This is a genomic window from Rhabdothermincola salaria, from assembly GCF_021246445.1.
Lineage (GTDB): Bacteria > Actinomycetota > Acidimicrobiia > Acidimicrobiales > Acidimicrobilacustridaceae > Rhabdothermincola_A > Rhabdothermincola_A salaria.
This window is the reverse complement of record NZ_JAJQXW010000002.1, coordinates 626,915-683,188: the sequence shown is the minus strand read 5'-3', so window position 1 is coordinate 683,188 and position 56,274 is coordinate 626,915. Positions and strand designations below refer to the sequence as shown.

The 56,274-nt window shown below is 72.2% G+C and carries 58 protein-coding genes and 1 tRNA gene (2 of these 59 only partly in view); 24 read left to right on the top strand and 35 right to left on the bottom strand.

The genetic code is table 11. The features are described from left to right. A protein-coding gene (gene topA, locus LUW87_RS12360) for a type I DNA topoisomerase (protein ID WP_232671481.1) crosses the window boundary here: on the bottom strand, nt 1–2,375 show its 5' portion. Its footprint begins 421 nt before the window's first position; 2,375 of the gene's 2,796 nt are visible here — the first part of the coding sequence; the start codon lies at nt 2,373–2,375; its stop codon lies beyond the left edge, outside the window. 110 nt (nt 2,376–2,485) lie between these two features. Between topA and LUW87_RS12355 the strand changes: the two genes are divergently transcribed. Both LUW87_RS12355 and LUW87_RS19300 read left to right on the top strand, forming a co-directional pair. Continuing rightward, a complete protein-coding gene (locus LUW87_RS12355; RefSeq protein WP_232671480.1) occupies nt 2,486–3,742 on the top strand; it encodes an acyl-CoA dehydrogenase family protein in 1,257 nt (418 codons plus the stop codon). Nucleotides 3,743–3,793: 51 nt separating this feature from the next. Beyond that, nucleotides 3,794–5,263 carry a SpoIIE family protein phosphatase gene (locus tag LUW87_RS19300; protein WP_232671479.1) on the top strand — a complete coding sequence of 490 codons (1,470 nt, stop codon included), beginning with the start codon at nt 3,794–3,796 and terminating at the stop codon, nt 5,261–5,263. Between the two features lie 30 nt (nt 5,264–5,293). On the opposite strand, the gene mnhG is transcribed toward LUW87_RS19300, so the two are convergent. The 9 genes from mnhG to LUW87_RS12305 form a co-directional block, all read right to left on the bottom strand. Next, a complete protein-coding gene (gene mnhG, locus LUW87_RS12345; RefSeq protein ID WP_232671478.1) occupies nt 5,294–5,638 on the bottom strand; it encodes a monovalent cation/H(+) antiporter subunit G in 345 nt (114 codons plus the stop codon). Further along, nucleotides 5,638–5,898 (bottom strand): MrpF/PhaF family protein, encoded by a 261-nt coding sequence (locus LUW87_RS12340; RefSeq protein WP_232671477.1) that lies wholly within the window; start codon nt 5,896–5,898, stop codon nt 5,638–5,640. The genes mnhG and LUW87_RS12340 overlap by 1 nt, the downstream gene beginning before the upstream one ends. Continuing rightward, nucleotides 5,895–6,485, bottom strand: a complete 591-nt coding sequence (locus tag LUW87_RS12335) for a Na+/H+ antiporter subunit E (protein WP_232671476.1) — start codon at nt 6,483–6,485, stop codon at nt 5,895–5,897. The genes LUW87_RS12340 and LUW87_RS12335 overlap by 4 nt, the downstream gene beginning before the upstream one ends. Continuing rightward, nucleotides 6,482–7,969: a Na+/H+ antiporter subunit D gene (locus tag LUW87_RS12330; RefSeq protein WP_232671475.1), complete on the bottom strand. Its 1,488-nt coding sequence runs from the start codon at nt 7,967–7,969 to the stop codon at nt 6,482–6,484. Before LUW87_RS12330 ends, LUW87_RS12335 begins: the two co-directional genes overlap by 4 nt. Beyond that, entirely contained in the window at nt 7,966–8,391 is a 426-nt protein-coding gene (locus LUW87_RS12325) for a Na(+)/H(+) antiporter subunit C (protein ID WP_232671474.1), read from the bottom strand. Before LUW87_RS12325 ends, LUW87_RS12330 begins: the two co-directional genes overlap by 4 nt. Then, entirely contained in the window at nt 8,388–8,897 is a 510-nt protein-coding gene (locus LUW87_RS12320) for an MnhB domain-containing protein (RefSeq protein WP_232671473.1), read from the bottom strand. Before LUW87_RS12320 ends, LUW87_RS12325 begins: the two co-directional genes overlap by 4 nt. After that, nucleotides 8,894–11,326 (bottom strand): hydrogen gas-evolving membrane-bound hydrogenase subunit E, encoded by a 2,433-nt coding sequence (gene mbhE / locus LUW87_RS12315; protein WP_232671472.1) that lies wholly within the window; start codon nt 11,324–11,326, stop codon nt 8,894–8,896. The genes LUW87_RS12320 and mbhE overlap by 4 nt, the downstream gene beginning before the upstream one ends. Before the next feature lie 246 nt (nt 11,327–11,572). Next, entirely contained in the window at nt 11,573–12,049 is a 477-nt protein-coding gene (locus tag LUW87_RS12310) for an ATP-binding protein (protein ID WP_232671471.1), read from the bottom strand. 9 nt (nt 12,050–12,058) lie between these two features. Beyond that, a complete protein-coding gene (locus LUW87_RS12305; protein WP_232671470.1) occupies nt 12,059–12,415 on the bottom strand; it encodes an STAS domain-containing protein in 357 nt (118 codons plus the stop codon). A 138-nt stretch (nt 12,416–12,553) separates the two neighbouring features. Between LUW87_RS12305 and LUW87_RS12300 the strand changes: the two genes are divergently transcribed. Continuing rightward, the gene (locus LUW87_RS12300) at nt 12,554–14,845 is read left to right on the top strand and encodes a DEAD/DEAH box helicase (protein WP_232671469.1); all 2,292 of its coding nucleotides are present in this window, start codon (nt 12,554–12,556) and stop codon (nt 14,843–14,845) included. 58 nt (nt 14,846–14,903) lie between these two features. Here the strand turns inward: LUW87_RS12300 and LUW87_RS12295 are convergent, their stop codons facing one another. The 6 genes from LUW87_RS12295 to LUW87_RS12270 form a co-directional block, all read right to left on the bottom strand. Continuing rightward, on the bottom strand, nt 14,904–15,332 hold the full coding sequence (locus tag LUW87_RS12295) for a TadE/TadG family type IV pilus assembly protein (protein ID WP_232671468.1): 429 nt from the start codon (nt 15,330–15,332) through the stop codon (nt 14,904–14,906). A gap of 1 nt (nt 15,333) precedes the next feature. Continuing rightward, nucleotides 15,334–15,576, bottom strand: a complete 243-nt coding sequence (locus LUW87_RS12290) for a DUF4244 domain-containing protein (RefSeq protein WP_232671467.1) — start codon at nt 15,574–15,576, stop codon at nt 15,334–15,336. 97 nt (nt 15,577–15,673) lie between these two features. Continuing rightward, nucleotides 15,674–16,528, bottom strand: coding sequence for a type II secretion system F family protein (locus tag LUW87_RS19295; protein WP_232671466.1), 855 nt, complete (start codon nt 16,526–16,528; stop codon nt 15,674–15,676). Next, entirely contained in the window at nt 16,495–17,310 is an 816-nt protein-coding gene (locus LUW87_RS19290) for a type II secretion system F family protein (RefSeq protein ID WP_232671465.1), read from the bottom strand. The genes LUW87_RS19295 and LUW87_RS19290 overlap by 34 nt, the downstream gene beginning before the upstream one ends. Continuing rightward, a complete protein-coding gene (locus LUW87_RS12275) occupies nt 17,307–18,539 on the bottom strand; it encodes a TadA family conjugal transfer-associated ATPase (RefSeq protein ID WP_232671464.1) in 1,233 nt (410 codons plus the stop codon). The genes LUW87_RS19290 and LUW87_RS12275 overlap by 4 nt, the downstream gene beginning before the upstream one ends. Before the next feature lie 8 nt (nt 18,540–18,547). Continuing rightward, complete coding sequence (locus LUW87_RS12270) at nt 18,548–19,222, bottom strand: hypothetical protein (protein ID WP_232671463.1); 675 nt, start codon at nt 19,220–19,222, stop codon at nt 18,548–18,550. A 185-nt stretch (nt 19,223–19,407) separates the two neighbouring features. Between LUW87_RS12270 and LUW87_RS12265 the strand changes: the two genes are divergently transcribed. Continuing rightward, nucleotides 19,408–20,259: an HAD family hydrolase gene (locus LUW87_RS12265; RefSeq protein ID WP_232671462.1), complete on the top strand. Its 852-nt coding sequence runs from the start codon at nt 19,408–19,410 to the stop codon at nt 20,257–20,259. On the opposite strand, the gene LUW87_RS12260 is transcribed toward LUW87_RS12265, so the two are convergent. Further along, on the bottom strand, nt 20,237–20,377 hold the full coding sequence (locus LUW87_RS12260) for a hypothetical protein (RefSeq protein ID WP_232671461.1): 141 nt from the start codon (nt 20,375–20,377) through the stop codon (nt 20,237–20,239). The genes LUW87_RS12265 and LUW87_RS12260 overlap by 23 nt on opposite strands. A 74-nt stretch (nt 20,378–20,451) precedes the next feature. On the opposite strand from LUW87_RS12260, the gene LUW87_RS12255 reads away from it, so the two are divergent. The 3 genes from LUW87_RS12255 (at nt 20,452) to LUW87_RS12245 (ending at nt 22,276) form a co-directional block, all read left to right on the top strand. Then, nucleotides 20,452–20,547: transfer RNA gene (locus tag LUW87_RS12255), tRNA-Sec, on the top strand. Between the two features lie 26 nt (nt 20,548–20,573). Then, on the top strand, nt 20,574–21,671 hold the full coding sequence (locus LUW87_RS12250) for an S-(hydroxymethyl)mycothiol dehydrogenase (protein ID WP_232671460.1): 1,098 nt from the start codon (nt 20,574–20,576) through the stop codon (nt 21,669–21,671). Further along, the gene (locus LUW87_RS12245; RefSeq protein WP_346742559.1) at nt 21,671–22,276 is read left to right on the top strand and encodes an MBL fold metallo-hydrolase; all 606 of its coding nucleotides are present in this window, start codon (nt 21,671–21,673) and stop codon (nt 22,274–22,276) included. Before LUW87_RS12250 ends, LUW87_RS12245 begins: the two co-directional genes overlap by 1 nt. 3 nt (nt 22,277–22,279) lie before the next feature. Here LUW87_RS12245 and LUW87_RS12240 read toward each other — a convergent pair whose 3' ends face one another. From LUW87_RS12240 to LUW87_RS12225, 4 genes are all read right to left on the bottom strand, one after another. Further along, nucleotides 22,280–22,810, bottom strand: a complete 531-nt coding sequence (locus LUW87_RS12240; protein ID WP_232671458.1) for a hypothetical protein — start codon at nt 22,808–22,810, stop codon at nt 22,280–22,282. A 37-nt stretch (nt 22,811–22,847) separates the two neighbouring features. After that, entirely contained in the window at nt 22,848–23,783 is a 936-nt protein-coding gene (locus LUW87_RS12235) for a sigma-70 family RNA polymerase sigma factor (protein WP_232671457.1), read from the bottom strand. 150 nt (nt 23,784–23,933) lie between these two features. Continuing rightward, nucleotides 23,934–24,572, bottom strand: coding sequence for a hypothetical protein (locus LUW87_RS12230; RefSeq protein WP_232671456.1), 639 nt, complete (start codon nt 24,570–24,572; stop codon nt 23,934–23,936). Nucleotides 24,573–24,654: 82 nt separating this feature from the next. Then, nucleotides 24,655–26,385 carry an NAD+ synthase gene (locus LUW87_RS12225; protein WP_232671455.1) on the bottom strand — a complete coding sequence of 577 codons (1,731 nt, stop codon included), beginning with the start codon at nt 26,383–26,385 and terminating at the stop codon, nt 24,655–24,657. A gap of 67 nt (nt 26,386–26,452) precedes the next feature. Between LUW87_RS12225 and LUW87_RS12220 the strand changes: the two genes are divergently transcribed. Continuing rightward, complete coding sequence (locus tag LUW87_RS12220) at nt 26,453–29,185, top strand: bifunctional [glutamine synthetase] adenylyltransferase/[glutamine synthetase]-adenylyl-L-tyrosine phosphorylase (protein WP_232671454.1); 2,733 nt, start codon at nt 26,453–26,455, stop codon at nt 29,183–29,185. Between the two features lie 95 nt (nt 29,186–29,280). After that, entirely contained in the window at nt 29,281–30,621 is a 1,341-nt protein-coding gene (gene gdhA, locus LUW87_RS12215) for an NADP-specific glutamate dehydrogenase (RefSeq protein ID WP_232671453.1), read from the top strand. 45 nt (nt 30,622–30,666) lie between these two features. Here the strand turns inward: gdhA and LUW87_RS12210 are convergent, their stop codons facing one another. Beyond that, a complete protein-coding gene (locus LUW87_RS12210) occupies nt 30,667–31,887 on the bottom strand; it encodes a cytochrome P450 (protein ID WP_232671452.1) in 1,221 nt (406 codons plus the stop codon). A 93-nt stretch (nt 31,888–31,980) separates the two neighbouring features. Next, a complete protein-coding gene (locus tag LUW87_RS12205) occupies nt 31,981–32,625 on the bottom strand; it encodes a DUF305 domain-containing protein (RefSeq protein ID WP_232671451.1) in 645 nt (214 codons plus the stop codon). Between the two features lie 120 nt (nt 32,626–32,745). On the opposite strand from LUW87_RS12205, the gene LUW87_RS12200 reads away from it, so the two are divergent. Then, on the top strand, nt 32,746–34,164 hold the full coding sequence (locus tag LUW87_RS12200) for an amidohydrolase family protein (RefSeq protein WP_232671450.1): 1,419 nt from the start codon (nt 32,746–32,748) through the stop codon (nt 34,162–34,164). Nucleotides 34,165–34,216: 52 nt separating this feature from the next. Here the strand turns inward: LUW87_RS12200 and LUW87_RS12195 are convergent, their stop codons facing one another. Continuing rightward, entirely contained in the window at nt 34,217–34,933 is a 717-nt protein-coding gene (locus tag LUW87_RS12195) for a hypothetical protein (protein WP_232671449.1), read from the bottom strand. Nucleotides 34,934–35,106: 173 nt separating this feature from the next. On the opposite strand from LUW87_RS12195, the gene LUW87_RS12190 reads away from it, so the two are divergent. Beyond that, the gene (locus LUW87_RS12190; RefSeq protein WP_232671448.1) at nt 35,107–36,258 is read left to right on the top strand and encodes a CaiB/BaiF CoA transferase family protein; all 1,152 of its coding nucleotides are present in this window, start codon (nt 35,107–35,109) and stop codon (nt 36,256–36,258) included. A gap of 211 nt (nt 36,259–36,469) precedes the next feature. On the opposite strand, the gene glnA is transcribed toward LUW87_RS12190, so the two are convergent. Continuing rightward, the gene (gene glnA / locus LUW87_RS12185; protein ID WP_346742541.1) at nt 36,470–37,897 is read right to left on the bottom strand and encodes a type I glutamate--ammonia ligase; all 1,428 of its coding nucleotides are present in this window, start codon (nt 37,895–37,897) and stop codon (nt 36,470–36,472) included. A gap of 240 nt (nt 37,898–38,137) precedes the next feature. Between glnA and LUW87_RS12180 the strand changes: the two genes are divergently transcribed. Both LUW87_RS12180 and LUW87_RS12175 read left to right on the top strand, forming a co-directional pair. Beyond that, nucleotides 38,138–39,472: a glutamine synthetase family protein gene (locus LUW87_RS12180; protein ID WP_232671447.1), complete on the top strand. Its 1,335-nt coding sequence runs from the start codon at nt 38,138–38,140 to the stop codon at nt 39,470–39,472. 5 nt (nt 39,473–39,477) lie between these two features. Next, nucleotides 39,478–40,158, top strand: coding sequence for a winged helix-turn-helix domain-containing protein (locus LUW87_RS12175; RefSeq protein WP_232671671.1), 681 nt, complete (start codon nt 39,478–39,480; stop codon nt 40,156–40,158). 225 nt (nt 40,159–40,383) lie between these two features. Here the strand turns inward: LUW87_RS12175 and LUW87_RS12170 are convergent, their stop codons facing one another. The 4 genes from LUW87_RS12170 to LUW87_RS12155 form a co-directional block, all read right to left on the bottom strand. Continuing rightward, nucleotides 40,384–40,584 carry a cold-shock protein gene (locus LUW87_RS12170; protein WP_232671446.1) on the bottom strand — a complete coding sequence of 67 codons (201 nt, stop codon included), beginning with the start codon at nt 40,582–40,584 and terminating at the stop codon, nt 40,384–40,386. 162 nt (nt 40,585–40,746) lie between these two features. Beyond that, nucleotides 40,747–40,908: a hypothetical protein gene (locus LUW87_RS12165; protein WP_232671445.1), complete on the bottom strand. Its 162-nt coding sequence runs from the start codon at nt 40,906–40,908 to the stop codon at nt 40,747–40,749. A 51-nt stretch (nt 40,909–40,959) separates the two neighbouring features. Further along, the gene (locus LUW87_RS12160; RefSeq protein WP_232671444.1) at nt 40,960–41,310 is read right to left on the bottom strand and encodes a RidA family protein; all 351 of its coding nucleotides are present in this window, start codon (nt 41,308–41,310) and stop codon (nt 40,960–40,962) included. 4 nt (nt 41,311–41,314) lie between these two features. Further along, nucleotides 41,315–42,925, bottom strand: a complete 1,611-nt coding sequence (locus LUW87_RS12155) for a 2Fe-2S iron-sulfur cluster-binding protein (protein ID WP_232671443.1) — start codon at nt 42,923–42,925, stop codon at nt 41,315–41,317. Between the two features lie 26 nt (nt 42,926–42,951). Here LUW87_RS12155 and LUW87_RS12150 point away from each other — a divergent pair, with 26 nt between their 5' ends. Next, nucleotides 42,952–43,917: a hypothetical protein gene (locus LUW87_RS12150; protein WP_232671442.1), complete on the top strand. Its 966-nt coding sequence runs from the start codon at nt 42,952–42,954 to the stop codon at nt 43,915–43,917. Between the two features lie 132 nt (nt 43,918–44,049). On the opposite strand, the gene erpA is transcribed toward LUW87_RS12150, so the two are convergent. After that, entirely contained in the window at nt 44,050–44,370 is a 321-nt protein-coding gene (erpA, locus tag LUW87_RS12145) for an iron-sulfur cluster insertion protein ErpA (RefSeq protein WP_232671441.1), read from the bottom strand. Nucleotides 44,371–44,430: 60 nt separating this feature from the next. Continuing rightward, nucleotides 44,431–45,135: a helix-turn-helix transcriptional regulator gene (locus LUW87_RS12140; protein ID WP_232671440.1), complete on the bottom strand. Its 705-nt coding sequence runs from the start codon at nt 45,133–45,135 to the stop codon at nt 44,431–44,433. 41 nt (nt 45,136–45,176) lie between these two features. On the opposite strand from LUW87_RS12140, the gene LUW87_RS12135 reads away from it, so the two are divergent. The 9 genes from LUW87_RS12135 (at nt 45,177) to LUW87_RS12095 (ending at nt 52,853) form a co-directional block, all read left to right on the top strand. Continuing rightward, nucleotides 45,177–46,361: a P-loop NTPase gene (locus tag LUW87_RS12135; RefSeq protein WP_232671439.1), complete on the top strand. Its 1,185-nt coding sequence runs from the start codon at nt 45,177–45,179 to the stop codon at nt 46,359–46,361. A 26-nt stretch (nt 46,362–46,387) separates the two neighbouring features. Continuing rightward, complete coding sequence (locus tag LUW87_RS12130; protein ID WP_232671438.1) at nt 46,388–47,818, top strand: serpin family protein; 1,431 nt, start codon at nt 46,388–46,390, stop codon at nt 47,816–47,818. A 64-nt stretch (nt 47,819–47,882) separates the two neighbouring features. Next, complete coding sequence (locus tag LUW87_RS12125; RefSeq protein WP_232671437.1) at nt 47,883–48,062, top strand: hypothetical protein; 180 nt, start codon at nt 47,883–47,885, stop codon at nt 48,060–48,062. A 121-nt stretch (nt 48,063–48,183) separates the two neighbouring features. Beyond that, nucleotides 48,184–48,528 carry a WhiB family transcriptional regulator gene (locus tag LUW87_RS12120; RefSeq protein WP_232671436.1) on the top strand — a complete coding sequence of 115 codons (345 nt, stop codon included), beginning with the start codon at nt 48,184–48,186 and terminating at the stop codon, nt 48,526–48,528. Nucleotides 48,529–48,867: 339 nt separating this feature from the next. Beyond that, a complete protein-coding gene (locus tag LUW87_RS12115; RefSeq protein ID WP_232671435.1) occupies nt 48,868–49,467 on the top strand; it encodes a TlpA family protein disulfide reductase in 600 nt (199 codons plus the stop codon). A gap of 7 nt (nt 49,468–49,474) precedes the next feature. Next, nucleotides 49,475–50,377, top strand: a complete 903-nt coding sequence (locus LUW87_RS12110) for a cytochrome c biogenesis CcdA family protein (protein ID WP_232671434.1) — start codon at nt 49,475–49,477, stop codon at nt 50,375–50,377. A gap of 69 nt (nt 50,378–50,446) precedes the next feature. Then, entirely contained in the window at nt 50,447–51,379 is a 933-nt protein-coding gene (locus tag LUW87_RS12105) for an LLM class F420-dependent oxidoreductase (protein ID WP_232671433.1), read from the top strand. A 141-nt stretch (nt 51,380–51,520) separates the two neighbouring features. Further along, nucleotides 51,521–52,198: an arsenate reductase/protein-tyrosine-phosphatase family protein gene (locus LUW87_RS12100; protein ID WP_232671432.1), complete on the top strand. Its 678-nt coding sequence runs from the start codon at nt 51,521–51,523 to the stop codon at nt 52,196–52,198. Nucleotides 52,199–52,208: 10 nt separating this feature from the next. Continuing rightward, nucleotides 52,209–52,853 (top strand): arsenate reductase ArsC, encoded by a 645-nt coding sequence (locus LUW87_RS12095; RefSeq protein ID WP_232671431.1) that lies wholly within the window; start codon nt 52,209–52,211, stop codon nt 52,851–52,853. A gap of 32 nt (nt 52,854–52,885) precedes the next feature. Here LUW87_RS12095 and pdxH read toward each other — a convergent pair whose 3' ends face one another. The 4 genes from pdxH to serS form a co-directional block, all read right to left on the bottom strand. After that, entirely contained in the window at nt 52,886–53,542 is a 657-nt protein-coding gene (gene pdxH / locus LUW87_RS12090; protein WP_232671430.1) for a pyridoxamine 5'-phosphate oxidase, read from the bottom strand. A gap of 72 nt (nt 53,543–53,614) precedes the next feature. Then, nucleotides 53,615–53,992 (bottom strand): fluoride efflux transporter FluC, encoded by a 378-nt coding sequence (locus LUW87_RS18850; protein WP_232671429.1) that lies wholly within the window; start codon nt 53,990–53,992, stop codon nt 53,615–53,617. Beyond that, on the bottom strand, nt 53,989–54,384 hold the full coding sequence (locus LUW87_RS12080; protein ID WP_232671428.1) for a FluC/FEX family fluoride channel: 396 nt from the start codon (nt 54,382–54,384) through the stop codon (nt 53,989–53,991). The genes LUW87_RS18850 and LUW87_RS12080 overlap by 4 nt, the downstream gene beginning before the upstream one ends. 10 nt (nt 54,385–54,394) lie before the next feature. Further along, nucleotides 54,395–55,681 (bottom strand): serine--tRNA ligase, encoded by a 1,287-nt coding sequence (gene serS / locus LUW87_RS12075; RefSeq protein ID WP_232671427.1) that lies wholly within the window; start codon nt 55,679–55,681, stop codon nt 54,395–54,397. 102 nt (nt 55,682–55,783) lie between these two features. Between serS and LUW87_RS19285 the strand changes: the two genes are divergently transcribed. After that, nucleotides 55,784–56,274, top strand: the 5' end (the start) of a protein-coding gene (locus tag LUW87_RS19285) for an ABC transporter ATP-binding protein (protein WP_232671426.1). The gene runs 502 nt beyond the window's last position; 491 of the gene's 993 nt are visible here — the first part of the coding sequence; its start codon is at nt 55,784–55,786; the stop codon falls past the right edge of the window.

Below are 56,274 nucleotides of genomic sequence, written 5' to 3'. Positions count from 1 at the left end.
GCCTCGTCGAGGGTGACGGTGAAGAGCTCCTCCTCGGCACCCAGGCTGCGGCTGTCCTTCCCGTCGGCGCCCTTGGTGAGGTAGGGACCGAACTTGCCGTTCTGGGCGGTGATGACGTCGCCGTCGGGGGCCGTGCCCACCACCCGGGGCAGTGACAGCAGGCGCAGGGCCTCGTCGAGCTCGATCGTCTGGGGGTCCATCCCGGCGAACAGCGACGCCCGCTTGGGCTTTCCGTCGGGATCGTCGTCGACCTCGCCGAGCTGGACGTAGGGACCGAACCGCCCGTTCATCACCAGCACCGTGAGGCCCGTGTCGGGGTCCTCGCCGAGGGGCTTGCCGCCCTTGGGCATGGCCAGCAGCTCGAGGGCGTGCTCCACGTCGAGGTCGGCAGGGGGCAGGTCGTCGGGGATGCTGGCGGTGTCGGTGCCGCGCTGCACGTACGGGCCGTAGCGGCCCGGCTTGGCCACCACCGGCACCCCGGCAGGGTCCTCGCCGATGGGGAAGGTGTTGATGGCCGCCGCGTCGATCTCCGGCAGCCGGTCGGTGACGAGGTCGCGCAGGCCGCCGTGGCGCTCACCACTCGTCTCCCTCGGTCCGAAGTAGAAGTCCTCGAGGGTGGGCACCATCTCGGCGTCACCCACCGAGATGGCGTCGAGGACCTCCTCGAGCTCGCGGGTGAAGCCGTAGTCGACCAGTTCGGCGAAGTGGCGTTCGAGCATGGTGGTGACGGCGAAGGCGGTCCAGCTCGGCACCAGCGCCGACCCCTTCTTCCACACGTACCCGCGGTTCTGGATGGTCTCCATGATGGAGGCGTAGGTGGAGGGACGGCCGACGCCGATCTCCTCGAGCTTGGCCACCAGGCTGGCCTCGGTGAAGCGAGCGGGGGCCTTGGTGGTGTGGCCCTCGGCCGACAGGTCGCTGGCGTCGAGCGCGTCGCCGGCGGTGAGGGCCGGGAGGCGGCGCTCCTCGTCGTCGTCGCTGCGCCACGGCTCCACCTGCATCCAGCCGCGATCGGTGATGACGGTGCCGGCGGCGGAGAACTCGGCATCGCGCCCCGACCCGGTGAGCGCACCGAGGCGCACGGTGACGGTCTCGCCGATGGCGTCGTTCATCTGGCTGGCCACGGTGCGGCGCCAGATCAGCTCGTAGAGGCGGGCGTCGCCGGGTTGCACCTCGCGCGCCACCTCCTCGGGGCTGCGGAAGCGGTCGCCGGACGGACGGATGGCCTCGTGGGCCTCCTGGGCGTTGGCCACCTTCTTGGCGTAGCTGCGCGGGGCCGACGGCACCGACGCGGCGCCGAAGCGCTCGGTGGCCTCGGCGCGCGCCGCCTCGACGGCGCCGCTCGACAGCGCCGTGGAGTCGGTTCGCATGTAGGTGATGTAGCCGTCCTGGTACAGGCGCTGGGCCATCGACATGACCTGCTTGGCCGAGATCTTGAGGGCCCGACCGGCCACCTGCTGCAGGGTGGAGGTGATGAACGGGGCGAACGGCCGCTTGCGGTACGGCTTGGACTCCACGGACCGCACGGAGAACGGTGCGTCCTCCAGCTCGGTCGCCAACGTGCGGGCCCCGGTCTCGTCGAGGACGAGGCGATCGTCGCGGGTGAGCTCGCCCTGCTGGGAGAAGTCCCCACCCGACGCCAACCGGGTGCCGTCGAGGGCGACCAGCTTGGCCCCGAACGCCGGGGCCTCCTCGGTGTCGCCGGCCGCCGCCGCGGCGGCGAAGACCCCCTCGAGGTCCCAGTAGCCGGCGGGGACGAACGCCATGATCTCGCGCTCGCGCTCCACCACCAGGCGGGTGGCGACGCTCTGCACCCGGCCGGCGGAGAGCCCGGGGTTGACCTTCTTCCAGGCCACCTCCGAGACGTCGTAGCCGTAGAGGCGGTCGAGGAGGCGACGGGTCTCCTGGGCATCGACCAGCCGGTTGTTGAGCTCACGGGGGTTGGCGAACGCCTCACGGATGGCGGGGGCCGTGATCTCGTGGAAGACCATGCGGTGCACCGGCATGGTGCTCGGCGGCTTGAGGACCTCGAGCAGGTGCCAGGCGATGGCCTCGCCCTCGCGATCCTCATCCGTGGCGAGGTAGAGGGCGTCGGCGTCCTTCATGGCCCGCTTGAGCTCGGTGATGACGCTCTTCTTGTTCTCGGGGACGACGTAGTAGGCCTTGAAGCCGTTGTCGGTGTCGATGGCCAGTCGGGCCCACTTCTCCTTCTGGACCGCGGCCGGCAGCTCCTTGGCCCGTCGGGCCAGGTCCCGGACGTGACCGATCGACGCCAGCACCGTGGGCGCGGCGGCGACCTGGGCGTCCTGGCCGAGGAAGGCCTGGATCTTCTTGGCCTTTGCCGGGGACTCGACGATGACGAGGGGACCTGCCATGGGCGACAGGGTTGGCCCACTGCGCTGCCGCTGTCAATCGCCGGCCCTCGGGCGACGCCCCGAGCGGAGCTACGGTCGAACCGCCTCGCACCTCGACGAAGGGTCCGCCCATGGACTTCGACCTCAGTCCCCGCGCCGCCGATCTCCACGCGCGCCTCCTCGCCTTCATGGACGAGGCCGTGTACCCCGCCGAGCCCGTGTTCGCCGAGCAGATGGCCGCCTCGGGCGACCCCCACTTCCATCCTCCGGTGATGGAGGAGCTCAAGGCCGAGGCCAAGGACCGGGGCCTGTGGAACCTGTTCATGCCCCACCGCACCGAGTGGACCCCGGACCCGGTGTCGAACACCGACTACGCGCCGCTCGCCGAGATCACCGGACGCAGTCCGCTCGGTCCCGAGGCCGTGAACTCCGCCGCACCGGACACGGGCAACATGGAGATCCTCGCCCTGTTCGGCACGCCCGAGCAGAAGGAGCGGTGGCTGGTCCCGCTGCTCGAGGGCGAGATCCGCTCCTGCTTCGCCATGACCGAGCCCGACGTGGCCTCGAGCGACGCCAAGAACATCCAGCTCTCGATCCGCCGCGAGGGCGACGAGTACGTCCTGAACGGTCGTAAGTGGTGGATCTCGGGGGCGGCCAACCCCCGCTGCGAGGTCGCCATCGTCATGGGCAAGACCGACCCCGACGCGCCCACCTACAACCAGCAGTCCATGGTGCTGGTGCCCATGGACACCCCGGGCCTGACCATCGTCCGCGACCTGCTGGTGTTCGGCTACAACGACCGCGAGGGGCACTGCGAGCTGCGCTTCGACGACGTGCGGGTGCCGGCCGCCAACATCCTCGGGGAGGAGGGCAGCGGGTTCGCCCTGGCCCAGGCCCGCCTGGGGCCGGGCCGCATCCACCACTGCATGCGCTGCATCGGCATCGCCGAACGGGCCCTCGAGCTCATGTGCGCCCGGGTCGCCGATCGCGTGGCGTTCGGCAAGCGCCTCGCCGAGCAGGGCGTGATCCAGGAGTGGATCGCCGACAGCCGCATCGAGATCGAGCAGGCCCGTCTGCTCACCATGAAGGCGGCCTGGCTCATGGACACCGTGGGCAACAAGGGGGCCCGGGTCGAGATCTCGGCCATCAAGGTCGTCGCCCCCAACATCGCTCTGCGCGTGGTCGACCGGGCCATCCAGGCCCACGGCGGGGGTGGCGTCTCCCAGGACTTCCCCCTGGCGGGCATGTGGGCCGGTCTGCGCACCCTGCGCTTCGCCGACGGCCCCGACGAGGTGCACCGCATGCAGCTGGCTCGCCGCGAGCTGCGCCCCTACCTCGAGGCGGCCGCCGCCGAGCCCACCTCCGGCGACCTCGGCGTGGCCCGCTGACCGATCCCCTCTGCCGCCGATGTCCCGGGCGGGCGTGCTAGCCAGGGACACGTGCCAGTCCTCGTCACGGATCGCAGTGCGGAGCGCACCCGTGAGGCCGCCGGCTGGGTGATCGCGGTGCTCGGCGGCTTCGGCGTCACCGCCGTGCTGTCGATCGCCGGCCAACCCCGCCAGTACTTCGCGGGCGCCTGGTACATGCTCGTCGTGGCCGTCGCCTCCCTCGTGGGCGGGTGGAGGGCCGGTGCCCTGGCCGTGCTCACCGCATCGGCCGGCCTGCTCTGGGCGGTGCTGCCTCCCCGACGGGAGCTGTCCGTCGACGACGCCGGGGACGTGGGCGCCCTCGTGGCCTTCTTCGCCGCGGCCGTCGTGCTCGTCGTCCTGGTGCGCTCACGCGACCGGGTGCGCCGCCTCGCCGAGGGGCGCAGTGCCCGCAGCACCCACCTGGCCCAGCTCATGGAGGGTCTGTCCCGGGCCACCGGGGTCGAGGAGGTCATGGCCGCCTCGCTCGACTGGTGTCGCGATTCGCTCGGCGCCACCCGATCGCTGCTCACCCTCAGCCTCGACGACGGGGGGCACGGAACCCGCGAGGAGTGGTGGTCGGGGCACCGCCTGGTCGACGACGAGCTGCGCATGCGCGCCGACGAGCTGTTCGACCACGGCGGCACCTTCGTCGATCGCACCGGGGTCATCGCCGCCCGGCTCTCGGCCCCCGCCGGGCCGGTGGGGGTGCTGGTGACCGACCTCGGACCGGAGGCCGCCCTCGACGACGAGGACGTGGAGGCCCTGTCCCTCGCCGCCGCCAACATCGCCCACGCCGTGGCCCGAGCCCGCCTCCACGAGCGCGAGCACGCCGTGGCCGACGAGCTCCAGCGCACCCTGCTGCCACCCGACCTGCCTCGCATCCACGGCTTCGAAGCCCGAGCCTGGTTCCGACCTTCGGCCCACGACACCGTGGCCGGGGACTTCTACGACGTGGTGGTCGACGGTGACCACTGGATGGCCGTCGTCGGCGACGTGTCCGGCAAGGGGGTGCAGGCCGCGGCGGTGGCGACCGCGGCTCGCCACACGTTCCGGGCCGCCGCCCTCCACGGCAGCTCGCCGGCCGAGACGGCCGCCATGATCGACCGCGCCATCGTCGCCCTCCGGGAGCCGGGCCTGTTCTGCACCGCCGTGCTGGCCGCCGGTCGCCAGGGCTCCGGCCGCGCCAGCGTCGTCGTGGCCGGCCACCCGGTGCCGTTGCTCGTGCGCGGCGACGGCGAGGTGGAGGCCCTCGAGGCCTCCACCACGGTGCTCGGCGCCCTTCCCGACCTGGCCCTCGACCCGACCGAGGTGCACCTCCGCGCCGGCGACTCCCTCGTCGTCTACACCGATGGCCTCACCGACGGCCCGGGCGGAGGCGTCGACGTCGCCCGCCTCCTGGCCGGCGCCACCTCCGACCAGCTCGTCGGGCGCCTCGACCGCCTGCGGGCCCCGGGGGGTCGCGACGACGTGGCCGTGCTCGCGCTCACCCGGACCGGCTGAGCCCTCGCCTCAGAGCCTGCCGTCGGCGTGTCACTCCGCGGCGCTGACGTCGGTCACGCCGGCCAGCTCGTCGCAGACCGTCTCGTGCCCGAGCAGGTCGCCGGCGCGGTAGGCCGCCCGCCCCACCATGTGCGCACCCGTCGGGGCGGTCAGGAACTGCACCGCGACCACCAACATGAGCTCGGTGATGTCGGCCGGGTCGTCGACCTGCAGCATGCCGGCCAGGGCGATGAGCAGCAGGCCGAGGGTGGCCGGCTTGGTGGCTGCGTGCATGCGGGCGTAGACGTCGGGCAGGCGCACCAGCCCGATGCCGGCGACCAGGCAGAGGAACGCGCCCAGGACCAGGAGCACGCCGGCGACCACGTCGAGGACCATCACGCCCCCCTTCGCTCGATGAAGCGGGCGACCATCACGGTGCCGAGGAATCCGAGGACCCCGACCACCACCATCAGTTCGAGGTAGATGCCTCGTCCCGTGCTCACCGTGTAGACGCCCACACCACAGGCGAGGAAGACGAGGAGGAGGTCGGTGGCCACGATGCGGTCGGCCAACGACGGGCCGATCACGAGGCGGACCACGCACAGCAGGGCGCCGGCGGACAACAGGGCCATGGCGGCGACGACGGCGACGATCACGGTGCGACCTCTCTCATGCGGCGGCGGTCCTCGTCCGAGCCGAATGCGCTCACGGCCAGGCGTTCGAAGCTACGCCCGTCGGCCCGGACCGACTCGGCGTCGGTGAGGTTGAGCACGTGCACGTAGAGCACGACGGTCGCCCGGTCGTCTCCGGCGGCGGACGCAGGAGGAACGGGGCGGCGTTGGGAGACCCCACCGATCTCGACCGTGAGGGTGCCCGGTGTGAGGCTGATGGCGTTGCCCACCAGGGTGGCGATCACCGGGGAGTGGCTCACGAGGGGGACGGCGACGATGCCCTCGGCGAGTCGCAGCCGGGGCCGCAGGACGTCGCGCACGACCTCCCAGGTGGCCACCACCAAGGCGCCGGCGAACACCGCGAGGAACCGGGCCCCGGCGACGAAGCGCGGGGTGCCCTCGTCCTCGGCCGTGACCACCCTCGGCCCGCTGGGGAAGAGCCACGACACGGCCGCGGCGACGAGGACGCCGCTCAGCAGGTTGCCGACGCTGGGCTCTCCCCACAGGGCGACCCACACCGCGACCAGCACGACGAACCGGGTGGTGCCCCGGAGGCGCTCGACGATGCTCATCGGCCCATCACCGCCGAGATGTACCCGGAGGGGTCGATCAACGTCTCGGCGGCCCGCTCGCACAGGTGGTAGATGGGCCCGGCGAACACGGCGATGGCGAGGGTGACGCCGACGAGGGCGATGGTGGCGCCGTTCATGACCCAGGGGCTGCGCAGCCGGGCCGGGCCGTGGGCCACCAGCTCGGTGGGGTGCTCGGCCTGGCCCCAGAAGACGCCGTTCCAGATCTTGGCCATGGAGAAGAGGGTGAGCAGGCTGCCCACCAGGCTCACCGCCACGATGGTGTACTGGCCGGCGTCGAAGCCGGCGTCGATGAGGGCCAGCTTGCCCACGAACCCCGAGAACGGCGGGATACCGGCGAGGCTCAGCGCCGCCAGGGCGAACAGGCCGGCCACGAGGGGCGAGCGGCGCAGCAGGCCCCCGACGCGGTCGAGGGCGGTGGACCCGGCCCCCTGCTCCACCAGGCCGCTGGCGAGGAACAGGCTGGTCTTCACCGGGATCTGGTGGACGAGGAACAGCACGGCCCCGGCCAGGCCGGCCACGGTGAACAGTCCGAGGCCGAGGACCATGTAGCCGATCTGGCTGACGATGTGGAAGCTCAGGATCCGCTTCATGTCGTTCTGGGCGATGGCCCCCAGCACCCCGACGATCATGGTCAGCCCGGCGACCACCAGCAGCAGGGTGGAGGGCTCCCGCTCGGGGAACATCAGCGTCTGGGTGCGGATCACCGCGTACACGCCCACCTTGGTGAGCAGCCCGGCGAACACGGCGGTGACGGCCACGCGAGCGGTGGGGTACGAGTCGGGCAGCCAGTTGAACAACGGGAAGATGGCGGCCTTGATGCCGAAGACGACGAGGAAGAGCAGCCCGAGCGCCGTCTGCAGCCCTCCCGGCAGCTCGGGCACCTTCTCGGCCAGGTCGGCCATGTTCACCGTGCCGGTGGCGGCGTAGATCAGCCCCACCCCGGTGAGGAACAGCATCGATGCCAACAGGTTGACCACCACGTAGGTCATCCCGTGGCGCACCTGGGCGCGCCGGCCGCCGAGCGTGATGAGGACGTAGCTCGACGTGAGGGTGATCTCGAAGGCCACGAAGAGGTTGAACAAGTCGCCGGTGAGGAAGCTCAGGGCGATGCCGGCGGTGAGCGTGAGGTACACGGGGTGGAAGGCCGACAGGTCGTCGGTGCCGCGCTGGCCGATCGAGTACACGAGCACGGCCAGGATCGTGACCAGCCCGACCACCAGCATCATCGAGGCGAACAGATCGGCCACCAGGCTGATGCCCACCGGGGCGGGCCACCCGCCGAGGGTGACCGAGGCGATGCCGTCGCGCTCGACCAGCACGAGCACCACGATCGCCACCACCAGCGAGGCGGTGACGCCGACGAGGGAGAGCACCCGCTGGGCGGTGCGCGAGCGAGCGGCCACCACGGCGAGGGCGGCGAACACGAGGGGGATGGCCACGGTGGCCGGGAGGAGGAACCTCACCGCCGGTCGCCTCCTGCCGCGTCGTCCGAGGAGGCAGCGGCGGACGACGCCGGGTCGCCGGCCTCGTGGCGCCCGAAGAGCTCCACGATGCGACGGTCCTCGAGGTCGTCCTCGACCTCGTCGTCGCCGGTGAGCTGGTAGCTGCGGTAGGCGAGGGCCAGCAGGAACACGGTGATGCCGAAGGTGATGACGATGGCGGTGAGGGCGAGCGCCTGGGGCACGGGGTCGGCCACCTGGCTGCCCTCGTCCATCACGTCCGAGAGCGGGGGCAGCCCGGCCCGGCCGCCCGCCACGAGCAACATCAGGTTGGCGCCGTGGCTCAGGAAGGCCAGGCCGATGATGATGCGCGTGAGGGTGCGCTGCAGCAACAAGAAGACACCCACGCCGTAGAGCACGGCCACGATGGCGGCGACGAGGGTCATCGATCGTCCTCGGTGGGAGCGCCCAGAGCCTCGAGAATCGAGACGATGACCCCGACCACCACGAGGAAGACGCCGATGTCGAAGAACAAGGCGGTGGTGGTCTTGACCTCCCCGATCACCGGGAGCGTCGCCTTCAGCAGGCGGTGCTCGAGGAAGGCTCCCCCGTCGGCCAACAACACGAGTGCGGTGCCCACGGCCACGAGCAGGCCGACGCCGAGGAGCACCGAGGACGGGACCCGCAGGGAGCGGCGCAGCTCGGCCGCGCCCCCCGCCACGTAGCGGGTGGTGAAGGCGGCGGCGGCCACGAGACCGCCGATGAACCCGCCCCCGGGCTGGTTGTGGCCGGCGAAGAGCAGGTAGAGCGACACGACCAGCAGCACCTGGAACTCGGCGCGGATGACGACGTCGAGGATGGGCGACGAGGGCCGCATGGGACGAGGGTCGTCGGAGATCACGAGGTCGTCGTGGTCCGCCTCGGTGCCGGGTTCGGTGGGTTCGTGGCTCATCCCACGCCCCCCGACTCGACCTTGGCGCTGCCCGGCTCGGGGACGTCGACCGACTGGTCGACCGGGACCGGATGGGAGAGCCCGTCGTCGTCCCCGTCGCCCCCCTCGCCGTCGCCGGTGCCATCGGGGCGGCGACGGCCCGCGGCCACCAACGCCACGATGCCGAGAGCGGCCACCACGATCACGGTGATCTCCCCCATCGTGTCGAAGCCACGGAAGTCGACCAGGACGACGTTGACGACGTTGCGCCCGTTGGCCTCGACCTCGGCCCGGGCCAGGAACTCCTCGCTCAGGGTGGCGTCGCCCGCCGACGAGGCGGCACTGGCCCCCCCGGCGGTGAGGTCGGTGTCGCGCACCCCGCTGGCGGTGATGAGGAAGACGAACACGAAGGCGGCCACCAGCACGCCCATCGCGGCCGGGAGGACCCGACGCAACGGGACCCTCGTCGGGGCGAAGCGTTCGGGGAGGTGGCGCAGAACGAGCACGAAGGCCACGATGCTGAGCGTCTCGACCAGGACCTGGGTGAGGGCCAGGTCGGGCGCCCCCTGGACGAGGAACAGGCCCACGACGGCGTAGCCGGCCGCACCGAGGAAGAGCACGGCGACGAAGCGGCGGTGGGCGAACGCCGCGGACAGGGCCGTCACCACCACGATGACGGCCAGGACCACCTGCAGGGGCGAGTCGACCCACGAGGGCCAGACCTCCGGACCTCCCACCGAGAGCAACGGGACCAGTGGGGCAACCACGGCGGTGAGCACGATGACGGCCAGGTACACGGGCAGCGAACCGCTCTGGGTGATGGCCGTGAGGCGCCCGGATCCCTGGAGCAGGCCGGCCAGGGATCGTTCGTAGACCAGCAGGGCGCTGGGCACGTGGGGCATGGCCTCCTGAACCCGCTCGACCCGGCGGCGGGCCAAGAAGAGCACGGCGCCTCCGGCGATGACCAGGGCCGAGAGGCCGAGCGCGGCGTTGAAGCCGGACCACAGGTGCAAGCTGACGCTGCCGTCGCCGTAGCCCAGCGCCTCGAGCCCACCGCCCACGAGGGGATCGGCGAGCATCGGGGCCACCCCCAGGACGAGACCGATGACCCCGAGCACGACGGGCGCGCCGGCGAAGAGGGCAGAGGGGTGCGCGGCGTCGGCCCCGACGGTGGTGCCGTCGGGCCCGTGGTCCTCGGCCGGGCCGAAGGCCCCCCACAGGAAGCGGGCGCTGTAGGCCACCGTGAACATCGAGCCGACCACGATCGCCGTCAGGATGGCGATGTGAGCCGGAGCGTTGGGCTCGAGGTAGCCCTTGAGGGCGTACTCCTTGGCGATGAAGCCGAAGAGGGGCGGGATGCCGGCCATCGAGGCGGCCGCCAGGGCGGCGGCGCCGGCGACGATCGGCCAGCGCCGGCCGAGGCCGCTGAGGCTGCGCAGGTCACGGGTGTGGGTCTGGTGGTCGACGATGCCGACGGTGAGGAACAGCGAGGCCTTGAACGCGGCGTGGGCCAACAACAGCACGCACCCGGCCAGGGCGGTCTCTTCGGTGCCGGCACCGAAGAGGATCATGAGCAGACCGAGCTGGCTGATGGTGCCGTAGGCCAGCACCAGCTTGATGTCGTGCTGGCGCAGGGCCCGGTAGCCGCCGAGGAGGAGGCTGGCGGTGCCGGCGCCGAGCACCATCCAACGCCACACGCCGAGGGTGGCGAAGGCCGGGGAGAAGCGGGCGACGAGGAACACGCCGGCCTTCACCATGGTGGCCGAGTGCAGGTAGGCGCTGATGGGGGTGGGGGCGGCCATGGCCCCGGGCAGCCAGGAGTGGAACGGCACCTGGGCCGACTTGGTGAGGGCGCCGAGCAGGACCAGGCCGACGCCGACCGACACGGTCGTGCCGGAGGGTGGCGCGGCCACGATCTCGCTGAGCGAGTAGGTGCCGGCCGCCTGGCCGATGAGCACGAGGCCCCCGAGCATGGCCAGTCCGCCGCCCCCGGTGACCAACAGGGCGTGCAGGGCGGCCGACCGGGCCGACGGCATCTCGTCGTTGGTGCCCACCAGGAGGAACGAGGTGATGCTCGTGAGCTCCCAGAACCCGAACATCAACAGCACGTTGTCGGACATGACCAACCCGAGCATCGAGCCGGCGAAGGCCAGCAGCACCGCCGCGGTGCGAGGAACCTCGGGACCCTCGTGGAAGTAGCTGGCGGCGTACCCGAACACGAACACGCCGATGACCCCGACCAGCACGACGAGCAGCAACGAGAACTGGTCGAGGCGGAAGTCGATCGCCAACCCCAGCTCGGGCACCCAGCTGTACGCCTCGGTCCAGGCGCCGTCATCGCGCAGCCTCACGCCGGCGAACGCGGCATAGACCACGGTGACCAGCGGCGCCACCCCCGCGAGCCAGAAGACCCGCGTCCCGAGGTGTCGCCCGACCAGGGCCACCACCACGGCCAGCAGGCCGTAGAGCGAGACGAGAGCGAGCAGGGCGTGCCTCCTTGGACGGACGCGGGGGGTTCGGGTCGCCGACCAGACTTCCCGGCACACCGTTCCGTAGTGATCGACGCTTCTCGGGACTGGGTCTAGCGCTGCGGAGTCTCGGCCCGATTTCGCGAAGATGTACCGATTCTGACGCCGGAACGGCGAAAGCCTAGTGCTCCGCCCCCCACCGGCCTGACACCGGGAACGACGCCGGGATCACCTCTCCTCCGGCTCGGCGCGCACCGCTTCCGAGCCCCGCCGGGCGGCGGCCGCCGCCGAGCGGTAGACGACCAGGCGCACGGCGGTGCCGGCCCCGGACGGCCGGATCTCGGACTCGTCGGTGAGCTCGCGGATGATGGGTATGCCGAGGCCGTGCTCGTAGTCGAGACGGGACGGGTCGGTGGGCGACGGCACCACCGGGACCCCGCCCGGGTCGAAGCCTCCGCCCTGGTCGAGGACCTCCACCTCGATGCGCTCCTCGTCGAGATCGCAACGGATCACGATCCGCTCGTCGGCGCCGAGGTCGGCGTGCGATTCGACTGCGTTGGTGGTGGCTTCGGAGACCGCCAGGCGCAGGGCATCGATGCGCTCGGTGCGGAAGCGGGGCTCGACCGCGGCCGCGGCGGCCACGACCTGGCGGGCGAGGGCCAGGTACTCGGCCCGGGCGGGGATCTCGAGACGGATCTCCCCCACCGGCCGGCCTCAGTCCGAGACGACGGCCGCGATGGCGGCTTCGATCGTGTCGTGGAGGGGCATGATGTCGCTCAGGCGCGTGATCTCGAACACCTTCGCCACCTGCGGTTCGGTGCGGGCCAGGGCGAGGTCGCCACCGGCCGCCCGGACCCGCTTGAGTGCCCCGAGCACCACCCCCAGGCCGGTGGAGTCGAGGAAGTCGACCCCCGCCAGGTCGATCACGATGGTGGTGCGCCCCGCCGAGGCCAACGACACGAGCTCCTGGCGGAGCCGAGGCGCCGACGCCATGTCGAGCTCGCCGGTCACGGCGACGATCGTCACCGCGTCGGCGCCGGGAGCGGCCGAGACATCGAGGGCGAAGTGCACACACAGCTCCGGGGAGGGTCGGGCGGCCGAGGAGAGGGTCCCCGCGAGCGTAGTGCCCGACGCGACCCCGCCCGGGCCCGCGCCGCCGGCTCCTGGACCACGCGACCGTACGGGTGTTCACCCCGCTAGGGTGGCGCGATGGCCCTTCCCGCCGATCCGGGCCTCGAGTCGTTCTCCGCCTCGTTCGGCGACGATCCCCGACTCGTGCACGTCGAGCGCATCCCGGCGCGTCCGGCGCGCACCGCCGAGCTGGCCCACCCCCTGCCGGCGCCGGTCCTGGCCGCGCTGGGCGTCGACCACTTCTGGTCCCACCAGGCCACGGCCATCGACCTGGTCCGGGCCGGGCGCTCGGTGGCGGTGGCCACCGGCACGGCGTCGGGCAAGTCGTTGTGCTTCCAGGCCCCCATCGCCGAGGCGGTCAGCGAGGGGTTGCGCCCGTCCACCGCCCTCATGATGTTCCCCACCAAGGCCTTGGCCCAGGACCAGCTGCGCTCGTTGAGCGAGCTCGAGGTCCCCCGCCTGGTGGCCGCCACCTACGACGGCGACTGCACCCCCGAGGCGCGCACCTGGGCGCGGGCCAACGCCAACGTCGTGCTCACCAACCCCGAGATGCTCCACACCGGGCTCCTCCCCCACCACGCCCGGTGGGCCACCTTCTTCATGCGCCTGCGCTACGTCGTGGTCGACGAGCTCCACACCCTGCGAGGCATCTTCGGCAGCCACGTGGCCCACGTCCTGCGCCGTCTGCGGCGCATCTGCGCCCACTACGGCTCGTCGCCCACGTTCATCTTCACCTCCGCCACCCTGGGAGAACCCCACCGTCTGGCCTCCGAGCTCTGCGGCCTGCCCGTGGAGGCGGTCGTCGACGACGGCTCACCGCGCGGCGAGCGCCTGTTCCTCGTCTGGAACCCCGGCGCCGACCAGGAGGCGACGGGCCGATCGGTCTCGTCCTCGCGCGACACCGCCGAGCTCATGACCTCCCTCGTCGAGCACGGCCACCGCACCATCGCCTTCTGCCGGTCCCGCAAGGGCACCGAGATCGTGGCCGCCGACGTGGGCCGGCGGGTACGCACCGACCTGGCCGAGACCGTGCGGGCCTACCGCGGCGGCTACCTCACCGCCGAGCGGCGCGACATCGAGCGGCGCCTGTTCAGCGGCCGCCTGCGGGGGGTCGTCGCCACCAGCGCCCTCGAGCTCGGCATCGACGTGGGCGGGCTCGACGCCTGCATCCTCAACGGCTTCCCCGGCACCGTCGCCTCCATGTGGCAGCAGGCCGGCCGCGCCGGGCGTGAGGCCCGCACGTCGATGGCCATCCTCGTCGCCGGCGACGACCAGCTCGACCAGTGGTTCGTGCACCACCCCGACGAGCTCTTCCGGCGTCCTCCAGAGCCCGCGGTGGTGAACCCGGCCAACACCCACACGCTGTGGCCCCACCTGGCCTGCGCCGCCTACGAGCTCCCCCTCACCCCCGCCGACGAGCGGTGGTGGCCGGGGCTGCTCGACGACGGCGTGCGCGACCTGGTGCTCGACGACACCCTCCGACTCCGGCCCCCCCACCACCGGCGCGGTCCCGCCGCCGTGTGGGCCCGGAGGGGATGGCCGTCGCGGGGGGTGGGGCTGCGCAACGCGGGAGGCGAGGAGTTCCGCATCGCCGAGGCCGACGGCACGCTGGTGGGCACCGTCGACGGCGGCCGGGCCTTCCGGCTGGTGCACCCCGGGGCGGTGTACCTCCATCAGGGTCGGGCCTGGAAGGTGACCGACCTCGACCTCGACGACCGGGTGGCCCTGGTCGAACCGGCCGACGGCGGCGAGTACACCCAACCCCGCACCACCACCGAGATCAGCGTGCTCGGCCAGGAGCGACGGCGCCGTGTCGGGGCGGCCGAGCTGGCCCTGGGGCCGGTGCGGGTCCGCTCCGAGATCATCGGCTACCGCCGCCTCGACGCCTTCACCGGCGAGCTGCTCGGGCTGCACGATCTCGACCTACCACCGAGCGAGCTGGTCACGAGGGCCTTCTGGTACGCCATCCCCGACGACGTGCTGCACGCCGCCGGCCTCGCCGCGGGCGACGTCCCCGGCGCCCTCCACGCCGCCGAGCACGCCGGCATCGGCATCCTGCCGCTGTTCACCATCTGCGACCGCTGGGACGTGGGGGGTGTGTCCACCCCGATGCTCCCCGAGACGGGGCAGGCCACCATCGTCATCTACGACGGCTACCCGGGCGGGGCGGGCGTGGCCGAGCTGGGCTTCGACGCCGCCGACCGTCACCTGGCCGCCACGCTGGAGGTCATCGAGCAGTGCCCGTGCGTCGACGGCTGCCCGTCGTGCGTGCAGTCCCCGAAGTGCGGCAACGGCAACGAGCCCCTCGACAAGCACGGGGCCGCCGCCCTCCTGCGCTCCCTGCTCGGGTCCGAGTCCGACCTCACCTGACCTCACCTGACCTCACCTGGCTGCCTCCGCCCGGCACCGAGCTCCCTGCGGGTCGCGCTCAGTCCGGGTGCTCGACGCGCATCACGGTGCGGGCCTCGAGGCCGACGTCGGGTAGGAGGAGGCCGACGAGGGGCACATCGGTGCGGTTGACGTGGCGGACGGTCGCTTCGAGGCGGCGACCGCCGTCGAGCAGCCGGGTGCTCACCTCGGTCTCGTCGGGGTGGAACGACCCCGACAGGCGCGCCGCCCGCGCGGCCGAGCCGGCCCGGTCGTTCGCGGCCTCGGCCACGACGGCAGCCCGAGCCGCTTCCCGGGCGGCGTGCACGACCATCACCTGGTCGCGCAGCACCAGGCCGACCTGCAGCACGAGCAGCACCACCAGCGCGACGAGGGGGAGGACCATGGCCAGCTCGACCGTGGCCTGACCACCGTCGGCGGGGGTCCCGGCGAAGGCCCGAGCGGACCCACGGCCCTCCCTCCTCGCCACGTCAGCGCACCTTGCCGATGACGTCGTTGACGACGGTGTCGAACAGCTTGCCGATGGCACCCGACTGGGTGGCCCAGGCCACCAGGAGCAGGGCGATGCCCGCCGCCCCGAGGAGGACGAGGGCGTACTCGGCGGTGGTCTGCCCGTGGTCACCCCGCCGACGCAGGGGGGCCTCGGCGGGGGGAGGTGACGGGTCGAGGGCGCGGAGGAGGGCCATGTGGGCCCGCACGATGAGAGTGGTCATGGACGGAATCGCCTTTCGGAACGAGAACGCAGGGCACCGGGGTGCCGAGTGGCCGTCGGAGGTGACGACGAAGGGGACGTGACGAGGAGCTGCGAGGTCAGGGCGAGCCGAGGGCGGGGAGCGAGCCGGCCAGCAAGGGCACGACGGCGAGCAGGCCGAAGGCGGGCAGCACGCACATGACCAGGGGGAACAAGAGTTGCACCGGCAACTTGCGGGCTCGCTCCTCGGCTCGGCGCCGGCGGAGCAGCCGGGCGTCGACCGCCACCCGGTCGAGCGCCGCCCCGAGCGGTGATCCGTAGCGGGCCGCTCCGGCGAGGGCGGCGACGAGGGGCCGGGCTTCGTCGCCGAGGTCGGCGAGCTCGTCGAGGGCATCGCCGAGGCGGATGCCCAGGGTGACCCTCCGGCACACCTCGTCGAGCGCCGGCCCGAGCGGCGCGGCCGCCCGGGGAGCGACCACCTCGATGGCCTGGTGGACCGACAGCCCCGCCCCGACAGCCAGCCGGAAGAGGTCGACCACGTCGGGTAGCACGGCTCGCACCGCCGCCCGATGGACGAGGGCGGCGCGCCGGCGGTACCAGTGCGGCGCGACGAGGAGCACCCCCACGACGACAGCCGCCACCAGCGGACCGGCGACGACACCCACGAAGGGGCCGAGCACCAGTGCGGCGCCGACCACCAGGTCGGCCGCCGGATCCACCTGCCGGCCGAGCGCTCTGCGGGCCAGACCACCGAGCTCGCGGATGGGACCGATGAAGGAGCAGCCCGACGGCCCCACCGCGCGAGCCGGCTCGGGGCCGTCGGTGAGGGGCCGGGCGCGGACGGCCCCGACGCGTCGCCGGACCGCACCGGAGCGCAGCGACCCGACGACGGGCGACAGGACGACACCGGCGACGATCGCCCCCACCACCACCACCGCCGTCACGTCGCCCGCCGGATGGTCAGGTGCATCCACGCCGCCCCCACGGCGTCGAGCAGGAGCCCGGCGACGACGCAGGCCCACCCCAGCGGCGTGCCCAGGAGGAAGGCGGCGATGCGCTCGTCGGCGCTGGTGGCGAGCACGGCCACCACCACCGGGGCCACCACCAGCACCACGGCCGAGGCTCGCGCCTGCGACGACAACGCCCCCACCTCGCGTTCGAGCGCCACCCGGTCGCGAAGCGTGTCGGCCACCCCGTCGACGACCACCGCCGTGGTGCCACCGGTCTCGGCGGCCAACACCAGGGCCGTACCCGCCAGGCGACGGGCCCCCGACGGGGTCGGGCCCATCCAGGTCTCCACCGCGGCGCCCAAGGGGGTGCCCCGGCGCACGGAGCGGGCCAGCACCGCCGCCGCCGGGTCCGCTCGATCGAGCCGCGAGGCCCCGGCCTCGGCGGCCACGACCACCGCGGTGGCCAACGTGGTCCCCGAACGCAGCTCGCGGGCCACGGTCTGGAGCAGCTCGGGCAGCTCCCGGTCGGTCGAGCGACCGTCGACCCCCAGCACGGCGCGGAACCGGGCCACCGCGGCGGCCAGGTCGAGGGGGGACGGACCGCCTGGACGCGTCGATCGGTCGCGCCACGAGCCCCGGCCTCCACCGGGACCGTCGGTACGAGCCCGACCGGGGCGGTCGGCGCCCAGGGCCGACGACCGATGACGGGTTCGCAGGATGGCACCGACCTCGGGCACGCCACCGAGAGCGACGGACGCGGCCACCGTGGCCAGCGCGACGACGAGGCCGACGGCCGCGGCGCTCACTGCTGGCCCTCCAGCCACGTCGGCGACGGGGGGTGGGCGCCGGGAGAGCGAACCGCTCGGAGGGGCAGCGCGACGAGATGGCCGGCGTCGTCGGTCAGCGATCGCGCCACCAGGGGACCCGCCGGATCATCCGCCGGGAGGACCTCGGCCACCGCGACCACCCGACGACCGCCATCGGGACGGCGAGCGATCTGCACGACCAGGTCGACCGCGGCCCGCAGCTGCTCACGCACCGCCGCGTGCGGCAGCGCCACGTCGCCCATGAGCACGAGGGTCTCGAGGCGGCGCAGGGCGTCGACCGGCGCGTTGGCGTGGCACGTCGACAGCGACCCCTCGTGGCCGGTGTTCATGGCCTGCAACATGTCGAGCGCCTCCCCTGCCCGCACCTCGCCCACCACGATGCGGTCCGGTCGCATGCGCAGGGCGTTGCGGACCAGGTCGCGGACCCGCACCTCGCCATGGCCCTCGGCGCTGGGTGGCCGGGCCTCCAGGCGCACGACCTGGCGACCGGGCAGGCGCAGTTCGGCGGCGTCCTCGATGGTGATCACCCGTTCGTGGTCGGGGATCTCGGCCGCCAGGGCGTTGAGCAACGTCGTCTTGCCGGCTCCGGCACCCCCGGAGACGATGAGGTTGGCCCGGGCCCGGACCGACCAGCGCAGCAACGCCACCACCCCGGGGGTGGCCACCTCGTCGAGCGGCACCCGCCGAGCACCGAAGCGGCGGATGGTCAGGCACGGGCCGTCGACGGCGAGCGGGCGCACCACCACGTTGACCCGGGAGCCGTCGGGCAGACGGGCGTCGACGAGGGGGTTGGCCCGGTCGACGTGGAGGCCCAGCGGGGCCACGATCCGTTCGGCGAGCGCCAACGTCGTGGCCTCGGCGAGGACCAGCTCGGTGCTCACGAGCCGTCCGTGGCGCTCCACCCACACCTCCCCGCCCCCGTTGACCATCACCTCGTCGACCGCAGGGTCGGCGAGCAGCGGCTCGAGCGGGCCCAGGCCGTCGACCCGGGCCCTGACCTGCTCCACCACCTCGTCGACCCGGCCACCGGCGAGGAGCGGGTCGTGCTCTCGGGCCAGGGCCCGCAGACGGCGGCGCTGCTCGGCCGGGCTGACCGCCCGGGACTCCGCAGTCGGCCCGTCGAGCAGCTGACGGTGCAGGCGGGTCGTGAGCTGCGCCGCCCTGGCCTCGGGGTCGCCGTCGGGGTCGGTCATCTCGCTCCGGGTCACGGGCTGGCTCATGCCGCGTGGCGCAGCGCACGGCTGAGCCGGGTGGGGACCCGCGTGCCGAGCGACCCGCTGTCGACGGCTCGGGCGAAGGCCGGGTCGACCGGGACGTTGGCCAGGACGGGCACGTCGAGAATCGCCTCCACGTCGTGGACACCGAGGGACCGACCAGGTTCGTCGACGAGGACCACACCCGACGGGCGCAACGGCATCGAGGCCGCTCGTCGCAGGGCCAGGTAGCAGGGGCGGGTGACCAGCAGCGACACGGTGGCGGACCCGGCCAGCACGCGGGCGACGTCGGCGGCGGCCCCCTCCGAGCCGGCCCCGGGCAACGTGCCCGCGTCGACCACGACGGGACGGGCGTCGGCGGCCAGGAGCTCGGCGAGCACCTCGGCCCGCCAGGGGTTGGTGAGCGCCCCCCGGCCCCTGGGCACGAGCCGCACTCCCCGACGGACGGCGATCTCGAGGCGGGCGAGGGCGTCGGCGGGCACCGCCGGCCCGGCGGCGAGCCATTCGGCCACACCCGGGCCGTCGAGGTCGGCGACCCCCAAGGCGGCCGGCAGGTCGCCGGCGGCGTCGACCATGACGACCTCGCCGTCGGCCCGACGGGCGAGCACGTCCGCCACTGCGGCGGCGACCGTCGTCGTCCCCGAGCCGCCCTTCGCCGCCCAACAGGTCACCAGCATGGATCCTCCCGACACACCCGGCCCGGGGCCGGCGCGAACTGCGGTGTGGGCGGTGACCGGGCACGAGGCCACACCGCGAGGAGGGGAGGAGAACCGGCACCGTAGAAGCCACCCTCGTCCCGGTCAAGGGTCACCACGGCGTCGCATGACCCCGACGGGACGGGTCTCGCCCGTACCCTGGCCTCGTGGAGGCGGCCTTCTTCGACCTGGACAAGACGGTGATCGCCAAGGCGTCGATGGTGGCGTTCGGCCGCCCGCTGCGCCGTGCAGGCATGATCGACCGGCGCCTGTTGGCCAAGGCGGTGTGGAGCGGCCTGGTCTTTCGCTACCTCGGCGCCGACGAGGCCCGGCTGCTGCGCTTCCGCGAGTCGGCCCTGCGCATCACCAAGGGCTGGGACCGCTCGCTCATCGGCGCGCTCGTCGCCGACACCCTGCCCGACGTGATCGAGCCGATCATCTACGACGAGGCCCTGACCCTGATCCGAGAGCACCGGGCCGCGGGGCGCCGCGTCTACCTCGTGTCGGCGTCACCGGAGGAGATCGTCGAGCCCCTCGGGCGCTTCCTCGGGGTGGACGAGTCCATCGCCAGCCGGGCGTCCGTCGACGCCCAGGGCCGCTACACGGGGGAGGTCGACTTCTACGCCTACGGGCCCTTCAAGGTCGACGCCATCGAAGCCGTGGCCGAGCGCGACGGCATCGACCTGGAGGCCAGCTACGCCTACTCGGACTCCGCCACCGACCTGCCCATGCTGGGCTGCGTCGGCCATCCCGTGGCCGTGAACCCCGACCGGGCCCTGGCCCGTGAAGCCCGGGCGCGGGGCTGGGAGGTCCTCCAGTTCCACACCATCGTCCCCCTGGGCGATCGGGTGCCCATGCCGGGCCCGGGACGCGTGGCGCTCACCGCAGCCGCCGTGGCTGGGGGCGCGCTGGGGGCGACGGCCGGGTGGTGGGTGCTGCGCCGCCGCCGTGCGACCGGAGCCCGACGGCCCCCGACGCGACGGCCCGCCGGGTGGGTCAGGCGTCCTGCAGCTTCTTGACCGCGAAGGCGGCGAGGGCGAGGACGACGACGATGACGAGGAGCTTCTTCATGGGGAGAGCATAGGGCGCGCCTCGCCACCGAGCGAGTGGCCCGCGCCCGACCGAGCGTGATCGCACCCCCGGCCGACGGCTCGACGCCACCCCGCGGTTCGAGCCCGACCGCCTGGGATCGGACCGGTAGGGTCCCGGGCGGAGGTGTCTGCTGGCCTGGTGGCAGCCCCCGCCTTCAAAGCGGGTGGTGCAGGCGATCCCTGCACGGCGGGTTCGATTCCCGTCCACCTCCGCCACCGAGCCCAGCGACCCGGGAGGACACATGCCCCACGAGGTGCGAGGAGTGGTGGTGCGGGCCAAGGACGCCCCTGCCACCGTCGAGACGATCGTCGTGCCGGACCCGGGACCCGGTGAGGCGCTCGTGGCCGTGCAGGCCTGCGGGGTCTGCCACACCGACCTGCACTACAAGCTGGGCGCCATCGGCGACGAGTTCCCGTACCTGCTCGGCCACGAGGCCGCCGGGATCGTCGAGGCGGTCGGCCCGGACGTCGAGCAGGTGGCGCCGGGCGACTACGTCGTCCTCAACTGGCGGGCGGTGTGCGGCAACTGTCGGGCCTGCCGGCGGGGTCGACCCCAGTACTGCTTCGCCACCCACAACGCCACCCAGAAGATGGCCCTCGCCGACGGCACCGAGCTGAGCCCGGCGCTCGGCATCGGCGCCTTCGCCGAGAAGACGCTGGTGGCCGCCGGGCAGTGCACGCCCGTGGACCCCGCGGCCCGTCCCGAGGCAGCCGGGCTGCTCGGCTGCGGGGTCATGGCCGGCCTCGGCGCCGCCCTGTTCACCGGAGAGGTCGGTCCGGGCGACAGCGTCGCCGTGTTCGGCTGCGGCGGGGTCGGCGACGCCGCCGTCGCCGGAGCCCGGCTCGCCGGAGCCACCACCGTCATCGCGGTGGACCTCGACCCCGGCAAGCTCGAGCTGGCCCGGTCGTTCGGCGCCACCCACACGGTCGACGCGTCGAGCACGGATCCGGTGGAGGCCATCAGGGCCCTCACCGACGGCAACGGCGCCGACGTGTGCATCGAGGCCGTCGGCCACCCGAAGGTGTTCGAGCAGGCGTTCTACGCCCGTGACCTGGCCGGCACGGTCGTGCAGGTGGGGGTCCCCGATCCGGAGATGCGCATCGACCTGCCGATGATCGACTTCTTCGGGCGAGGCGGGCGCCTCAAGCCCAGTTGGTACGGCGACTGCCTGCCCTCGCGGGACTTCCCGATGCTCATCGACCTGTACCTGCAGGGGCGCCTCGACCTCGACCGCTTCGTCTCGGAGACGATCGCCATCGACGGCGTCGAGGACGCCTTCCACCGCATGGAGCGCGGCGAGGTCCTGCGTTCGGTCATGGTCCTCGGGGGGCGGTCGTGATCGAGCGAGTCGTCACCTCCGGCACCTTCACCCTCGACGGGCAGTCCTTCGACGTCGACAACAACATCTGGCTGGTCGGCGACGACCACGAGGTCTTCGTCATCGACGCCGCCCACGACCACCAGCCCATCGTCGACGCCGTCGGCGGGCGCAAGGTGGTGGCGGTGCTGGCCACCCACGGCCACAACGACCACATCAACTGCGCCGCCGCCCTCGCCGATGCCGTGCACGCACCGGTGCACATCCACCCCGACGACCTCATGCTCTGGGAGGTCGTGAACCCCGATCGGCCCCCCGACGCGCTGCTCCACGACGGCGAGCGCCTCCGAGCCGGTGGCGTGGAGCTCGAGGTCATGCACACCCCCGGTCACTCCCCCGGAGGCTGTTGCTTCCACGACGCCGCCGACGCGGTGGTGTTCAGCGGCGACACGCTCTTCAACGGCGGCCCGGGCGCGACCGGGCGTTCGTTCAGCGACCGGCCCACCATCGTGCGCTCGATCACCACCCGGCTCTTCGCCCTGCCGGACGAGACCGTGGTCCACACCGGACACGGCGACTCCACCACCATCGGCGCCGAACGCCCCAACGTCACCACCGAGAGCTGAGGCTCAACCGGCGTCGTCGCGCTCGATCCTCACGACCCGACAGCTGAAGTCCGCCGAGGCCGGTGCCTGCGATGACGCCGTCCATTCGACAGTCTCGCCGGCGGGCACGTCGTCGACCACGACCTCGCGCCGGGCGACCTCGGCCCCCATCTCCGACCCGGACCCTTCGTGGAAGGTCACGGTCAGCACGTAGTCGACCGGTGCGTCCTCGGGGTTGATGAGCATCCCGCTGGTCACCATGGCGCCGTCGCCGTCGGTCTCGCACAGGCCCAGGCGGACGTCACGTTGGGGCGGCTCGTCGATGTCCTGGCTGGAGGTGGCGATGCCCGTCTCCTCGACGATCTCGGCGAGGATCTCCCGGCGTTCGTCGGCCGAGCTCTCGCCACCGATCACCCCGATGAGGGTGAGGCTGACCACCACGATGACCGTGAACGCCATCAGGGCCCCCACCACCAGCCCGACGAGCAGGCAACCACCTGGCAGCCGCCGCGGGGGCGCGCCAGGCGGTCGGTCGACGTCGTCGCCCTCGCTCATCGTTGCCCGAACGGATGCGTGGATCGAGTCGGGGAGCTCAGACCGCCAGCAGGTCCCGGGCGCCGGTGTCCGAGGACGGGTGCCGCAGCTTGGACATGGCCCGAGCCTCGATCTGGCGGATGCGCTCACGGGTGAGGTTGAAGTGCTCGCCCACCTCTTCGAGGGTGCGGGGCTCGCCGCGATCGAGACCGAACCGGAGCTTGAGGATCTCGCGCTCGCGCTCGTCGAGAGGCGACAGCAGACGAGAGATCTCCTCGGGCAGCAGCGCGGTGGCGGCCACCTCGAAGGGCGATTCTGCGGAGCGGTCCTCGACGACGTCGCCCAGCTCGGCGTCGCCGTCCTCGCGGAGGGGCTCGGAGAGCGAGAGCGGTTCGGCGGCGAAGCGGAGGGCCTCGGTGACCTTGTCCTCGGGCATCTCCACCTCGGCGGAGAGCTCGGCGAGGGTGGCCGGGCGGCCGAGCTTGAGCTCGAGGCGGGCCCGGGCCTTCTGGAGGCGGGCGAGGGTGTCGCCGGCGTGCACGGGGAGGCGGATGGTGCGACCCGTGTTGGCGATGCCGCGGGTGATGGCCTGGCGGATCCACCACGTGGCGTAGGTCGAGAACTTGAAGCCCTTGCGCCAGTCGAACTTCTCGACGGCGTGCATCAGCCCGAGGTTGCCCTCCTGGATGAGGTCCAGCAGGGGCAGGCCGGAGGCCTGGTACTTCTTGGCGATGGACACCACCAGGCGGAGGTTGGACTGCACGAAGGTGCGCTCGGCATCCTCGCCCTGGCGGACCGACCGGCGCAGCTCGCGCTTGCGGGCCGCGGTGAGGTCGACGGCGGCGTCGAGCTCGGCTCGGGCCTCGGCCCCGCCCTCGATGGCCTGGGCGAGGCGGACCTCGTCGTCCTTGGTCAGCAGCGGGTACTGCCCGATGTCGGTGAGATAGAGGCGGACCAGGTCTTCCTCGTCGCGCTCGACTCGCTCCTTGGCCACTACGTACCTCTGGTTCGCTGCTGATGTGACGAGCATCGAAGACGATCCCCGGGGTCTCCCGTGATCGCAACGACAGCCTTGGGCCTTCTCACGATACCGGGGCGGTCAAGTGGCCCCACCCCGGAGGCGCCCATCGGGCCCCGACCCCTGTCAGGGAGCGGGTTCGGAGCGTTCGCCGACGCTCCCCGGACCCACGATCCCCCCGGCCGCCACCACGGCCGCCTCGACGCCGGCCACGAGGTCCGCCAGGCCGGCGACCCGCTCCGGCGCGGCCACCAGGGCCTCGAGCAGCCGTTCGCCGTGGCGCAGGTCCGCGACCAGGTCGTTCGTCGCCATCTCGAGGTGCCGTCGGGTGGAGGCTTCGGTGAGGGGATCGGCCCAGTCCAGGTGGGCCGTGTAGGCGGCCAGGAGGCGGGGCAGCAGGCAGCGGTGGACCGCCGCCAGCTTCTCGGCGGTGCGGTCGGCGCCCTCGGCCGGGCTCAGGGCCGCGAAGACGGCGTCGACCCCGCTCGGTGCCACCACCAGGGCGTCGGCCCCCGGTGGGGCGGTGGGGAGCAGCTCGTGCCAGCGCAGGGCCCGCCAGGCGGCGTGCTCGGCGTGCTCGGCGACCATGGCCTTGGCGTCGGGCTCGGTGATCTGGCCGGCCCAGGCCCCGAGGAGCCCGAAGAGGCGCTGTTCGACCCAGCAGTAGGCCCCGAGGCGGGCGGCCGCCCCCTCGGCGGTGAGGGCGTCGTCGGGCGCGACGGCCGACCACGACGGTCCACGCACCGGACGAGAGCCACTGGTCATGTTTCGCAGACTAGTGATCCACCGGGCGGCGGCCCGGCCCGTCACGTCGCGCCCCGGCCGCCTCCGGCGGGCGCCGCGGCCCTCAGGCCTCGTAGCGGTTGGTGATGGGCAGGCGCCGGTCCTTGCCGAAGCCCTTGGTGGTGACCCGGGGCCCCGGCGGCGACTGGCGGCGCTTGAACTCGGCCCGGTCGACCAGGCGGGCCACCCGCTCGGCCAACGCCGGGTCGGCCCCGTCGGCCACGATGTCGGCCAGGCTCCGGTCGCGCTCGACGTAGTCGGCGAGGATCGGGTCGAGCACCTCGTAGGGCGGCAGGCTCTGGTCGTCACGTTGGTCGGGCCGCAGCTCGGCCGATGGTGGCTTCACCAGGGTGTGGCGGGGGATGCGGTCGGTGCCGGCGACCTCGTTGCGGTGCTCGCAGAGCCGGTACACGAGCAGCTTGCTGACGTCCTTGATGACGGCGAAGCCTCCGGCGGAGTCGCCGTAGAGCGTGGAGTAACCCACCGCCGCCTCGCTCTTGTTGCCGGTGTTCAGCAACAGCCATCCGAAGGCGTTGGACAACGCCATCAGCACCACGGCGCGCACCCGGCTCTGCAGGTTCTCCTCGGTGAGGCCCAGCGGGTGCCCGGTGAAGGCCGGCTCGAGCATCCCCATGAGGGCGGTGTGGGCCGCCTCGATGGGCACGGTGCGGTGCTCGATGCCCAGGTTCTCGGCCAGCTGGCGGGCGTCGTCGACCGAGTGCTCGCTCGAGTAGCGCGAGGGCATGAGGACGCCGTGCACGTGGTCCGGGCCCAGGGCGTCGACGGCGATGGTGGCCACCAGCGCCGAGTCGACGCCGCCCGACAACCCGACCACCACGTCGGTGAAGCCGTTCTTGCGCACGAAGTCACGGGTGCCGAGCACCAGCGCCTCCCAGACCTCGGCCTCCTCGCCGAGGGGTGGGGCCACGCCCGGGGGCGCGGACGACGGCCGCTCGCCGGGGCGGGCCGACGGGCCCTCGACCACCGCCAGCGGCTCGGTGGACCGGCGGGCGGCCACTGCGACGTCGACCACGGCGAGGCCCTCGCGGAACTGCGGCATGCGGGCCGACACCGTCCCGCCGGCGTCGACGACCATGGAGTCGCCGTCGAAGACCAGCTCGTCCTGTCCCCCGACCTGGTTGACGTAGACGAGGGGCACACCGGACTCGAGGGTGCGGGCCGCGAGGGTGCGGGCCCGGCCGTCACGCTTGCCGGCGTGGTAGGGCGAGGCGTTCACGTTGACGACGATGCCGGCGCCACCGCGGGCCAGCTCGGCGACCGGACCGTCGGCCACCCAGGCGTCCTCGCAGATGGAGACGCCCACGTCCACCCCCGCCACCCGGAACAGCCGCAGGGGTTCGCGACCCGGCACGAAGTAGCGCTGCTCGTCGAACACGGAGTAGTTGGGCAGCCGCCGCTTGCGGTAGGTGCCGAGCACCCGACCCTCGGCGCAGACGGCCACCGCGTTGTAGAGGCCGGCGGGGCGGGCTTCGATGTCGTGGCCCTCCGACGACCAGGCGTCGATGTCGTCGACGTCGACGAAGCCGACCACCGCCACGCAGGATCCCGACCGCTCGGCCACGCGGGCCACGGCCTCGAGGTTGTCGCGCACGAAGCCCTGTCGCAGCAGCAGGTCCTCGGGCGGGTAGCCGGTGACGGCCAGCTCGGGCAGGGCGACCAGGTCGCACCCGGCCGACTCCGCCTCGCCCATGGCGGCGACGATGCGCTCGACGTTGCCCGCCAGGTCACCGACCACGGGGTTCATCTGGGCCAGGGCGACTCGCAGCTCGGACATGGTCCGACCTTACGGCCCCGTCGATCCCGACCCATGCCCTCCGCCCGGCCGCGTAGGGTCTCGGTTCGTGACCGAGGCCGTGCCATCAGACCTCGTCGAGCGGGCCGAGCGCAGCGCCTCGCCGGCCACCGTCCGGGTCACCCTCGAACGTCTCGCCGACGATGCCCCCGACGTGGTGGCCGCCGCGGCCGACCACGAAGGCACCGCCGCGGCGCTCGTGGCCGTGCTGGCCGCCAGCCGTTCGCTCACCCGGGTCATCGAGGTCCGCCCCCAGGTCGCGCTCGACGTGCTCGCCGACCTCGACCGGCGCCCGCCGGTGGACGACGGCAGCCTCGAGGCCCTGGTCGACTGGCGCAACCTCGAGTTCCTGCGCATCGCCGCCCGCGACCTCACCGGGCTCGATCGGCTCGAACAGGTCGGAGCCCAGCTGGCCGACCTCGGCCGCCAAGCCCTGGAATCGGCCTGCCGCCTGGCCGAGGACGCCGATCGCGACGGACCCGACGGCGTCACGCTCGCGGTGGTCGGCATGGGCAAGCTGGGCGGCTCGGAGCTCAACTACTCGAGCGACATCGATGTCATGTTCGTCGGCGAGGGCACCCGGACCCGCCTCGAACGCCGGGCCCGAGCGGTGATGGAGATCGCCGGGCACTGCTTCCGGGTGGACGCCAACCTGCGCCCCGAGGGTCGCGACGGCCCCCTGGTGCGCTCGGTCGAGTCCTACGAGGCCTACTGGGAGCGTTGGGCCGAGCCCTGGGAGTTCCAGGCCCTGCTCAAGGCCCGTCCGGCGGCCGGCGACGCCACCCTCGGCGAACGCTGGCTCGAAGCCGCCCAGGAGCGGCTCTGGAACCGCCCGTCGGATGCCGACACCCTCCGCTCGCTGCGAGCCATGAAGCAGCGGGCCGAATCGGAGGTGGCCAAGAAGGGGCTGGCGGCACGAGAGCTGAAGCTGGGGCCCGGCGGCATCCGCGACATCGAGTTCACCATCCAGCTGCTCCAACTGGTCCACGGGCACCTCGACCCCCAGCTCCGGGGCCCGACGACGTTGTCCACCCTCGCCGAGATGGCGTCGGCCGGCTACGTCGACAGCGGCGATGCCGACGACATGGCCACCGCCTACCGCCTGCTGCGCACCACCGAGCACCGGGTCCAGCTCGTCGACGAGCAGCAGGTGCACGCCCTGCCCTCCGACCGGGCGGCGCTCGACCACCTGGCGCGGGTCATGGGTCGACGCGACACCACCGACGGCTCCGCCGCCGACCAGCTGCTTCGCGATCTGCGCAAGGCGCGCGTCGGAGTGCGCGCCATCCACGAGCGCGTGTACTTCCGCCCGCTGCTCGAAGCCTTCGCCCAGGCCTCTCCCGAGGACGCCGCCCTCTCCCCCGAAGCGGCCGCCGCCCGGCTCAGCGCCTTCGGCTTCCTCGACGCCAAGCGCACCCAGGCCGCGGTCAAGGAGCTCACCCGCGGGATGAACCGGTCCAGCCGTCTGATGCAGCAGCTGCTCCCGCTGTTGCTCGACTGGTTGTCGCAGTCCCCGGACCCGGACCTCGGGCTGTTGTTGGTCCGCAACCTGCTCGGCCACGACCGCAACAACCGCACCATGGCCGAGACGTTCCGCGACTCCCCGGCCACGGCCCAGGCCCTGTGCACCCTGGCCGGCACCAGCCGGATGCTGGGCGACGTGTTGGTGCGCAACCCCGACCTGGTGGCCCGCCTCGACCAACCCGACCGGCTCGAGACCAAGCCCCACGACGAGCTGGTGCACAGCGCCGACCGGGCCGTGCAGTGGCGAGGCGACGTCAGTGAACGCCAGGAGACCCTCCAGCGGTGGAACCGCCGCCACCTCTTCGGGGTCGCCGCCCGCGACGTGCTCGGCCACGCCGACGTGCACCAGGTGGGCGCCGACCTCACCGACCTCGCCGCGGCAACCCTCGAGAGCGCCCTCACCGCCCTCGATCCCCAGGTCCCGTTCGCGGTGCTCGGCCTCGGGCGCTTCGGCGGCGCCGAGTTGGCCTACGCCAGCGACCTCGATGTGATCTTCGTGCACGACGGACGAGGCGCCGCCGGCACCGACGAGGCCAAGCGCCTCGCCACCGGCCTGGTGCGCTTCGTGGGCGGTTCGACGCCGGCGGGCCGCATCTACGAGGTCGACGCCGCCCTGCGCCCGGAGGGCAAGAACGGGCCCCTCGCCCGCAGCTTCGGCGCGTTCGAGCCCTACTGGCGGGACACCGCCCAGACCTGGGAACGCCAGGCCATGACCCGCGCCCGCTTCGCTGCCGGCGACCGCGACCTCGGCGAGCGCCTGCTCGACCTGCTCGATCCGTTCATCTGGCGAGGAGGGCTCACCGCCGACCAGATGCGCGACATCCGCCGCATGAAGGCGCGCATCGAAGCCGAGCGCATCCCCTCCGGCGAGGACCCCGAGTTCCACCTCAAGCTCGGCCCCGGGTCGTTGTCGGACGTGGAGTTCACCGCCCAGATGCTCCAGCTCCAGTACGGCGTGAAGGCCACGGGCACGCTCGACGCGTTGCGGGCGCTCCGCGACGCCGACGTGCTTCTCCCCGACGACGCCGAGGTGCTGGGCGAGGCCTACGAGTTCTGCGAGCGGGTGCGCAACCGGTGGTTCCTCGTGAACTCCGGTCCGGGGGACGCCCTGCCCAGCCGGGCCGAGGAGCTGGTGTGGCTGGCCCGATCGCTCGATACCACACCGGGTGGGCTGCGGGACCACTACCGTCGGGTCACGAGACGGTCCCGCAAGGTGGTCGAGCGCGTCTTCTACGGCCTCCCCGACGGCGTCGCCTGATCCCCGACCGCGGGCAGCTCGTCAGATTGCGTTCATCTTCCGGCCTGCACCACCCTTGACCGGTCCTGCAGAGCCGACGAGGAGCACCACCGCAGATGATCGACGAGAAGTTGGAAGGCGTCTTCGCCGAGGTGGTCGCCCGCAACCCCGGGGAGGTCGAGTTCCACCAGGCCGCCCGCGAGGTCTTCGAGTCACTCGGGCCGGTGCTGGCCAAGTACCCCGAGCTCGCCGACCAGAAGGTCATCCAGCGGATCTGCGAGCCCGAGCGCCAGATCATCTTCCGGGTCCCGTGGCAGGACGACCACGGCGAGATCCACATCAACCGGGGTTTCCGGGTGGAGTTCAACAGCGCCCTCGGGCCCTACAAGGGCGGCCTGCGGTTCCACCCCTCCGTCTACCTCGGCATCGTGAAGTTCCTCGGCTTCGAGCAGATCTTCAAGAACGCCCTGACCGGCATGCCCATCGGCGGCGGCAAGGGCGGGGCCGACTTCGACCCCAAGGGCCGCAGCGACAGCGAGATCATGCGCTTCTGCCAGAGCTTCATGACCGAGCTCTACCGCCACATCGGCGAGCACACCGACGTCCCCGCCGGCGACATCGGGGTGGGCACCCGCGAGATCGGCTACCTGTTCGGCCAGTACAAGCGCATCACCAACCGCTACGAGTCGGGAGTGCTCACCGGCAAGGCCACCACCTGGGGTGGGGCGCTGGTGCGTACCGAGGCCACCGGCTACGGCACCGCCTACTTCACCCGGGAGATGCTGCACGCCCGCGGCGACAGCCTCGAGGGCAAGAAGGTCCTCGTGTCGGGGTCGGGCAACGTGGCCGTCTACGCCATCGAGAAGGTGCACCAGCTCGGCGGCACCGTGGTCGCCTGCTCGGACTCCTCCGGTGTGGTCCACGACGCCAAGGGCATCGACGTCGAGCTGCTCAAGCAGGTCAAGGAGGTCGAGCGGGGCCGCGTCAGCGACTACGCCGCGCGCCGCGGCGACGCCACCTACCGCGAGGACGGCAACATCTGGGAGATCCCGTGCGACGTGGCCCTGCCGTGCGCCACCCAGAACGAGCTCACCGGCCGCGACGCCCGCACGCTGGTGCGCAACGGCTGCGTGGCGGTGGCCGAGGGCGCCAACATGCCCACCACGCCGGAGGGGGCGCGCGTCTTCCTCGAAGCCCAGATCGCCTTCGGCCCCGGCAAGGCGGCCAACGCCGGTGGCGTGGCCACCTCGGCGCTCGAGATGCAGCAGAACGCCAGCCGCGACAGCTGGACGTTCGAGCACACCGAGCACCGCCTGGCCGACATCATGACGGGCATCCACGACACCTGCCACCACACGGCCGAGCAGTTCGGCGCCCCGGGCAACTACGTGGTCGGGGCCAACATCGCCGGCTTCCTGCGGGTGGCCCGGCCCATGGTCGCCCTCGGGCTCATCTAGCGCACTCCCGTTCCCACCCCGGCGAGAGGCCGAGGACCTCCGGGGTCAGCCGCGACCCCCGAGCGCCGGGGTGGGCGTGAAGCGCACCGGCATGGCCTCGGGGCCGGTGATGAAGTTGGAGGCCCGCCACTCCAGCGGCTCGTCGGTGGCCAGCTCGAGGTCGGGCATGCGCCGCAGCACCTCGGAGAACATGACCCGCAGCTCGAGACGGGCGAGCGACGAGCCGAGGCAGAAGTGCGGACCGAAGCCGAAGGCCAGGTGCGGGTTCGGGTTGCGCTGCACGTCGAAGCGGTCGGGCTCGTCGAACACCCGGGGATCGCGGTTGGCGGCCGGGTACATGAGCATGACCTGATCGCCCTCGTGGAGCTGCTCGCCCCGCAACTCGAGGTCGCGGGTGACGGTGCGCGACATGTTCTTGATGGGCGTCACCCAGCGCAGCAGCTCCTCCACGGCCGTCTCCATGGATTCGGGCTCGTCGAGGTGGTCGATGAGGTGCTGGCGCTGGTCGGGCCACTCCATGAGGGCCAGGGCGCCCCCGGTGAGCACATGGCGGGTGGTCTCGTCGCCGCCGATGAGGATGAGCAGGGTCTCCTGCACGAGCGACTCGTCGTCGAGCTTGTGGCCGTCGATCTCGGCGTGGCAGAGCACGCTGACGAGGTCGGGTTGGGGAGCCTTGGCCCGCCGGTCGGCGATGACGCCGAGCTGGTACTCACGGAACCCGAGGCTGGCCTCGAGGGTGGCGGCCTGCACCTCGGGGGTCGGGTCGGCGGTGGTGCCCTTGATCAGGTCGTCGGACCAGCGCAGCAGGTCGTCGTGGGCTTCGGGTTCGAAGCCCAGCATGTCGGCGATGAGCAGCAGGGGCAGGGGCGCGGCGACATCCCACACGAAGTCGCACTCGCCCTTCTCGGTGACCTTGTCGAGGATGCTGGTGCACAGCGATCGGATGTGCTCCTCGCGTTCGGACACCCGCTTCGGGGTGAACCCCCGGTTGACCAACGAGCGCCGCCGCTGGTGCTCGGGGTTGTCCATCGAGATCATCATGGGCAACGGATCGCCGTGTGGGCGCGGCGCCCGCTGCGACGAGTAGGTGGCCGGGTCCTTCTCGATGGCCAGCACGTCGTCGTAGCGGGTGATGCCCCACACGTCGTTGGCCTCGTCGTGGTACACGGGCGCGTTCTCGCGCATCCAGGCCCACAGGTCGTGGGGCTGGCGGGCGTACCAGTTGCCGTCGAGCAGATCGATGTCGTCGCGGACGGCGTGAGCCATGGTGTTCCCCCTGTGCGTCGCCGACGTCGGCGCAGGCCCCGTCGGTCTCCCCTGACCGGGGACCCTAACGAAGGGGACCGGTCCGCGCCTGCGTCAGCCGGCGTCGCCGCTGCGCAGGCGGTCGAGGACCAGCTCGTACTCGACGATCTCGGCCAGCTGGTTGCGGGCGATGTCGCTGGCGAACTGCTTCACGTAGGCGTTGGAGCCGTTGGCGGCCTCGTACTCACCCATCTCCGCCCCGGCCACGTGGTGGTCGATCATCAGCTCGAGGAAGAGCTCTTCGGCTTCGCCCGCCGGGGCCGCGCCCAACGCCTCGAGCTCCTCGGCGGTGGCCATGCCGGGCATCGCCGACGCCGGCATGGGGGCCATCCCCATCCACTCCATGGCGGGACGATCGGGATCGGTGCCCCGTTCGACGCCCCCGCGACCGAGCACGGTCTCCATGAGCCCGAGCTCCCAGCGCTGCTGCAGGATGATCTCCTGGGCGAAGGAGCGCACCGTGGAGTCCTCGGCCTCGCCGAGGACGAACAGCGACATCTCCACCGCCTGGTCGTGGTGGTCGATCATGTCGAGCAGGAAGCCCTCATCGGTGGCCGACAGCTCGTTGGGGCTGGGTTCGGCGAAGGCCCGCACGGCGTAGCCGACGGCGCCGGCCAGGAACGCCAACGCCACCACCGCGACCACCCACTGCAACGAGCTCCGCGGCTTCACCGACTCGACCAGACCAGGACCTTCCATGGCGGCGAACCCTACCGGTGCGCACCACGTCGCCGGCCGCGCACCCCGTGACAGACCCGAGGACGGCGGGCCGCGCCGCAGTAGGTTGCCGGTCGGGACGGAACGACAGGGGGACGGTCCATGGACGCCGCGCAGATCCGAGCCGAGCTCGACCATCCGGTGATCGACGCCGACGGCCACATCATCGAGTTCATCCCGCTGTTGCGCGACCTGGTGGCCGACGAGGCCGGCGGGGCGGTGGCTGATCGCTTCGACGCCCTGGTCGGCTCGGCGGCCATGCGCCGGGGGCTCGACCTCGAGACCCGCCGGGCCCACGCCGTCGCCCGCACCGGGTGGTGGGGCGTGCCGGCCCGCAACACCAGGGACCGGGCCACGGCGATCGTGCCCGGCCTGCTGTACGACCGCCTCGACGAGCTGGGCATCGACGTCGCCGTGCTCTACCCGACCGTGGGCCTCACGGTCATGGCCGTCGACGACGACGAGCTGCGCCGCGCCGTCGCCCGGGCCTGCAACCGCTACTACGCCGAGGCCTACGGCCCCTACTCCGACCGGCTCCGTCCGGTGGGCGTGATCCCCACCTACGACCCCGACGAGGCCATCGCCGAGCTCGAGCACGCCACCACCACGTTGGGGCTGAAGGGCTTCCTGTTCGGGGGGTTGGTCCTGCGCCCCACCCCGGGCCACGACCCGTCGGATCGGGCCGCCCGGTGGGTCGACGGCCTGGGCCTCGACAGCGTCCACGACTACGACCCGCTGTGGGCCCGCTGCGTCGAGCTGGGGGTGTCGCCCACCTTCCACTCCACCGGCATCGGCTTCGGCAGCCGGGTCTCGCCCACCAACTACGTGGCCAACCACATCGGGAACTTTGCCGCCGGCAGCGAGGCCGTGTGCCGCTCGCTGTTCTTCGGCGGCGCCATGACCCGCTTCCCCGAGCTCTCCTTCGCCTTCCTCGAAGGGGGTGCGGCCTGGGCGTGCAACCTGCTCGCCGACGCGGTCAGCCACTTCGAGAAGCGGAACCGTGAGGCCCTGGCCCACTACGACCCGGCCCACCTCGACCGGGACGAGCTGCGCTCGTTGTTCGACGCCCACGCCGACCCCGCCTTCCAAGAGCGACGGGATCGCCTCGACGAGACCCTCGGCTTCCTCTCCGACCCCGACGAGGACCCGGCCACGCTCGACGAGTGGGCCCGCAGCGGCATCCGGTCGGTCGACGACATCGTGTCGGTGTTCACCCGGCAGTGCTTCTTCGGCTGCGAGGCCGACGACCCCATGAACGCCCTGGCCTTCGACGGTCGCATCAACCCCGGCGGGAGCCAGCTGCAGGCCATGTTCGCCTCCGACATCGGGCACTGGGACGTCCCCGACTTCACGGAGGTGCTGCCCGAGGCCTGGGAGCTGGTCGAGCACGGTCTCGTGACCCGCTCGCAGTTCGCCGACTTCATGTTCGGCAACGTGGCCCGCCTGTTCACCTCGACCGACCCGGGGTTCTTCGACGGCACCGTGGTGGAGGCCGAGGTGAAGGAGCTCCTGGCCCGCTGACCCGCCTCGGCGACGAGGACCGGGCACCGGGTCACCGGGTCACCCGGCGCCGTCAGGGTGACGGCCGGTGGCCTCGACCCCCGTGCGGAGCCGTGGCCCGCAGTGCGGCCCGCAGCCCTCCGGAGTGCTCGGCCATGACCCGACCGGCGTGGTGCGCCGGTCCCATGGCCGCTCCGGAGAGGGCCACCGCCTCGGCCACGTCGTCGAGCTCCACGTCGTAGACGGTGAAGAAGTTGGGACCGAACCGGGCGGGTTCACGGCGCACCCACCGCGACGCGTCGGCGAAGGCCCCGGAGTCGACCATGTCGACCACGTGCACCTCGTCGAGCCACCGGCTCCACGGTTCGGTGACCGCCGGATCGGTGGGTCCGACGTAGGCGACCACCTGGCCGGTGAGGGCCGCCGACGGCTCGCGCCGGCCCCGCCACCGGCTCCCGGTGGGGACGAAGACGTCGACGGCGCTGACGACGTGGGCCGGGTGGTGGGTGCCGTCGGAGCGCCCGGCGTCGAGCCGGTCGAGCAGCGCCGGGGCGCCCCGCTCGACATCGGAGAGCTCGTAGATGGTGACGTGGGTGAAGCCCACCGGCGGGGCGAAGCCCTCCGGCCGGTCGTCCACCTCCCAGCGGGTGGCCACCCACGCCCCCGACGCCGCCGCCACGGCCGGGACGTGGACCTCCCCGGACCAGGCGTCCCAGTCGTCCTCGACCGCGAAGTCGCTCGGGCGGCTGAACTCCACCACGATCCCGTCGGTACCGGAAGGGACGCGCATCCACCCTGTCTACCGCCCTCTCCCGGCCGCAGCCGGCCGCAGTCGGCCGTCTGTCGTGCCGGTTCCGGGCCGCACCCTGCCTCGGAACCCCGGCGGAGCACCGCGAACTACCTTCGGGGCGAGCTTCGGGGGGCGACACGACGATGCCCTCCCACGACGCGAAGGGGATCGACGTGGACGAGCGCGAGCCGGGTGGGCCGCTGCAGGGCGTGACCGTCATCGAGATGGCCGGGCTGGGGGCGCTGCCGTTCGGCACCCAGAAGCTGGCCGACATGGGTGCCGACGTCATCCGGGTGCACCGGGTCAGCGAGGTGCCACCCGAACCGGTGCCCTTCACCTACTCCGAGTACAACCGGGGCCGCCGGTCCATCGCCGTCGACCTCAAGCACCCCGAGGGCGTCGCCGTCATCGAGGCCCTGGCGGCGACGGCCGACGCCTTCGTCGAGTCCTTCCGGCCCGGCGTGTGCGAACGCCTCGGCATCGGCCCCGACGACCTCCTCGCCGTGAACCCCCGCCTGGTCTACGGACGCCTCACCGGCTGGGGTCAGGACGGCCCGCTGGCCCACAGCGCCGGACACTCGCTCAACTACGAGGCCATCACGGGAGCCATCGGCTCCATCGGCCCCAAGCACGGGGCGCCCATCCCGCTGCTGCAGGTGCTCGGCGACTTCGCCGGCGGCGGCCTGCACCTGGCCTACGGGGTGGTGTGCGCCCTGTTCGAGGCCCAGCGCTCCGGGCACGGACAGGTGGTCGACACGGCCATGGTCGACGGGGTCATGGCCCTCTACTCGGTCTTCTACGGCATGGCCCGCAGCGGCATGCACACCGAGGACATCGGCACCAACTTCTTCGACGGCGGGTCGCCCTCCTACAACGTCTACGAGACGAGCGACGGCCAGTACGTGACCCTCGCCCCGATCGAGCCCCAGTTCTACGCCGAGCTGCTGGCCCGCCTGGAGCTCGACCCCGCGTCGCTGCCGGATCGTGACGACCCGGCCAACTGGGACGCCCTGTTCGACATCTTCCAGCAGGTCATGCGCACCCGTACCCGCGACGAGTGGGAGGAGCTGCTCGGCGGCACCGACGTGTGCTTCGCCCCCGTCTACCGCCTGGCGGAGGCCCCCGACCACCCCCACAACGTGGCCCGCGGGGCGTTCACCGAGGCTCCCGGCGGCGGCACCGAGCTGGTCCCGGCTCCCCGCTTGTCGCGCACCCCCGGCCGCCCGGGGAACAACTACGCCTACCCGGGCGCCGACACCGACGCCGTGCTGCGCCAGGCCGGGTTGGACCCCGACGCCCTGCGTCAGAGCGGCGCCGTCGGCTGACCCGGACCTCCGAACCGAGCATCTTCGTGGCCTGACCCAGCCGAGGGATCGCAACGCCCGAAGCCGACCAGGCTCCAGGACGCGGCCAGTCCGCTGCATCCTGAGAACAGGGGCGGATCAGGGCGGACGGAACGGCACTCCCCGGACGCGAGAAACCGCAGGTCAGAGGGCATTTCTGGCCTCCGACCTGCGGTCTCGCAGAACCTTCGGATCAGATGTCGTAGTACATCGAGAACTCATAGGGGTGCGGGCGCAGGCGGATGGCGTCCACCTCGTTCTTGCGCTTGTACTCCACCCAGGTGTCGATGAGGTCGTCCGTGAACACCCCGCCGGCCTTCAAGAAGTCGTTGTCGGACTCCAGGGCGTCGAGGGCCTGCTCGAGCGTGGCGGGCACCTGCGGCACCTTGGCCAGCTCCTCGGGCGGGAGGTCGTAGAGGTCCTTGTCGACCGGCGCCGGCGGCTCGATGCGGTTCTGGATGCCGTCGAGGCCGGCGAGCATCATGGCCGAGAAGGCCAGGTAGGGGTTCGACGTGGAGTCGGGGCAGCGGAACTCGATGCGCTTGGCCTTCGGGCTCTGCGACGCCAGCGGGATGCGGCACGAGGCCGAACGGTTTCGCTGGCTGTACACCAGGTTCACCGGCGCTTCGTAGCCCGGGACCAGCCGCTTGAAGCTGTTGGTCGTCGGGTTGGTGAAGGCGATGACAGCGTGGGCGTGGTGCAGCAGGCCGCCGATGTACCAGCGGGCGGTGTCGGACAGCCCGGCGTAGCCGGCCTCGTCGAAGAACAGCGGCTCGCCGCCCTTCCAGAGCGACTGGTGGGTGTGCATGCCCGAGCCGTTGTCCTCGAAGATCGGCTTGGGCATGAAGGTCAGCGACTTGCCGGCCTGCCAGGCCACGCCCTTGAGGATGTACTTGAAGGTCATGAGCTGGTCGGCCATGGACTGGAGGGTGTTGAACTTGATGCCGATCTCGCCCTGACCACCCGAGGCCACCTCGTGGTGGTGCAGCTCGGTCTCGATGCCCACCTCGTGCAGGGCGACCGACATGTCCGAGCGCAGGTCCTGGTAGTGGTCCATCGGCGGGACGGGGAAGTAGCCCTGCTTGGTGCGCGGCTTGTAGGAGAGGTTGCCGCCCAGCTCCTCGGTGCCGGTGTTCCAGACGCCCTCGATGGAGTCGACCGCGTAGAAGGAACCGTTGGGCTGGGTGTCGAAGCGCACGTCGTCGAAGACGAAGAACTCGGCCTCGGGACCGAAGAAGGCGGTGTCGGCGATGCCGGTGCTCTTGAGGTAGGCCTCGGCCTTCTGGGCCACGTAGCGGGGGTCACGGCTGTAGCTCTCACCGGTGACCGGATCGGCCACGTAGCAGTGGATCACCATGGTCTTGCGCTTCATGAACGGGTCCATGTACGCCGTGTTGGGGTCGGTGATCAGGACCATGTCGGATTCCTGGATCTCCTGGAACCCGCGCACCGAGGAACCGTCGAAGCCGTGGCCGTCGGTGAAGTGGTCTTCGCTCAGCACGTGGGCGGGGATGGTCACGTGCTGCATGACGCCCGGCAGGTCGGAGAAGCGGAGATCGACGAACTCGCACTCCTCGTCCTTGACCATCGCCAGCACTTCTTCGGGGGTGCGTTCCTGCACGGTTCCTCCTGGGGGTGTGCGGCCCACATGCCGCAGTGGTTGTCGAGATCTTGACCGGTGCCCGGCATTCCCACCAGTGCCATCGGGGGCGCAGGTACGACGCGCGGGTGTCCGGTCGATGTTCAGCGTGTCAGCGGGGGTTTTCCGCCCTGTTGCCCGTTTGTGAACGCTAGATGAAGCAGGCCCTCGGTGTGACCGTCGCCCTGGGACTGGTCGAGGAGCTGTGCGAGGATCCGGCTCATGGAACGCCAGCAGGACTACGTGCTGCGCACCGTCGAGGAGCGCGGCGTCCGCCTCATCCGCCTGTGGTTCACCGACGTGCTCGGCCAGCTCAAATCGGTCGCCATCTCGCCCGCCGAGCTCGAGAACGCCTTCGAGGAAGGCATGCACTTCGACGGGTCAGCCATCGACGGCTTCAGCCGGGTGCAGGAGAGCGACGTGCTCGCCAAGCCCGACCCCAACACCTTCGAGCTGCTGCCGTGGGGCGACGCCACCGACGTGTCGGGGCGCATGTTCTGCGACATCTTGAGCCACGACGGCAACCCGTTCGAGGGTGACCCCCGCCAGGTCCTCAAGCGCAACCTCGACCGGGCCCACAGCCGCGGCTTCAACTTCATGGTGGCCCCGGAGATGGAGTTCTTCTACTTCCGCAACGGCGACGCCAGCACCCCACTCGAGGCCCTCGACAGCGGCTCGTACTTCGACCTGACCACCGCCGACGTGGCCAGCGACCTGCGCAAGCGCACCCTCCTGGTCCTCGAGCACATGGGCATCCCGGTGGAGTACTCCTTCCACGAGGACGCTCCCAGCCAGCACGAGATCGACCTGCGCTACACCGACGCGCTGAGCATGGCCGACAACGTCATGACCTTCCGCCTCGTCGTGCGCGAGATCGCCCTGGAGCAGGGGGCCTACGCCACGTTCATGCCCAAGCCCCTCGCCGGCGTGCAGGGCTCGGGGATGCACACCCACCTCTCGCTGTTCGAGGGCGACGAGAACGCCTTCCACGACCCCGGCGACCAGTACGGGCTGTCCAAGGTCGCCCGTGGCTTCATCGCCGGGCTGATGCACCACGCTCCCGAGATCACCGCGGTCACCAACCAGCTGGTGAACTCCTACAAGCGCCTCATCGCCGGCTACGAAGCCCCCGTCTACGTCACGTGGGCCCGCAACAACCGGTCGGCCCTCATCCGCATCCCGGTCACCAAACGAGGCAAGCAGTCCTCCACCCGCATCGAGTACCGGGCTCCCGACCCGGCCTGCAACCCGTACCTCGCCTACTCGGTGATCCTCGCCGCCGGCCTCAAGGGCATCGAGGACGGTTACGAGCTGCCGAACGAGTCGCTCGCCAACGTGTTCGAGATGACCGCCTCCGAACGCGCCGCCGAGGGCATCCGCCCGCTGCCGCAGTCGCTCTCCGACGCCCTCGACGTGATGGAGCAGTCCGAGCTGGTCGCCGAAGCCCTCGGTGAGCACATCTTCGAATGGTTCCTGCGCAACAAGCGCTCGGAGTGGTTCGACTACAAGGCCCAGGTCACCCAGTTCGAGCTGGACCGGTACCTGCCGACCTGGTGACGGTGATGGAACCCATCTTGTTGCACCCCGATCCGGTGCCTCCGGAGCTCGCCCAGGCCCTCGACCTGGCCGGCTACCCGTGGAAGGCCGTCGCCGACGAGACCGGAGCGGCGCGCCTCGAACCGGGCGAGGGCTGGGCCGGGGCCATCGTGGTCGCCGACGTCGACCCGGAGCGGGCGTTCGCCCTGTGCCGGGCGCTGCGCAAGCGCGACATCCCCCTCGAACCCCTCTTGTTGCTCGTGAGCGGCAGCCAGCTGTCCGAGCTCGAGCTGCGCGACGACCTCTTCGACGACTTCTGCCTCAGCCCTTTCCACCCCCGGGAGCTCGAGGCCCGCCTCAAGCACCTCTTCTGGCGCACCGGCCAGGGCACCCGACCGGAGCTGGTCGAGTACGGCGAGCTGATGCTCAACCTCGAGACGTACCAAGCGGCCATCGCCGGCAAGCCGCTCGACCTCACCTACATGGAGTACGAGCTACTCAAGTTCCTCTCGTCGCACCCGGGCAAGGTGTTCACCCGCGAGACCCTCCTCAGCCGGGTGTGGGGCTACGAGTACTACGGCGGCGCCCGCACCGTCGACGTCCACATCCGGCGCCTGCGGGCCAAGCTCGGCGAGGAGCACGCCGGTCTCATCCAGACCGTCCGCAGCGTCGGCTACCGCTTCGGTCAGTCCCGCTGGACGCTCTGATACTGGTCGCGCGGAGCGCGACGGTGTGGCGGGGTCGCTGGCGCTCCCGACCCGCCACCCGACCACCACCCGAGAGCCCACCCACCGACGGGCGCGGAGCGCGACGGTGTGGCGGGGTCGCTGGCGCTCCCGACCCGCCACCCGACCGCATGCCGCTGCCGCACCGACCACGCGGAAGCGCCGCCCTCGCGGGCGGCGCTTCGAACGTCAGACCTGTGAGGTCGCTCAGACTGGACGGACGTCCTGTGCCTGATCGCCCTTCGGGCCACTGGTCACCTCGAACTCGACGGCTTGGCCCTCCTCGAGGGAGCGATAGCCCGAACCAGAGATCGCGCTGTAGTGCACGAACACGTCGGGGCCACCCTCTCGGGAGATGAAGCCGTAACCCTTCTCGGCGTTGAACCACTTGACGGTACCGGAGGCCACTCCGACACCCCTTTCTGTCCTGCGGGGTCGGAACACCTTCCCTGCACCTTCTCAACGAGGCGAGACGCTAGCGGAGGGTTTCCCCGCCGTCGACGGGTTCTTCGATCCACCGCCCGATGACCGGTCGCGCCGACGCGACCGACGGGCCCGGCTGTACGGGCGTCAGCTCCGGTTGGAGAGCTCGAGATCCTCGGTGCCGGTGTAGAGGTCGTCGACCTCGGTCTTGGTGGCCCAACCCAGCAGGGCGGCCACCAGCGACATGGTGACGAGGAAGCCCACGGGGATGACCACGACGAGGACCAGCACGATGATGACGACGCTCACGACGCCGATGGTACCCACCCGGCCGGCCGCGGGCGAAGACGGCGCCGGACCTCAGCGGGGGGCGTGGGCCCAGGCCTCGATCTCGACGAGGGCCACCATGGGCAGCTCGGACACCGCCACCGCTGACCGGGCCGGTCGGTGGTCGCCGAAGGCGGCCATGTAGGCCTCGTTCATGATCGGGTAGTCGCGCATGTGGCGCAGGAAGACCGTGGTCTTCACCACGTCGGTGAGCGCGGCGCCCTCGCCGGCCAGCAGTGCCGCGATGTTGGCGACGGCCTGGGTGGTCTCGTCCTCGACGCCGCCCGAGACCATCTTGCCCTCGCGGATGCCGACCTGGCCGGACACCACGAGGAGGTCGCCGGCGCGGACGATCGGCGAGTAGGGCCCGACGGGAGCAGTCATGAACTCAGCTTCCCACGGGCCACGACGGCGGGCAGCCGCGAGCCAGCCACAGCGCGGAGGCCACCGCGGCAAAGGCGGCGTCGGAGCCGTTGATCGCCACCCGGTCGCTGGGCACCACCGCCACCTCGATGGTCGGCATGTCGGCGGCGCGCACGATGCCGAAGGACCGCACGGTGAGGTCGCCCACGTTGCCGTCGGCGTCGACCGCCAGGCCCTCGCTGGTGACCCAGCCCAGGGCCATGTGGGCGGCACCGATCACGTAGGAGCGCAGCACGACCTCGTCGAGCACCTCGCCGCACTCCACGTGCACCCGGATCACGTCGTCGGCCCCCACCGACGCCGTGGCCACCGAGCCCCACGGGGAGGTGACGGTGGCCTCGTGGGAACCACCGTCGCGCCGCGCCGCCAACGCGCTCAGCAGCACCGACGCCTCCGCCCAGCCCGCGGCGCGCACGGCCGCCGACGTCGGCGGTCCGGCCACGTCGACCTCCTCGACGACCAGCCCGGGCGCCATGGCACGCACGGCGTCGGCCACGCCGGGGGTGCGCACGACGCGCATCACCCCGGTGCCGTCGGCACGCACCCCGGCGGCGACGGGCGGGCGCTTGGGACCGAGGCGCACCGTGTCCTCGCGCGACAGCAGCACCCGCACGGCCCGTCCGTGGCGGTCGGCCAGCTCTCGGGCGGCCGCCGTCACCGGGGAGACGACCTTGCCCCCGAACGCGCCGCCGTTACCCAGCGGGCCGGCGGGCTCACCGCCCGGTTCGCACCACGACGCATCGGTCTCCAGGTAGGCCGGTTCGACCCAACTGGTGCACAGCGTGAGCTCCCAGTCGCCGTCGGGGACCGCGAGCGGCGGCACCGGCTCCACCGTCCCCCGCCGGCCCTGCACCTTGCCGGACGCGGCGCGAGCCTCGGCCAGCGTCTCGCCGACGGCCCACCCACCCGCACCGTCGGGCACGGCGACCAGCGCATCGGGCGGAGCGGAGTCATCGGCGAACCCGCCGTGGCCGAGCACCACGTCGGCGCCGACCTGCTGGGGCGTGTGCCCCTCGAGCCCTGCCCGTCGGGACGCGACCTTCAGGTCGCGCTCACCGGCGAGCGTGCCGGCCAACGCCGAAGCCCCGCTGGCGGCCACGGCCCACGCCTCGCCGATCGTCTGCCAGCCGGTGCACCGACACAGGTGGGCGGCCAGGGCCCGATCGACAGCGGCCCGGTCGTCGGGCGCGGTGCCCTTGGCCCGCAGGCCCTCGAGCCGGCAGATGATCCCGGGCGTGCAGAAACCGCACTGGCTGGCGCCACAGGCCACGAAGGCGTCGGCCCAACGTCGCCGGTCGTCGTCACCCAGGCCGTCGCTGGTGGTGATCACCCGCCCGGCGACGCGCCGCGCCGGGGTCACGCACGCCACCCGGGGCGCCCCGTCGACCAACACGGTGCAGCACCCGCACTGGCCCTGCGGGCTGCACCCGTCCTTGGCCGCGGTGATCCCGAGGTGCTCGCGCAGCACCGCCAGCAGCGACGAGCCGTCGTCGGCCACCGACACCGCGGTGCCGTCGACCACCAGGTCGATCGTGCGGGCGTCGGGACCGGGGGTCTGGTCGCGGTGGATCACCATCGCCCGGAGGATAGGTTCGGCGCCGCATGCGACCCGATTCCTCCCCCTCGCGCCCCGCCCGACCCAGCGCCATCCCTGCCCTCGATCGTCGCGGCTTCCTGCGTCGGGCGGGCCTGGTCGGCGGCGCCGGCCTGGTGGCCCTCGGCGCGCCCACGCTGCTCGCCGCCTGTGGCGGCTCCTCCGACGACCAGGACGCGACCGGGCGGATGGATCTGGCGCCGGTGGGCACGACGCTGGTGGGGCTGTTCAACTACCAGGGCGGGTACCTCGCCGCCGGCATCCCCCAACGGGCGGCCTTCGCCATCTCCAGCGCGGCCGGTGCACCCACGTCCGACGGACCCGACACCATCTCGGCCCGCCTCAGCCGCGAGGGCGTCGACAAGGGCGAGGTCGAGCTGCGCAAGCACGCCGACGGCACCCCGATCGCCTACTACCCCCTGCTGACCACCTTCGACGAGCCCGGCATCTGGGGGCTCACGACCACCTTCGACGACACCGAGTCCACCCAGAACTTCCAGGTGGACCGCCCCGAGCAGGTGGAGCTGGTGCAGCCCGGCCAGGCCATGATCCCCGTGGCCACGCCCACCGTCGCCGACGCCCGGGGGGTGACCCCCATCTGCACCGCGGAGCCCCAGTGCCCGCTGCACGAGCGCTCGTTGGCCGAGGTCCTCGCCGCCGGCGGACCGGTGGCGCTGCTCATCAGCACCCCCCGGTACTGCAGCACCACCGTCTGCGGGCCGGTCCTCGACCTGGTGATCGAGGAGAGCGCCGCCGTCAGCGGCCTCACCGTGGTGCACGCCGAGGTCTACGTCGATCCGGCGGCGGGCCCTGATCCGGCCAGCGCCGGCACCACCGACGCCGTCGACGCCTACGGGCTCAGCTTCGAGCCCAGCCTCTTCGTGGCCCGTGGCGACGGCATGGTGACGGCCCGCCTCGACAACGTCATGGATCGAGGCGAACTGGCCGAGGCCCTCGCCTCGTCCACCAGCTGACCGTCCGACGACGGCCACCGGCCACGCCGGCCGTGCGCCCCGGGCCGGGCCGGCCCCCAGGCCCCGGACGCGGCTCGGCCGCCCCGTGGGGCGGCCGGAGCAGATCGGACGGTGCCGGGCGACCGGCAGGGGTCAGCTGAAGGACTGACCGCAGCCGCAGGTCTTCTGGGCGTTGGGGTTGTCGATGGCGAACCCGGCGCCCTGCAGGCCGTCCTTGTAGTCGAGGGTGGCCCCGGAGAGCAGCTGGGCGCTGGAGGGGTCGACCACGACGGGCACGCCGCTGTCGTCGAGCACCATGTCCTCGGTGTCCTTCTCGCTGTCGAAGAACATCTCGTAGCTGAAGCCGCTGCAGCCGCCGGGGCGCACGGCCACCCGCAGCATCAGGCCGGCCTGGCCTTCTTGGTCGATGAGCTCCTTGACCTTGGTCGAGGCGGTATCGGTAAGCGTGATCACAGTTGGTCCTCCCGGGAACTCAGTGCAGTGGCAGGGTAGCGGGGTCGGGCCCGGTCGCGGTCATCCGAGGACGACCTCGACCTGGCAGGGGTTACGGTCGACGAGCGGGTGGAAGCGGGCGACGCCGCAGCCGTCCCAGGCCGCCACGAAGCCCTCGACCAGCCCGTTGTGCAGGGAGCACACGAGCTGGGGGTGGGTCTCGGCCAGATCGCGGAACGGGCAGTGGGCGAAGCCCATGGTGGCGCCGTCGTCGTGTTCGAGGGTCTCGGGGTCGAAGCCGAGCTTGGCCTGCTCGACGACCAGGGCGTCGAGGCAGTCCGAACCGGCGGGCCAGCGGGCGGCGTCGGCCTCGCCCTGGCGGCGCCCGGCTTCGGCGAGGTCGTCGCCCTCGAGCCCACCGGAGGCGGCAGCGTCGAGGAGGGTGCGCGCCAGCATGGGCCAGGATGTGGGCTCGAGACCCAGGGCGGGAGCGTCGGCCGAAAGGCTGTAGCGGTGCTGGGGACGGCCCACCGTGCCCCTCGTCTCGGCGTCGACCCGGAGCAGGCCGACGTCGCGCATGCGCTCGAGGTGGGGTCGCACGGTGTTGACGTGCAGGTCGAGGACGTCGGCGATCTCGGCGGTGGCCAGCGGGATGGGGGAGCGGGCCAGCTCCAGGTAGATGGCGTAGCGGGTGTTGTCGCCGAGGGCCTTGAGCACGTCGAGCCGCGGTGGGGCGGCGTTCGTCGACGGTTGGTCGACGGGCTCGGACTCCGGCGGGTTGGTCACGCCTCCGAGTTTACACGGCCCGAGCCGGTAGAATGTTTCCCATGTCCGCTGTCCCGACCTCCGACGACGTACTCGCCACCCTGCGCGGCGTGATCGACCCCGAGCTCGGCACCGACATCGTCGAGCTCGGCATGGCCCGACGGGCCACCGTCGACGACGCCGGGCACGTGGTCGTCGACGTCGCGCTCACCACGGCCGGGTGCCCGCTGCGCGCCCAGCTCCAGTCCGAGATCAAGGCCCGCATCGCCGACCTCCCCGGGGTCGAGTCGGTGAAGATCGACTGGGGCGAGATGACCCCGGAGCAGAAGTCGGCGGCCATGGCCAAGGCCCGCTGGAACGTCAAGGAGAGCGCACCCACCACCGCCGTGCCCCCCACCACCCGGGTGCTGGCCGTGGCGTCGGGCAAGGGCGGCGTGGGCAAGTCGTCGGTGTCGGCCAACCTGGCGGCCGCCCTGGCCGCCCAGGGGTACGCCGTCGGCGTGCTCGACGCCGACATCTGGGGGTTCTCGCTGCCGCGCATGCTCGGGCTCGACGCCCGGCTCGAGGCCACCAAGGACGCCTCCGGTTCCACCCGCATCGTGCCCCAACGCCTCGACATCGGTGCCGGCCGCCTCGAGGTGGTGTCGATGGGTCTGCTCGTCGACGACGAGACCGACGCCCTCATGTGGCGTGGGCTCATCCTCAACCGGGCCGTCCAGCACTTCCTCGAGGACGTGGCCTGGCCCGACGACCTGCAGTACCTCGTCATCGACATGCCGCCCGGCACGGGCGACGTCCAGATGGGCCTGGCCCGCATGCTCCCCCAGGCGGAGATGATCGTCGTCACCACGCCGGCGTTGGCCGCCCAGAAGGTCGCCGCCCGGGCCGTCACCATGGCCCGCAAGAGCTACCTGCGCGTCCTCGGCGCCGTCGAGAACATGAGCGCCTTCGAGTGCGAGCACGGCACCACCTACCCCCTCTTCGGCTCGGGCGGAGGCGCGGCGCTCGCCCACGACGCCGAGATCCCCCTGCTCGGCGCCATCCCCCTCGAACCGTCCGTGTCGAGCGGCAGCGACGTGGGGCGGCCCATCGCCCTCGGCGACGGCGCCGCCGCCGACGCCTTCCGGGCCATCGCCTCCCGACTGGCCGACGACCTGGCCCCGCCCATCGACATGGGCGGCTGCTCGGCTCGCCTGCTCGCCGCCGCCACCAGCGCCCTCGACGCCCTCGACGCCGAGGGGACCTGACCCCCTCCACCTCTACGGTGAGGGGCATGCGCAGGCCACGCCAGGTCCACGCGGCGAGCCGGCGACGCCGGTCCCGCTCCCACGGCGCCCTGTTCGCCGTCTCGGTGGCAGCGGCGACGCTGCTCGCCGCCTGCGCGCCGGACCTCGGCCAACAGGTCACCGCCGACGTCGAGCCCGCGCCGGTCACCGCCGGCGAGGCTCGCGCCGTGGCCGACAGCCTGTGGGCGTTCGCCGCCGACCTGCACCGTGCCCTGGTCGAGCGCGACCCCCTCGCCAACGCAGTCGTCAGCCCCGTCCCCGTCGCCGCCGGGCTGACCCAGGCCTGGAGCGGGGCGGGTGGCGCCACTCGAGAGCAGCTGGGCCGGGTGCTGCACCTCGACGAGGGCGACGAGGACGCCATGGCGGCCGCGGCGCGCACCCTGCCCCGCCTCTCCGGCACGCGGGCGAACCGCGACACCGGCCGCGAGGGCGAGATCACCGTGATGACCCCGGCCTCGTTGTGGGCGCAGCGGGCCACGACGTTCGGGGTGCCGTGGCTCACCGGGCTGGCCGAGACCTGGGACACGGGGGTGCGGGTGACCGACTTCCGGTCCGACCCCGAAGCGGCCCGCCGCACGATCAACGAGTGGATGGCCGACACCAGCGCCGACTACCTCGACCCCCTGCTCGATCGTGGATCGCTCGACCAGTTCACCCGGTTCCTCGCCACGAGCGGGGCCGCCCTCCGGGCTCCGTGGTCCCATCCTTTCGATCGACGCGACACCCGCCTGGCCGACTTCGAACGCCTCGACGGCACGGTCGTCAGCGTGCCCCTGATGCGCCGGTTCGAGGACACCGACGCCCGCATGGCCACCGGCGACGACTGGACGGCGGTCGAGGTGCCCTACCTCGGCGACGAGCTCCACATCACCTTCGTGGTCCCCGACCCCGGGCGTTTCGGTGCGGTCGAGACCTCCCTCGACGGCCCCGGCCTGGTCCAGCTGAGGAGAGCGCTGCGGCGCACGCCGGTCGACGTCTCGGTGCCCCAGTTCGCGGTGACCTCCGATCTCCGCCTCGACGACGCCTTGCGCACCCTCGGGGTGGTCGACGCGTTCGATCGCGCCGTGGCCGACTTCGCGGGCATCACCGACGACGAGCCCTTGGCCCTCGGCGGTGTGGCCCACCAGACGTTCCTCGCCATCGACGAGGAGGGCACCGAGGCCAGCGGGTCGCCGCCCCGCTCCACGACGACCTCCACGACCACCACCACGACGACCGTCTCCTCCCCCGCGAGCTCGCCGTCGACGTCCGAGGAGGCGCCGTCGACGGTCACGCCACGCCCCCCACCGGTCGACTCCTCCGACATCGACGAGGGGCGAGCCATCGTGGTCGTCGACCGACCGTTCCTGGTGCTGGTGACGGACCGGGCCACCGGCGTGCCCCTCTTCTACGGCCGCGTCGTCGCCCCACGGGGCTGACCAGCCCGAACGCGCTGGAGAAACCTCTTTGACGTCGTCGGCGACCCGTGGTTTCGTTGTCGCCATGTTCACGACTGCCGCCCTCGCCTGCACCACCGGTGCCGCGTCGGCCGTCGTCGTGCGCGCCGCCGCTCCGGCCGTGGTGTCCACCACCACCGCCCCGTGGTATCGCCCGATCGCCGGCTTCGGCTTCTGGATGAACCACAAGCACCCGTCCCGGCGGCCCCCGAGCCCGACCTCGTAGCACCAGCTACGCAGAGTTCGCTCCCAGGCCGCCGGGTTCTCCCGGCGGCCTTTCTGCGTTGCGCCGCTCTGCTCCCACCCACCGCACCTCACCACCGACCACTGCCAGAAGGGACACCACGATGCTCGCCGAGCCGATCGACGACATCTCCAGCGCCGTGCAGGACCAGGCCGCCTGCCGGGACCTCGAGGGCTCACTCACCGGCGTCTTCTTCTCCGAGGAGCTCCGAGACGTCATCCGCGCCAAGCGGATCTGCATGGAGTGCCCCATCCAGCTGGCCTGCCTGGAGGGTGCCATCGAGCGCCACGAGCCGTGGGGCGTCTGGGGCGGGCAACTCTTCCTCAACGGCCGCATCCTCACCACCAAGCGGCCGGTGGGGCGCCCGCCCAAGGTGCCCCGCCCCGAGGACCAGCTGCCGGACATCCCGGTGCCGGTCCACCTGCGCAGCCACCTGCGCAGCGCCTGACCCGGTCCGGCGCCGGCCGGCTCCCCCTCCTCGCCGGCGCCGGACCCAGGTCCCTCCGGGACCACGGCCCCCACCCCCGTCCCCGCCCCTCGCCGGGCGATGCCGCGGCCTCGTGCCGGCGTCGCCTGCTGCTCGGGCGGCGGACGGGTGGGGGCACCCCCAACCTCGCGGGCGACAGACCGCAGGGCACGCGCAGGAGTGACGAACGGCCCTGACGTCCGGGGCCTGTGGCGATTGGGGCGCACCCGGCCTCCCCGCTACCGTCATGGCCGGGCCTGCCCTATGGAAACCACCGAACTCCCCCCCGAGGACCGAGCACCGGTCCCGGCACCGCGCCGAGTGTCACGAGGGCTGCTGACGGCGGTCGCCCTGGCCACGGTCGTGTTGGCCATCGCCACCTTCGTGGCCTTCCGCTCCGACGGCGACGACACGGCCGTCCCCACCGAGCGGCTCACGCCCGGGGCCACCCTGCCCCAGAGCGACTTCGCCCCCGACGAGCTCACCAGCCAGGCCGCATCGGAGGCCGAGGGCGAGAAGCTGCCCGACGCCTCCTACACGCTCTTCGAGGGCGGCACCGCCCAGCTCAGCACCGACGGTCGCCCGCTCGTCATCAACGTGTGGGCCTCGTGGTGCATCCCCTGCGTGGCCGAGATGCCGGCCTTCGACGAGGTGTACCGGGCCAACGTCGACCAGGTGGGCATGCTCGGGTTGCAGGCCTTGGAGTCATCCGCCGAGGACGGGCTGAGGATGATCGAACAGACCGGCATCACCTATCCGGTCGGCCGCGACCTCAGCGGCGAGCTCGTCCGGGAGCTGGGCACCGTCAACCTGCCCACCACCGTGCTCGTGACCGCCGACGGCACGATCGTCGACGTGCACACCGGGCCCCTCACCGCCACCGAGCTCCAAGACCTCATCGACGAACACCTCCGGGCGTGAGGTCCCGGTGAACGCCTCGGTCGTCTACGCCTTCGGCGTCGGCATGGTGGCCACGTTCAACCCGTGCGGCTTCGCCATGCTGCCCGCCTACCTCTCGTACTTCCTGGGCATCGAGGGCTCCTCCCATCCCGAAGGTCGCGACGCCCAGACCACCGTGCTGCGAGCGCTCGCCGTCGGGGCGGTGATGACCCTCGGGTTCGTGGTGGTCTTCGGGATCCTCGGGCTGGTGCTGCGGCCGGTGCTCTCCACCGTCCAGGAGTACCTCCCCTGGGTCACCATCGCCCTCGGGGTGGTCCTCGTGGTGCTGGGCGCCTACATGCTCACGGGCCGCACCTTCACGGTGAACCTGCCCAAGTTCAACCGGGGCACCGACTCCCGCGAGTTCACCTCCGTGTTCCTCTTCGGCGTCTCCTACGCCCTCGTGTCGCTGTCGTGCACCATCGCCTTGTTCACCGCCGCGGTGGTCACCACCATCGAGACCCAGAGCTTCGGCGTCGGGGTCGGGGCGTTCGTCGCCTACGGCCTCGGCATGGGTCTCGTGATCATGGTGCTCACCCTCGCCATCGCCGTGGCCCGCCAGTCCCTGGTGCGCAACGTGCGACGCGTCCTGCCGTACGTCAACCGCATCTCCGGCGTGCTGTTGATCGTCGCCGGGGCGTACGTCGCCTACTACGGCTGGTACGAGCTGCGCGTCGCCCGGGGCGAGCTCGGCGGCGGCGGCGTGGCGCAGTGGATGTTCGACCTCAACGGTCGCATGAGCACCTGGGTCAGCGACGTCGGCCCCACCCGCCTCGGCCTGTTGCTCGCCCTCGTCATCTGCGTCGCCGTCCTGACCGTGCTCATCACCCGGGCGCTGCAGGATGCGCGCGACGATCGCCGGCGGCGGCGGGACACCGAGTCCGTCTCCTGACCTCCGTCACCCCCGCCTGATCGCCGACCACCCACCGACCACCCACCGACCACCCGGGAGCAGCGCACCATGGACCTCCGTGTCTTCGTCGAGCCGCAGCAGGGCGCCAGCTACGGCCAGCAGCTGGCTCTGGCCCAACTGGCCGAGGGCCTGGGGTTCGATGGCTTCTTCCGCTCCGACCACTACCTGAAGATGGGCGACGTCAGCGGTCTCCCGGGCCCGACCGACACCTGGGTCACCCTCGGCGCCCTGGCCCGCGAGACCACCACCATCCGTCTCGGCACCCTCGTATGCTCGGCCACGTTCCGCCTCCCCGGACCGCTCGCCGTCGCCGTGGCCCAGGTCGACGAGATGAGCGGCGGCCGGGTGGAGCTGGGTATCGGCGCCGGATGGTTCGACGACGAGCACGTGGCCTACGGCATCCCCTTCCCGACCCTCAAGGAGCGCTTCGACCGCCTCGAGGAGCAGCTGGCCATCATCACCGGCCTCTGGCACACCCCCGACGACGCCCAGTTCACCTTCGAGGGCGACCACTACGGCCTGGTCGGTTCGCCGGCGCTGCCCAAGCCCGTCCAGGCCGGCGGGCCCCCGATCATCATCGGCGGCCACGGTCCGCGCCGCACCCCCGAGCTGGCCGCCCTCTACGCCGACGAGTTCAACCTCCCCTTCGCTCCCGTCGAGACCTTCACCCGCCAGCGCGACCGGGTGCGCGCCGCCTGCGAACGCGCCGAGCGCGACCCGAGCTCCGTGCGCTTCTCGGCGGCCCTCGTGCTGTGCTGCGGTCGCAACGACGCCGAGGTCGAGCTGCGAGCCGGCAACATCGGACGGGCCGCCGACGAGTTGCGCCAGAACGGTGCCGCCGGCACGCCCTCCGAGGTGCTCGACACCATCGCCACCTACGCCGAGGCCGGCTGCGAACGCCTCTACCTCCAGGTCCTCGACATCGACGACCACGACCACCTCCGCCTCGTCGCCGACCAGGTCATGAAGCTGCTGCCGTGACATCTTGCTCCGGTCGGCAAGCCTCCCTCCGCCGGCTTCGCCGAAACCCCGGACCTGGCTGAGCCTCCTTGCTGAGTGCGCCTCGTCCTGAGTTGGCCTGAAGTTCACTCAGTGGATATTGACTCAACCGATCTTGAGTGATTGAGTCATCGTGTGGACGAGAAGCTGCGGGAACGGGCGGAGGTGCACGCCGCGCTGGGCGAACCGGTGCGGTTGGGCATCGTCGAGGATCTGGTCGCCTCCGATCGCTCCCCGGGCGAGCTCGCCGAGCGGCACCACCTCAGCTCCAGCCTGCTGGCCCACCACCTCGACACCCTGGAGCGGGTGGGGCTGATCGAGCGCCGCCCCTCCTCGGGTGACGCTCGGCGCCGCTACGTCACCCTCGACCCGCGACGCCTCGACTCCCTCCTGGTCGGCCCCACCGTGGCTGATGACCGCATCGTGTTCGTCTGCACCCACAACTCGGCGCGTTCGCAGCTGGCTGCGGCTCTCTGGACCCGCACCACCGGGGCCCCCGCCGACAGCGCCGGCACCCACCCCGCCGAGCGGGTCCACCCGGGCGCGGTCGCCGCCGCCCGACGAGCGGGGCTCGACCTCTCCGACGCCCGACCCCGGCTCCTCGATCCCGCCCAGCTCCACGACACCACCGTCGTGACCGTGTGCGACCAGGCCCACGAGGAGCTCGACCCCGAGACGACCTGGTTGCACTGGTCGATCCCCGATCCCGTCCCCCTGGGAACCGATGCGGCCTTCGAGGACGCCCTGACGGCCCTCGAAGGCCGCATCGGTGCACTCACGAGCCCCCCACCCACCCCGTAGGAGCCCCACCATGTCCGATGCCACCGAGCTCACCACCGAGCAACAGCTCATGCTCCGCGAGGGTGCCCGGCGGATCAGCCAGGAGTTCTCGGGCGTCTTCTCGCCGGAGACGATCGAGCGCTACCTGGACGACTCTCGCGACCAGCTCCTGGCGCGCGCCAGGTTCACCGAATGGCTCCCCATACTCATCGAGCGTTTCGCCCGTGAGCGTCTTCGGGCCCTGGCCCGACTCGAGGTCGGCACCCCCGACCGGCCCGCCGTCCTCTTCCTGTGCGTGCACAACGCCGGACGTTCGCAGATGGCGGCCGGTTGGCTGCGCCACCTGGCCGGCGACCAGATCGACGTGTTCTCCGGCGGGTCGGACCCCGGCAGCCAGATCAACCCGGCAGCCGTCGAGGCCATGGCCGAGATCGGGGTCGACATCGCCGACGAGTCCCCCAAGCCCTGGACCGACGAGATCGCCCGCGCCGCCGACGTCATCATCACCATGGGTTGCGGCGACGCCTGCCCGATCTTCCCCGGCAAGCGCTACGAGGACTGGGTCCTCGAGGACCCCGCCGGCCAGTCCGTCGCCATGGTCCGCGGTGTGCGCGACGACATCGGCCGTCGGGTCCGCGAGCTGATGGCCAGCCTCGACGTCCCGACGATGGCATGAGGGTGAGCCCCGCCTGATCCGACGCCAGGACCTCAGGGGCTGAGCCGTTCGCGCCGCCAGCCGTCGGCCGCGGGCTCGTAGCGGATGCGATCGTGGAGGCGGGCCGGTCGGCCCTGCCAGAACTCGAACTCGACCGGCACGATCCGATAGCCGCCCCAGTGGGGCGGACGGGGCACGTCGATGCCGTCGAAGCAGGCCTCGGCCTCGGCCACCCACGCCTCGAGGGTGGCTCGATCGTCGATGGCCTCGCTCTGGCGCGACGCCCATGCCCCGATCTGGGCGCTGCGGGGCCGGGTGGCGAAGTAGGCGTCGGACTCCTCGACAGTCACCCGTTCGACCCCGCCAACGGCTCGTACCTGGCGGGAGACGAGGTTCCACGGGAAGCACACGGCCGCCTTGGGGTGCCCGTCGAGCTCGTGGCCCTTGCGGCTCTCGTAGTTGGTGAAGAACACGAAGCCATGGTCGAGCTCCTTGAGCAGCACGTGGCGGGCCGACGGCATGCCGTCGGCGCCGACCGAGGCCACCACCATGGCCTCGGGCTCGTGCAGGCCCACCTCGAGGCACTGGTCCATCCACCGGCGGAACTGCTCGAAGGGATCGTCGGCGAGCAGGTCGTCGACCAGACCTTCGGCCTGCCAACGGGTTCTGACCTGCTCGAAGGCGTCGCCCATGCCCGCAGTCAACCCCATGCCCACGGTGCCTGCCCAGCCCTGAACGACACCGATGCCCGGGCAAGAGGTCCCGAACAGCCCGGCTCGGCGTCAGGCGATGGCGACCGACCACCCGATGGCCGCGGCCCCCACCCCGCCGCCGACGGAGACCATCGCCCAGCCCAGGGCGGCCCCCACCCCGTCGTGGGCGCCTTCGCCCTCGAGCATGTTGACGATCTCGGCCATGAGGGTGGAGAAGGTGGTGAAGGCCCCGCAGAACCCGACGACCACCGCCAGGCGCAGGTCGCGGTCGAGTCCCTCTTCGAACGCGGTGCCCACGAGGAAGCCCACGACGAGCGAGCCCGCCACGTTGGCCAGGAGCACGCCGGCTGACGGACCCGGCCCGACCGTGCGTCGCAGGGCGACGTCGAGGAGGTGGCGGCACACGGCCCCCAGCGCGCCGGCGAGACCCACGACGACGACGGTCACGCCTCGGCCCTCCACCACGACCGCCCCAGGGCCAGACCGCCGATCATGGCCAGCACCCCGAGCACCAACGACACGACGAGGTAGGCGGCACCGACCCAGAAATGCTGCAGGCGGACGAGGGTGACCACCTCGACCGACATGGTGGAGAAGGTGGTGAGGGCACCGAGCAGCCCGGTGCCGAGCAAGGCGTGGGCCAGGGCCCGGCGGCGCCGTTCGAGCAGGGCCACGATCACCAGCGCCAACACGAACGCGCCCACGAGGTTCACGACCAGGGTCGTGGTGGGGAAGCGGTCCGGCCGGATGGGCCAGGTGCTCACCACCGCCCACCGCAGCCAGGTGCCGAGCGCCCCGCCGACGGCGACGGCCAGCACCCGCGCCGGTGTGGTGCGCACGGCCAGACGCTCAGCGGATCTCGGTGGCGCCGCGCAGGTAGGGGTGCAGGACCTCGGGCACCCGCACCGAGCCGTCGGGTTGGCGGTGCGTCTCCACCACTGCGGCCCAGACGCGGGGGACGGCGAGGGCCGAGCCGTTGAGGGTGTGCACCACCTCGGTGCCCTTGCCCTCGCTCGGCCGGAAGCGGATGTTGGCCCGCCGGGCCTGGTAGTCGCTGAACCACGACACCGACGACACCTCCAGCCACTGGTCGACACCGGGGGCGTAGACCTCGATGTCGAAGGTGCGGGCGGCGGAGTTGCCGAGGTCGCCGGCGCACAGGTCGAGGACCCGGTAGGTGAGGCCCAGCTCGGCGATGAGGCCCTCGGCCCGGGCCAGGATCTCGGCGTGCATGTCGGCCGCTTGCGCCGGTGTGGTGTAGGCGAGGATCTCGACTTTGTCGAACTCGTGCACCCGCAACAGGCCACGCGTGTCACGTCCGGCCGATCCGGCCTCGCGCCGGAAGCACGGGGTGTAGGCCATGAGCCGCATGGGCAGGTCGGCCTCGGCGAGCACCTCGTCGCGGGCCAGCGAGGTGAGGGGCACCTCGGCGGTGGGGATGGCCCACAGGTCGTCGCGCTCGAGGTGGTAGGCGTCGTCGGCGAACTTGGGCAGGTGGCCGGTGCTCACCATGGTCTCGGTGAGCACCACGGTGGGCGGGCGGACCTCCTCGAACGCATCGCTGTTGCGGTCGAGCGCGGCCTGGCAGAGGGCCCGCGCCAGGGTGGCGCCCTGCTTGCGGAACATTGTGAACATGGCCCCGGAGAGCTTCACGCCACGCTCGAGGTCCAAGATGCCGAGGTCGGTGCCGATGTCCCAGTGGGGCACGCGCTGGTGAGCGGCCCACGCGGCGGGGTCGTCGCCGGGGCCCACGACCTTCACCGTGGGGTTGTCGGCGGGACCGCCGCCGTCGGGCACGTCGGCGGCCGGCAGGTTGGGGATGCGCAACAGCAGGTCGCGGACCCGCGCCGAGAGCTCGTCGGCCTCGGCCGTGAGCCGCTTCTCGAGCTCGCCCAGCTCGCGACTCTCGGCCTGCCTGGCCTCGGCCGCGGCCACGTCACCGTCGCGGCGCAGCATCCCGACCTGTTTGGAGAGGGCGTTGACCTGCGAGCGCAGCCCGTCGCGCTCGGCGGACAGCAGGCGGGCCTGCTCGTCGAGGCGGTGGACCTCGGTCACCTCGTCGGTGCCATCGCCCCGGCGAGCCAACGCCGCGGTCACGGCATCGAGATCGGTGCGGATGCGGCGGATGTCGATCACGGGGGCGACGATACCGCCCCGACGGTGAGGGGCCTGCGGGCCGGGGCTCCTGGCCGACCCCGCGATGGCGAGGCGATGGGGACGTCCGGGTAGCGTCGGCGCGTGCGCCCCGATCGACCAGCGACCCCGGCGGTGGAGGTGCTCGACCTCGTCGTCGACCACGGCTCGCTGCGAGCCGTCGACCACCTGACCTTCCGGGCTCACCGCGGCGAGGTGACGGCGCTGTTGGGCCCGAACGGCGCCGGCAAGACCACCACGGTCGAGACCCTCGAGGGCTACCGACGCCCGTCCGGCGGCGTGGTCCGCGTGCTCGGGTGCGACCCCGTGGCCGAACACCGAGCCGTGGTGGGCCGCATCGGGGTGATGCTCCAGTCGGGTGGGGTGTACACGGGCATCCGGGTCGAAGAGGCCGTGCGCCTGTTCGCCGCCTACTACGCCGAGCCCGAGGACGCCGAGGAGCTCCTCGGGCGGGTCGGCCTCCGCGAGCGGCGGCGGGCCACGTGGAAGCAGCTCTCCGGCGGTGAGCAGCAGCGCCTCTCCCTGGCCCTCGCCCTGGTGGGCCGACCGGAGGTGGTGTTCCTCGACGAGCCCAC

What these genes read in the sequence shown, in the direction of transcription:
- LUW87_RS12290 (WP_232671467.1), bottom strand. Translation starts at nt 15,576, where the DNA reads ATGACCACTCTCATCGTGCGGGCCCACATGGCCCTCCTCCGCGCCCTC.
- LUW87_RS12150 (WP_232671442.1), top strand. Translation starts at nt 42,952, where the DNA reads ATGCGACCCGATTCCTCCCCCTCGCGCCCCGCCCGACCCAGCGCCATC.
- LUW87_RS12250 (WP_232671460.1), top strand. Translation starts at nt 20,574, where the DNA reads ATGCCCCACGAGGTGCGAGGAGTGGTGGTGCGGGCCAAGGACGCCCCT.
- LUW87_RS12175 (WP_232671671.1), top strand. Translation starts at nt 39,478, where the DNA reads ATGGAACCCATCTTGTTGCACCCCGATCCGGTGCCTCCGGAGCTCGCC.
- LUW87_RS12230 (WP_232671456.1), bottom strand. Translation starts at nt 24,572, where the DNA reads ATGACCAGTGGCTCTCGTCCGGTGCGTGGACCGTCGTGGTCGGCCGTC.
- LUW87_RS12270 (WP_232671463.1), bottom strand. Translation starts at nt 19,222, where the DNA reads ATGCTGGTGACCTGTTGGGCGGCGAAGGGCGGCTCGGGGACGACGACG.
- LUW87_RS12105 (WP_232671433.1), top strand. Translation starts at nt 50,447, where the DNA reads ATGGACCTCCGTGTCTTCGTCGAGCCGCAGCAGGGCGCCAGCTACGGC.
- LUW87_RS12095 (WP_232671431.1), top strand. Translation starts at nt 52,209, where the DNA reads ATGTCCGATGCCACCGAGCTCACCACCGAGCAACAGCTCATGCTCCGC.
- LUW87_RS12155 (WP_232671443.1), bottom strand. Translation starts at nt 42,925, where the DNA reads ATGGTGATCCACCGCGACCAGACCCCCGGTCCCGACGCCCGCACGATC.
- LUW87_RS12125 (WP_232671437.1), top strand. Translation starts at nt 47,883, where the DNA reads ATGTTCACGACTGCCGCCCTCGCCTGCACCACCGGTGCCGCGTCGGCC.
- LUW87_RS12200 (WP_232671450.1), top strand. Translation starts at nt 32,746, where the DNA reads ATGGACGCCGCGCAGATCCGAGCCGAGCTCGACCATCCGGTGATCGAC.
- LUW87_RS12195 (WP_232671449.1), bottom strand. Translation starts at nt 34,933, where the DNA reads ATGCGCGTCCCTTCCGGTACCGACGGGATCGTGGTGGAGTTCAGCCGC.
- LUW87_RS12240 (WP_232671458.1), bottom strand. Translation starts at nt 22,810, where the DNA reads ATGAGCGAGGGCGACGACGTCGACCGACCGCCTGGCGCGCCCCCGCGG.
- LUW87_RS12325 (WP_232671474.1), bottom strand. Translation starts at nt 8,391, where the DNA reads ATGACCCTCGTCGCCGCCATCGTGGCCGTGCTCTACGGCGTGGGTGTC.
- gdhA (WP_232671453.1), top strand. Translation starts at nt 29,281, where the DNA reads ATGATCGACGAGAAGTTGGAAGGCGTCTTCGCCGAGGTGGTCGCCCGC.
- LUW87_RS12300 (WP_232671469.1), top strand. Translation starts at nt 12,554, where the DNA reads ATGGCCCTTCCCGCCGATCCGGGCCTCGAGTCGTTCTCCGCCTCGTTC.
- LUW87_RS12180 (WP_232671447.1), top strand. Translation starts at nt 38,138, where the DNA reads ATGGAACGCCAGCAGGACTACGTGCTGCGCACCGTCGAGGAGCGCGGC.
- LUW87_RS12135 (WP_232671439.1), top strand. Translation starts at nt 45,177, where the DNA reads ATGTCCGCTGTCCCGACCTCCGACGACGTACTCGCCACCCTGCGCGGC.
- LUW87_RS12120 (WP_232671436.1), top strand. Translation starts at nt 48,184, where the DNA reads ATGCTCGCCGAGCCGATCGACGACATCTCCAGCGCCGTGCAGGACCAG.
- LUW87_RS12335 (WP_232671476.1), bottom strand. Translation starts at nt 6,485, where the DNA reads ATGAGCATCGTCGAGCGCCTCCGGGGCACCACCCGGTTCGTCGTGCTG.
- LUW87_RS12210 (WP_232671452.1), bottom strand. Translation starts at nt 31,887, where the DNA reads ATGGCTCACGCCGTCCGCGACGACATCGATCTGCTCGACGGCAACTGG.
- LUW87_RS12355 (WP_232671480.1), top strand. Translation starts at nt 2,486, where the DNA reads ATGGACTTCGACCTCAGTCCCCGCGCCGCCGATCTCCACGCGCGCCTC.
- LUW87_RS12130 (WP_232671438.1), top strand. Translation starts at nt 46,388, where the DNA reads ATGCGCAGGCCACGCCAGGTCCACGCGGCGAGCCGGCGACGCCGGTCC.
- LUW87_RS12160 (WP_232671444.1), bottom strand. Translation starts at nt 41,310, where the DNA reads ATGACTGCTCCCGTCGGGCCCTACTCGCCGATCGTCCGCGCCGGCGAC.
- LUW87_RS12225 (WP_232671455.1), bottom strand. Translation starts at nt 26,385, where the DNA reads ATGTCCGAGCTGCGAGTCGCCCTGGCCCAGATGAACCCCGTGGTCGGT.
- LUW87_RS12205 (WP_232671451.1), bottom strand. Translation starts at nt 32,625, where the DNA reads ATGGAAGGTCCTGGTCTGGTCGAGTCGGTGAAGCCGCGGAGCTCGTTG.
- mnhG (WP_232671478.1), bottom strand. Translation starts at nt 5,638, where the DNA reads ATGGTCCTCGACGTGGTCGCCGGCGTGCTCCTGGTCCTGGGCGCGTTC.
- pdxH (WP_232671430.1), bottom strand. Translation starts at nt 53,542, where the DNA reads ATGGGGTTGACTGCGGGCATGGGCGACGCCTTCGAGCAGGTCAGAACC.
- LUW87_RS12320 (WP_232671473.1), bottom strand. Translation starts at nt 8,897, where the DNA reads ATGAGCCACGAACCCACCGAACCCGGCACCGAGGCGGACCACGACGAC.